Annotated in this window: 49 protein-coding genes and 1 pseudogene (1 of these 50 cut by a window edge); 30 read left to right on the top strand and 20 right to left on the bottom strand. The window is 68.3% G+C overall.

Going from position 1 to position 50375, the window contains the following annotated elements; translation table 11 throughout:
- Positions 1-123: 123 nt before the first annotated feature.
- Positions 124-402: pseudogene (locus tag ON33_RS27020) on the bottom strand (MaoC/PaaZ C-terminal domain-containing protein); the annotation flags it as partial.
- Between the two features lie 183 nt (positions 403-585).
- A complete protein-coding gene (locus ON33_RS27015; RefSeq protein WP_040861924.1) occupies positions 586-1116 on the bottom strand; it encodes a PaaI family thioesterase in 531 nt (176 codons plus the stop codon).
- A gap of 55 nt (positions 1117-1171) precedes the next feature.
- On the opposite strand from ON33_RS27015, the gene ON33_RS27010 reads away from it, so the two are divergent.
- Entirely contained in the window at positions 1172-1606 is a 435-nt protein-coding gene (locus ON33_RS27010; protein ID WP_040861884.1) for a winged helix-turn-helix transcriptional regulator, read from the top strand.
- Positions 1506-2147: a DinB family protein gene (locus ON33_RS27005; protein ID WP_306307525.1), complete on the top strand. Its 642-nt coding sequence runs from the start codon at positions 1506-1508 to the stop codon at positions 2145-2147. The genes ON33_RS27010 and ON33_RS27005 overlap by 101 nt, the downstream gene beginning before the upstream one ends.
- Before the next feature lie 496 nt (positions 2148-2643).
- On the opposite strand, the gene ON33_RS27000 is transcribed toward ON33_RS27005, so the two are convergent.
- Positions 2644-3978 carry a cytochrome P450 gene (locus ON33_RS27000; protein ID WP_040861883.1) on the bottom strand — a complete coding sequence of 445 codons (1335 nt, stop codon included), beginning with the start codon at positions 3976-3978 and terminating at the stop codon, positions 2644-2646.
- A gap of 102 nt (positions 3979-4080) precedes the next feature.
- Here ON33_RS27000 and ON33_RS26995 point away from each other — a divergent pair, with 102 nt between their 5' ends.
- Positions 4081-4716 carry a TetR/AcrR family transcriptional regulator gene (locus tag ON33_RS26995; protein ID WP_157184750.1) on the top strand — a complete coding sequence of 212 codons (636 nt, stop codon included), beginning with the start codon at positions 4081-4083 and terminating at the stop codon, positions 4714-4716.
- A gap of 56 nt (positions 4717-4772) precedes the next feature.
- Here ON33_RS26995 and pspAB read toward each other — a convergent pair whose 3' ends face one another.
- From pspAB to ON33_RS26975, 4 genes are read right to left on the bottom strand one after another with little or no spacing between them, the layout of a single operon-like run.
- Complete coding sequence (gene pspAB / locus ON33_RS26990; protein ID WP_040861882.1) at positions 4773-5345, bottom strand: PspA-associated protein PspAB; 573 nt, start codon at positions 5343-5345, stop codon at positions 4773-4775.
- A gap of 7 nt (positions 5346-5352) precedes the next feature.
- Positions 5353-6264: a zinc metalloprotease HtpX gene (gene htpX / locus ON33_RS26985; protein ID WP_040861881.1), complete on the bottom strand. Its 912-nt coding sequence runs from the start codon at positions 6262-6264 to the stop codon at positions 5353-5355.
- Between the two features lie 5 nt (positions 6265-6269).
- The gene (gene pspAA, locus ON33_RS26980) at positions 6270-6548 is read right to left on the bottom strand and encodes a PspA-associated protein PspAA (protein ID WP_040861880.1); all 279 of its coding nucleotides are present in this window, start codon (positions 6546-6548) and stop codon (positions 6270-6272) included.
- A complete protein-coding gene (locus ON33_RS26975) occupies positions 6545-7285 on the bottom strand; it encodes a PspA/IM30 family protein (RefSeq protein ID WP_040861879.1) in 741 nt (246 codons plus the stop codon). Before ON33_RS26975 ends, pspAA begins: the two co-directional genes overlap by 4 nt.
- A gap of 254 nt (positions 7286-7539) precedes the next feature.
- Between ON33_RS26975 and ON33_RS26970 the strand changes: the two genes are divergently transcribed.
- The 4 genes from ON33_RS26970 (at position 7540) to ON33_RS26955 (ending at position 12086) form a co-directional block, all read left to right on the top strand.
- On the top strand, positions 7540-8424 hold the full coding sequence (locus tag ON33_RS26970) for a slipin family protein (RefSeq protein ID WP_040861878.1): 885 nt from the start codon (positions 7540-7542) through the stop codon (positions 8422-8424).
- On the top strand, positions 8415-9410 hold the full coding sequence (locus ON33_RS26965) for an NAD-dependent epimerase/dehydratase family protein (RefSeq protein WP_040861877.1): 996 nt from the start codon (positions 8415-8417) through the stop codon (positions 9408-9410). The genes ON33_RS26970 and ON33_RS26965 overlap by 10 nt, the downstream gene beginning before the upstream one ends.
- 131 nt (positions 9411-9541) lie before the next feature.
- Positions 9542-9727 (top strand): hypothetical protein, encoded by a 186-nt coding sequence (locus ON33_RS26960; RefSeq protein WP_040861876.1) that lies wholly within the window; start codon positions 9542-9544, stop codon positions 9725-9727.
- Positions 9728-9827: 100 nt separating this feature from the next.
- Positions 9828-12086, top strand: coding sequence for a serine/threonine-protein kinase (locus ON33_RS26955; RefSeq protein ID WP_083869328.1), 2259 nt, complete (start codon positions 9828-9830; stop codon positions 12084-12086).
- Positions 12087-12101: 15 nt separating this feature from the next.
- On the opposite strand, the gene ON33_RS26950 is transcribed toward ON33_RS26955, so the two are convergent.
- The 3 genes from ON33_RS26950 to ON33_RS26940 form a co-directional block, all read right to left on the bottom strand.
- On the bottom strand, positions 12102-13352 hold the full coding sequence (locus ON33_RS26950) for a hypothetical protein (protein ID WP_040861875.1): 1251 nt from the start codon (positions 13350-13352) through the stop codon (positions 12102-12104).
- 293 nt (positions 13353-13645) lie between these two features.
- On the bottom strand, positions 13646-14212 hold the full coding sequence (locus ON33_RS26945) for a hypothetical protein (protein WP_040861874.1): 567 nt from the start codon (positions 14210-14212) through the stop codon (positions 13646-13648).
- Between the two features lie 51 nt (positions 14213-14263).
- Positions 14264-14869 carry a TetR/AcrR family transcriptional regulator gene (locus ON33_RS26940; RefSeq protein WP_040861873.1) on the bottom strand — a complete coding sequence of 202 codons (606 nt, stop codon included), beginning with the start codon at positions 14867-14869 and terminating at the stop codon, positions 14264-14266.
- Positions 14870-15159: 290 nt separating this feature from the next.
- On the opposite strand from ON33_RS26940, the gene ON33_RS26935 reads away from it, so the two are divergent.
- The 4 genes from ON33_RS26935 to ON33_RS26920 all read left to right on the top strand — a co-directional run bounded on the left by ON33_RS26935 (position 15160) and on the right by ON33_RS26920 (position 18756).
- A complete protein-coding gene (locus ON33_RS26935) occupies positions 15160-16629 on the top strand; it encodes a DHA2 family efflux MFS transporter permease subunit (RefSeq protein ID WP_040861872.1) in 1470 nt (489 codons plus the stop codon).
- 146 nt (positions 16630-16775) lie between these two features.
- Positions 16776-17102 carry a VOC family protein gene (locus ON33_RS26930; protein ID WP_051152852.1) on the top strand — a complete coding sequence of 109 codons (327 nt, stop codon included), beginning with the start codon at positions 16776-16778 and terminating at the stop codon, positions 17100-17102.
- A 171-nt stretch (positions 17103-17273) separates the two neighbouring features.
- Entirely contained in the window at positions 17274-18083 is an 810-nt protein-coding gene (locus ON33_RS26925) for an SAM-dependent methyltransferase (RefSeq protein ID WP_051152850.1), read from the top strand.
- Between the two features lie 70 nt (positions 18084-18153).
- On the top strand, positions 18154-18756 hold the full coding sequence (locus tag ON33_RS26920; protein ID WP_040861869.1) for a hypothetical protein: 603 nt from the start codon (positions 18154-18156) through the stop codon (positions 18754-18756).
- 36 nt (positions 18757-18792) lie between these two features.
- On the opposite strand, the gene ON33_RS26915 is transcribed toward ON33_RS26920, so the two are convergent.
- Positions 18793-19932 carry a hypothetical protein gene (locus ON33_RS26915; protein ID WP_040861868.1) on the bottom strand — a complete coding sequence of 380 codons (1140 nt, stop codon included), beginning with the start codon at positions 19930-19932 and terminating at the stop codon, positions 18793-18795.
- Entirely contained in the window at positions 19932-20867 is a 936-nt protein-coding gene (locus ON33_RS26910; protein ID WP_040861867.1) for a metal-dependent hydrolase, read from the bottom strand. The genes ON33_RS26915 and ON33_RS26910 overlap by 1 nt, the downstream gene beginning before the upstream one ends.
- A gap of 174 nt (positions 20868-21041) precedes the next feature.
- On the opposite strand from ON33_RS26910, the gene ON33_RS26905 reads away from it, so the two are divergent.
- The 4 genes from ON33_RS26905 (at position 21042) to ON33_RS26890 (ending at position 24210) form a co-directional block, all read left to right on the top strand.
- On the top strand, positions 21042-21677 hold the full coding sequence (locus ON33_RS26905; protein ID WP_040861866.1) for a TetR/AcrR family transcriptional regulator: 636 nt from the start codon (positions 21042-21044) through the stop codon (positions 21675-21677).
- Between the two features lie 83 nt (positions 21678-21760).
- Complete coding sequence (locus ON33_RS26900; protein WP_063711078.1) at positions 21761-22996, top strand: glycosyltransferase 87 family protein; 1236 nt, start codon at positions 21761-21763, stop codon at positions 22994-22996.
- Positions 22997-23347: 351 nt separating this feature from the next.
- A complete protein-coding gene (locus ON33_RS26895) occupies positions 23348-23683 on the top strand; it encodes a nitroreductase/quinone reductase family protein (protein WP_373281064.1) in 336 nt (111 codons plus the stop codon).
- A gap of 134 nt (positions 23684-23817) precedes the next feature.
- Positions 23818-24210 (top strand): hypothetical protein, encoded by a 393-nt coding sequence (locus ON33_RS26890; protein WP_040861865.1) that lies wholly within the window; start codon positions 23818-23820, stop codon positions 24208-24210.
- Here ON33_RS26890 and ON33_RS38640 read toward each other — a convergent pair.
- Positions 24186-24935 (bottom strand): hypothetical protein, encoded by a 750-nt coding sequence (locus ON33_RS38640; protein WP_051152845.1) that lies wholly within the window; start codon positions 24933-24935, stop codon positions 24186-24188. The two genes, ON33_RS26890 and ON33_RS38640, sit on opposite strands and share 25 nt — an antisense overlap.
- Positions 24936-25203: 268 nt before the next feature.
- On the opposite strand from ON33_RS38640, the gene ON33_RS26880 reads away from it, so the two are divergent.
- Positions 25204-26325 (top strand): alpha/beta hydrolase, encoded by a 1122-nt coding sequence (locus ON33_RS26880; protein WP_051152844.1) that lies wholly within the window; start codon positions 25204-25206, stop codon positions 26323-26325.
- 108 nt (positions 26326-26433) lie between these two features.
- Here ON33_RS26880 and ON33_RS26875 read toward each other — a convergent pair whose 3' ends face one another.
- Entirely contained in the window at positions 26434-30225 is a 3792-nt protein-coding gene (locus ON33_RS26875; protein WP_083869327.1) for an arabinosyltransferase domain-containing protein, read from the bottom strand.
- A 202-nt stretch (positions 30226-30427) separates the two neighbouring features.
- Here ON33_RS26875 and ON33_RS26870 point away from each other — a divergent pair, with 202 nt between their 5' ends.
- A complete protein-coding gene (locus ON33_RS26870) occupies positions 30428-31933 on the top strand; it encodes an MFS transporter (RefSeq protein WP_040861864.1) in 1506 nt (501 codons plus the stop codon).
- A gap of 23 nt (positions 31934-31956) precedes the next feature.
- Here ON33_RS26870 and ON33_RS26865 read toward each other — a convergent pair whose 3' ends face one another.
- The gene (locus ON33_RS26865) at positions 31957-32433 is read right to left on the bottom strand and encodes an alpha/beta fold hydrolase (RefSeq protein WP_051152843.1); all 477 of its coding nucleotides are present in this window, start codon (positions 32431-32433) and stop codon (positions 31957-31959) included.
- Positions 32434-32657: 224 nt separating this feature from the next.
- On the opposite strand from ON33_RS26865, the gene hutH reads away from it, so the two are divergent.
- Genes hutH through hutI form a run of 5 tightly spaced genes read left to right on the top strand, consistent with a single transcriptional unit; the run spans position 32658 to position 38540 of the window.
- Complete coding sequence (gene hutH / locus ON33_RS26860) at positions 32658-34202, top strand: histidine ammonia-lyase (protein ID WP_040861914.1); 1545 nt, start codon at positions 32658-32660, stop codon at positions 34200-34202.
- Positions 34199-35848 (top strand): urocanate hydratase, encoded by a 1650-nt coding sequence (gene hutU, locus ON33_RS26855; RefSeq protein WP_040861863.1) that lies wholly within the window; start codon positions 34199-34201, stop codon positions 35846-35848. The genes hutH and hutU overlap by 4 nt, the downstream gene beginning before the upstream one ends.
- Positions 35849-36073: a hypothetical protein gene (locus ON33_RS26850; RefSeq protein ID WP_040861862.1), complete on the top strand. Its 225-nt coding sequence runs from the start codon at positions 35849-35851 to the stop codon at positions 36071-36073.
- Positions 36070-37365: a formimidoylglutamate deiminase gene (locus ON33_RS26845; RefSeq protein ID WP_040861861.1), complete on the top strand. Its 1296-nt coding sequence runs from the start codon at positions 36070-36072 to the stop codon at positions 37363-37365. The genes ON33_RS26850 and ON33_RS26845 overlap by 4 nt, the downstream gene beginning before the upstream one ends.
- Positions 37362-38540 (top strand): imidazolonepropionase, encoded by a 1179-nt coding sequence (gene hutI / locus ON33_RS26840; protein WP_040861860.1) that lies wholly within the window; start codon positions 37362-37364, stop codon positions 38538-38540. Before ON33_RS26845 ends, hutI begins: the two co-directional genes overlap by 4 nt.
- 9 nt (positions 38541-38549) lie before the next feature.
- Here hutI and ON33_RS26835 read toward each other — a convergent pair whose 3' ends face one another.
- From ON33_RS26835 to ON33_RS26825, 3 genes are all read right to left on the bottom strand, one after another.
- The gene (locus ON33_RS26835; RefSeq protein WP_040861859.1) at positions 38550-38942 is read right to left on the bottom strand and encodes a nitroreductase/quinone reductase family protein; all 393 of its coding nucleotides are present in this window, start codon (positions 38940-38942) and stop codon (positions 38550-38552) included.
- Positions 38943-39108: 166 nt separating this feature from the next.
- Entirely contained in the window at positions 39109-40218 is a 1110-nt protein-coding gene (locus tag ON33_RS26830) for an alpha/beta hydrolase family protein (protein WP_169336847.1), read from the bottom strand.
- Positions 40219-40360: 142 nt separating this feature from the next.
- On the bottom strand, positions 40361-40795 hold the full coding sequence (locus ON33_RS26825) for a T6SS immunity protein Tdi1 domain-containing protein (protein WP_157184749.1): 435 nt from the start codon (positions 40793-40795) through the stop codon (positions 40361-40363).
- A gap of 117 nt (positions 40796-40912) precedes the next feature.
- On the opposite strand from ON33_RS26825, the gene ON33_RS26820 reads away from it, so the two are divergent.
- The 5 genes from ON33_RS26820 to ON33_RS26805 all read left to right on the top strand — a co-directional run bounded on the left by ON33_RS26820 (position 40913) and on the right by ON33_RS26805 (position 45004).
- Positions 40913-41875, top strand: a complete 963-nt coding sequence (locus ON33_RS26820; RefSeq protein ID WP_245550719.1) for a cyclase family protein — start codon at positions 40913-40915, stop codon at positions 41873-41875.
- A 292-nt stretch (positions 41876-42167) separates the two neighbouring features.
- Positions 42168-43007 carry a helix-turn-helix domain-containing protein gene (locus tag ON33_RS26815; protein ID WP_040861857.1) on the top strand — a complete coding sequence of 280 codons (840 nt, stop codon included), beginning with the start codon at positions 42168-42170 and terminating at the stop codon, positions 43005-43007.
- 38 nt (positions 43008-43045) lie between these two features.
- The gene (locus ON33_RS41685; RefSeq protein ID WP_157184748.1) at positions 43046-43276 is read left to right on the top strand and encodes a hypothetical protein; all 231 of its coding nucleotides are present in this window, start codon (positions 43046-43048) and stop codon (positions 43274-43276) included.
- Positions 43277-43540: 264 nt separating this feature from the next.
- A complete protein-coding gene (locus tag ON33_RS38635; RefSeq protein WP_051152841.1) occupies positions 43541-44410 on the top strand; it encodes a CE1 family esterase in 870 nt (289 codons plus the stop codon).
- 27 nt (positions 44411-44437) lie between these two features.
- Entirely contained in the window at positions 44438-45004 is a 567-nt protein-coding gene (locus ON33_RS26805; protein WP_040861856.1) for a YbhB/YbcL family Raf kinase inhibitor-like protein, read from the top strand.
- 86 nt (positions 45005-45090) lie between these two features.
- Here ON33_RS26805 and ON33_RS26800 read toward each other — a convergent pair whose 3' ends face one another.
- Positions 45091-45879 carry a hypothetical protein gene (locus tag ON33_RS26800; protein ID WP_040861855.1) on the bottom strand — a complete coding sequence of 263 codons (789 nt, stop codon included), beginning with the start codon at positions 45877-45879 and terminating at the stop codon, positions 45091-45093.
- 102 nt (positions 45880-45981) lie between these two features.
- On the bottom strand, positions 45982-46533 hold the full coding sequence (locus ON33_RS26795) for a lipoprotein LpqH (RefSeq protein ID WP_040861854.1): 552 nt from the start codon (positions 46531-46533) through the stop codon (positions 45982-45984).
- A gap of 148 nt (positions 46534-46681) precedes the next feature.
- Between ON33_RS26795 and ON33_RS43595 the strand changes: the two genes are divergently transcribed.
- The 3 genes in view from ON33_RS43595 to ON33_RS26780 are tightly spaced (at most 1 nt apart) and all read left to right on the top strand, a layout consistent with a single transcriptional unit that may run on beyond the window.
- On the top strand, positions 46682-48223 hold the full coding sequence (locus tag ON33_RS43595; RefSeq protein WP_040861853.1) for a hypothetical protein: 1542 nt from the start codon (positions 46682-46684) through the stop codon (positions 48221-48223).
- On the top strand, positions 48220-49329 hold the full coding sequence (locus ON33_RS26785; RefSeq protein WP_040861852.1) for a hypothetical protein: 1110 nt from the start codon (positions 48220-48222) through the stop codon (positions 49327-49329). The genes ON33_RS43595 and ON33_RS26785 overlap by 4 nt, the downstream gene beginning before the upstream one ends.
- A 1-nt stretch (position 49330) precedes the next feature.
- A protein-coding gene (locus ON33_RS26780) for a tetratricopeptide repeat protein (RefSeq protein WP_083869325.1) crosses the window boundary here: on the top strand, positions 49331-50375 show its 5' portion. Its footprint extends 521 nt past the window's final position; the window shows 1045 of its 1566 coding nt (coding positions 1-1045); its start codon is at positions 49331-49333; its stop codon lies beyond the right edge, outside the window.

Genomic DNA, 50375 nt, shown 5'->3' with positions numbered 1-50375 from the left:
GCCCAGCCTGACGATCCACCTGGTCCTCCCACGCGTGCAGTCACCACTGCACCGCCGCATCCGTACCGTCGCCAAAACCCTGGCACACGAGCTGCACTGGCTGCCGGACTGACACGCAGCAGGTCACGCGAGACGCACGTCGGCGGTGGCGAGGCCGAAGACCTTGCGGCCCGCGGACTTCGCGGTAATGACGACGACGACGGCGGTCTTGCTGGCCGGGTCGACCGATTTGATGCGCCCGGTGAACTCGACAGTTCCGGCGGAGGCGGCTTCGATGACCGTGTAGTTCGACAGGCGGACGCCGTATCTGATCATTGCGCCCGGGTCGCCGAGCCATTCGGTGACGAACCCCGCCCCCAAGCCCATGGTGAGCATGCCGTGGGCGATCACATCGGGGAGACCCGTCTTGAACCGCGGATACGCGGTCCGCTCGATCGACGTCACGCAGCTGAACCGCCGGTCGCGGGCGGCGCGCACCGCGCCGCCCCGGCCGGGGGTGCAGCCAAGGTACGGCGGAAACCGGCAATAGGCTGAGCGGCCCTCGGGTTTGCGCTGGTGGGGGCAGGGGTTCCCGGTCGGCCGGATTCAGGCTGGAAAGATCAGGCAACTGCTGGTGGCGGTCGCAAGAAGGGTGCCCGCGGAGTCGCGGAGTTCCGCCTCGGCGAAGGCGACTCGTTTGCCAGGCTTGGTGACCCGGCCACTGGCGAAGATCTCGCCGTTGCGGGCGTGGATCGGGCGCAAGAAATTCACCTTGATTTCGATCGAGCTGTACCCGACACCGGCGGGCAGTGTGGAGTGCACCGCGCAGCCCGCGGCGGAGTCCAGCAGAGTGCACGCGATACCGCCGTGCACCATCCCGATCGGGTTGTACATGGATTCGTCGGGGGTGCAGGCGAATTCGACGCCACCTTCCTCTACGTAGACCAGGTGGGTATTGATCAGTTCGCAGATCGGTGCGCCGGGATGCTCGCCACGCTGCCAGGCGGCGAGGAATTCGAAACCGGAGCTGCCGCGGGCGGTTTCGGCGGTCAGCCGCGGATCGTGCCAGGACACGGTTTTGGTCCCGAAGGTGTCCGCGGGGGCGGCTTGTTCTTGTGGTTCGCTCGTGGTGGTCATGATCGCGGACAGTAGCATCCTGAGTTCGGAATTCATACTCAGATAGAATCGGCGGATGGCACGTGAATGTTCGGTGGCGGCGGCCCTCGGGGTGGTGGGTGAGCAGTGGTCGCTGCTCATCCTTCGCGAGGTTTTCCTCGGGGTGCGGCGCTTCGATGCGATCCAGGAAGCCACGGGGGTGTCCCGGGCCGTGCTGATGCAGCGACTGAACTGGTTGGTCGAGGCCGACGTGCTGCAGCGCAGGGACTATCGAGAGCCGGGTTCGCGGATGCGTCAGGAATACAGGCTGACCGAGGCCGGTCGCGAGCTACAGCCCGTGCTGACCGCTCTGATGCAGTGGGGTGACAAGCATTTGGCCGGGCCTGCGGGCCCACCGCTGGTGGTCACCCATGCCGACTGCGGGGCACCGGTGCGTGCGACCCTGCGTTGCGAGCACGGGCATGTGCTCGCGGACACGGGCATTGGCCTCGCTGTTCGACACACCAGGTGAATTCTTGCCGGACCGGTTCGAGGCAACGGTTTTTGCGCGACGGGCTACTTCCGCAATCGACCAGGGCACGACCCACTCCTCACCTATCAGTGTCGTGGAGTTCCATCGGGAGACACTGGTCCGCAAGTGTTCCGGACTGACACCGGACCAGCTTCGCCAGCGGGCTGTGGAACCGTCCGAGCTGTCGCTGCTCGGGTTCGTGCGACATCTGACCGATGTCGAACTGGGCTGGTTCGCCCGGATCCTGCCCGGCACGGACACCCCGTTCGCGCATTGGCGCGCCGACGCCCCAGACGGCGCGGACTTCGACGTCGACGATGCCGATGCGGACGAATCACTCCGCTTGTGGCACAACGCATGTGACCGATCCCGCAAGATCGCCGACGCCTGCGAGTCGCTCGACACCTTCGGCGTGCATCGGCCGACCGGCGAACGCTACAGCCTGCGCTGGATCCTCACCCACATGATTCAGGAGTACGCCCGACACAACGGGCACGCTGACCTCATCCGGGAACGGATTGACGGCCAAACCGGGGTGTAAGAGCCGAACGTGCGATTCGCCGGTATTCGCGGCGGGAAGCCGCGTAGGAGAGCATCCCGCCGGGTACCTGGGCCGAGTCCTGGCCGGGACCCGGCCCTACCCGATTTGCTGAGAAGCCGCATACCGCGCTGACCTAACTGGCCGGCGCAGGGATCGAAAGTTCAACCGGCCGTGCCGATCCGAGGCCGCAGGAACCGCACCGCGACCGGCACATCCGAACCGGCCAGCGTGGGGTCTCGAAGATCGACGGCGCAACATCATCTCGGGTGTTCGCAAACCTCGGAGCGGCGGCTACTGCCGAGTTGGGTGTGTTCGGCCCGCCAGGCAAGTTCGAAGATTTCGAGGGCGGATGGGTAGGGGTTTCGGGTGTGGGCCGCGGGACGGAGTAGGTCCGCGCTGCGGACCTACTCCGTTGCTGAACTGGAATATGCTGCGGCGCAGTGCTTTCAGTCTCGCAACGCCGCCCCGGAAGGGCTGAATGGTGCGTTGTATGTGGTCATGCGGGGGTTACTTGGATGGGGAGTCCGTCGCTGGGGCGGGGTAGCGGGCGCAGTTGGGTGGGCATTCGATAGTTCGATTCGACGCTCCACCGTTGACGTAGGAGCAGTTGGTGCATTGTCGCTTTGATCTCCATGCCGCCGAAGTACATGCCGATGCATTTGTGCACGCCGTGGCCGAAGGGCATGTACGCGTGGCGGTGGGCCTTGTCCTCGCGCCGCGGTTCGGCGAAACGCTCGGGATCGAAGCGGTGCGGGTTGGGCCACAGCTCGGGCATGTGATGCAGGTGCCAGAGCATGACGCCGACGTGGGTGTCGGCGGGGATGCGGTAACCGAGCAGTTCGGTGTCCTTGACGGTCTTGCGCATGACGGCAGGAACCGGGGTGATGATGCGCATCGCCTCTTTCATCACGAGGTCGAGCGATTCGAGGCGGTCCAGGTCGGTATAGCTGATCGCGTCGACCCCGAGCGCGCGCGACTCCTCTCGGCAACGCTCCTGCCATTGCGGGTGGCGAGCCAGGTAATAGGCCATCGTGGTCATGGTCGCGGTCGCCGTGTCGTGCGCGGCCATGAGCAGGAAGATCATATGGTCGACGATCTCGCTGTCGGTGAACCGCTCGCCGTCCGCATCGATCGCGTGGCACAGCGCGCTGAACAGGTCATTGCCGTCCCCGGCGCGTTTGGCCGCCACCTCGGGGGCCAGGTACTGCTCGAGGACGCGCCGTCCGCGCAGTCCATTCGACCAGCGCAGGCCGGGAATCGGAACTCGGATCGCGGCGGTGGTGGCGGCCACGGTGTCGGTGAACGCGGCGTTGACGCGATGGGTCTGCGGGCCCAGCGGCGTGCCCGTGAACGTGCGCGTCGCGATGTCGAGGGTGAGCTGTTTGATCTGGCGGTGGAAGTGCAGTGTGCCGGTCTGGGGCCAATTGCGGAGGCCGGCGGCGATGGTTTCGTTCATCGGGCCGAGGTAGCCGGCGAGGCGTCCTGCCGTGAACGCCGACTGCATGATTCGGCGGTGGCGGTGGTGGTCGTCGAAATCCATGAGCATCAGCCCACCGTGGAAGAACGGGCCGATCATGAACGACCACCCGGGGCCGCTCGCATAGGCCTGGTCGCGGTTGCGCAGCACCTCCCCGCAGGCGTCCGGACCCATCGCGTGCACGGCGTTGATGCCGAGCGCGCTCGACCATGACACCGGTCCGTATCGCTCGTAGCGGCGGTCGTCGGTAAAGAAGGAGCCCTGCGCGAGCTGCAAGCTGTAGCCGATCAGGGGCAGGCCGGCATCGCCAGGCATTCCCGGCACGCCGGCCCGGTCGTAGGTCAGCAGAGTCATCGTTGTCTCCCGTGGTGTGTGCCAGCCGGCATGTGGTGTCTGCCAGCCGTCATACGGTAGTGTGATAACGGTCGTTGTCGTTGTCAATATGTGGAGGTGGCCATGACGGGGACCTACCGGGGCGTTCCGGGGCATGTGCGACGTGAGCAGCGCCGCCAGGTGTTGATCTCGACCGGGCTGGACTGCCTGCACGAGGACGGGCTGGCCGGGATCAGCGTCCGCTCGATCTGCGCTCGCTCCCGATTGACGCCGCGCTACTTCTACGAAAGCTTCGCCGACCTCGACGCACTGCTGACCGCCGTCGTCGACACGGTCGCGGAAGAGGTCGTGGCGCGCGGTGTGGAGGCAGTGGCGGCGGGCGAGACGATCGAGGAACGCATCCGCGGCGCGATCGACGCCGGATACGGCGTCGTGGCCGAGGATCGGCGCAAGGCGACCGCCATCCTCATCTGCGCGGCGGGCCATGGCCCGTTGCGCGAGCGCCGCCACGCATTACTGGTCGAGTTCGCGCAGATCATCACCGACACACTGCCTTTGACCAGCCCCTCGCAGCGGTCTACACAGGCACTGGCGCTGTTCATGCTCGGCGGTGCGTTCGACGTGATCGAGGCGGTTTTGTCCGGGAGACTCCCACTGACGCGCACTGAACTCGCCGATGAACTCACCGCGATGTGGCTGGCGGCTCTACACGCAAACCACGTCACACACGATGGTGACTCGACCGGGTTGCAACCCTGAGTGGCCGATCACGCTGTTCGGACCAGCCAGGCTGCGGCAGATTGTCTCCACGACGCTCATGGCACCGGGGCGTTCCAGAGTGGGAACCAGCGCTCGAGTTCGGCTTCGATCGGCAGTTCACCGGAAAGTGCTGCACGAGTTTGTAATTCGAGATTGTTGTCGCGGCGTTGCGGTCCGGTGGGCGCGAACGGATAGAAGGTGCCGCGTTTGAACAGGTACACCAGTCCGAGCCGTCCCGGTGAGCCGTCGCGGGTGAAGCCGATGACGGTGCACAGCAGGCTGGGGCCGAATCCGTTGTCGGACAAGGTGGTATTGATCGCGTGCAGGGCGGTGACGAGTGCGGCCGGGTCGGGGTCCTGCTGCCGGCAGGTGATCCAGGTGAATCCGAACTCGTCGGTCGTCACGTCGGTCGTCATCGTCGCGTCGAGGTGCAGCAGTCCGAGAATCTCGTCCTCCGACTGCTTTGCCCCGGCCCCTTCGGCCCGTTTGAAGCTCACCGCGCCGGCTCCGGTGGGGCGCAGGTCCAGGGCGGCCTGCAGGGTCAGGGCCGCGGCGGGAATCGTGAACAGGACATCGAGATTCGGCGGCACCGGTTTGGTCCGGCCCAGCAGGACGTCGAGGAACCCCATCGCGTGCTCAGCCTTCCTGGCCGAGTTCGGTGGCCAGTTCCGCGAGCTGGTTCAGGCGCTGTTCCAGGCTCGGGTGGGTGGACAGCAGCAGCGACAGGCTCGCTCCCGCGCCGAACGCCGGTGCGAAGAAGAACGCATTGAACGGCTGCTCGGTGCGCAGATCCCGGCTGGGGATACGCGAGATATCACCGCTGATCTTCGTCAGGGCCGACGCCAGCTCGGAGGGCCGGCCGGTGAGGATGGCTCCCGCCCGGTCGGCGGCCAGCTCCCGGTAGCGCGACAACGCCCGGATCAGCAGGAAACTCACCGCGTACACGGTTGCGGAGACCGCCATCACCGCGAGGATCACCAGGAACAGCTGGTCGCCGTTGCGGCGATCGCGGCCGCCGCCGAACATGGTGGAGTACAAGGTGAAGCGCGCCACGAGTCCGGCGAGGACGCCCAGGAACGAGGCGGTGGTCATGACCACGACATCCCGGTGGGCGATGTGCGAAAGCTCATGGGAGAGCACGCCGTCGAGTTCGTCGGCGTCGAGGCGTTCGAGCAGCCCGGTGGTGACGGCGATGACCGCGCGGCTTTGGCTACGGCCGGTGGCGAACGCGTTGGGCATGTCCAGGTCGGCGATGGCCACCTGTGGTTTGGGCATGTTCGCGGTGGCGCACAAGCGGTCGATGATGCCGTGCAGCTGCGGCGCTTCCTCAGGGGTGACGATGTGGGCGCGCATGGCGTACAAGGCGATCCGGTCGGAGAACCAGAACTGCGCGAACAGCAGCGCGCCCACGACCACCACGATGGCGACCAGCGATTTGATCAGCGCCACCAGAACCGCGATGAACGCCACATAGACCAGCCCGAGCAGGAAAATGGTCAGCAGCATGCGGGCCGTGAGCTGATGATCCGGCCGGAATCGGGTACGCATGAGCCCTACCCCGGAATCAGTCCGTCGTCGCGCAGCATCGCCTTCACCTCGACCAGCTCGGTACCGGTCGCGGGCAAGACGAGGTCCGAGACGACCAGTTCATCATCGGCGATGGGTGCGCCGTGCGTGCGAACGGAGTCCCGGAGCTGGCCGAGTATTTCAGCGAATCCGGTGTCGTCTCCGTCGTCTGCCGCTTCCAGCAGCAGCCCGTCGAGTCGCTGCAGGTCGTCGGTGTCGTCTTCGTCGATGGTGTACTGGCCTTCGCCGAGAATGCGGATGATCATGACGGGTTCCCTTGCGGTGCAGTCGATTCGATCGCCGGGGTGAGCTTGCTCTTCAGCTGCGCCAATTCGGCGTCCACGCTGCTGCCGCGACCGGCGTCGAGCGCGGCCTGGATGTCGTCGCGCTGTCCGACCGGAGCGGTGGCGTCGTCCAGGGCTCCGGAAGAGATGAGTTCGTCGAGTGCCTGCGCGCGTGAACTCATCTGCGCGGTCTTGTCCTCGGCACGCTGAATCGCCAGCCCGACGTCACCCATCTCCTCGGAGATACCGGTGACCGCCTCGCTGATCTTGCTCTGTGCCTCGGCCGCGGTGTAGGTGGCCTTGATGGTCTCCTTGCGGGTGCGGAATGCCTCGACCTTGGCCTGCAACCGCTGCGACGCCGTCGTCAGCTTCTGTTCCTGGGCGACGAGTTCGTCGTACTGCGGCTGTAGCTGGTCGAGTTGCGCCAGTGTCGCCGCCTTGCGGGTCAGCGCCTCGCGGGCGAGGTCGTCACGATTCTGCGCTACTGCCTGCTGCGCCTGGTTCTGCAGCCGGTCGGCGGCCGCGCGCAGCTGGTTCTCCTGCAGTTCGACTCGCTTCCGACTGGTGGCGACGTCGGCGAGGCCGCGCCGCACTTGGGCGAGCATTTCGAGCTGGCGCTGATAGGAGTAGTCGAGGACCTCGCGGGGGTCCTCGCTGCGGTCGAGCAGCTTGTTGGCCTTGACGCGGAACAGCATGGCGATACGTCGGGTGATGCTCATCTGTGGTCCCTTCCTCTACCCGGAAACCATCAACTCCACGGTCGTCCTCGAAGCACCTGTGGGGGTAGGGACCTAGTTCCCGATTCCTGCTACCTCCGTCCCCTGCGCAGTTCCGCCAGGTGACCCCACCACGATCCACCCGGGTGCACGTCGTGGCGTGATGGGGCGAAAGTCAGCGGTCTGCGGACCAAAGACCGCATCGCAGTCGCGTTGATCGGCGGATCGTGAGAACCATCGGAGAGGAGATTCGAACCATGAATACAGCCATCGTCATCGCGGTGCTGATCGCGGTAGCGCTGCTCGTCATAGGGGCGCTGTCGATCCGGGTGATCTACCAATATCAGAAGGGCGTGCTGTTCCGGCTCGGGCGGGTCGTCGCGGTCCGTGAACCCGGCCTGAACTTCATCATCCCGATCATCGACCAGATGAAGCGCGTGTCGATGCGCATCGTCACCATGCCGATCCAGTCGCAGGGCATCATCACTCGCGACAATGTCAGCGTCGATATCTCCGCTGTCGCCTACTTCCGCGTCGTCGATGCCGAGAAGTCGGTGGTCGCGATCGAAAACGTCTATGCGGCAATCGATCAGATCGCCCAGACCACGCTGCGCAAGGTGGTCGGCCAGCACACGCTCGATCAGGCGCTCGCCGAGACCGACGCCATCAATGCCGATATCCGCAAGATCCTGGACACCACCACCCTCGAATGGGGCATCGAGGTGACGCTGGTCGAACTCAAGGACATCCAGCTGCCCGAAAGTATGAAGCGGGCAATGGCCCGGCAAGCCGAGGCCGAACGCGAGAAGCGCGCGAAAATCATTGCCGCCGAGGGTGAATCGCTGGCAGCGACGGCGCTCGGCAACGCCTCTGACACCATGATGGACCACCCGCTGGCACTGCAACTTCGCAATCTGCAGACCCTGGTGGAACTGGGCGTGGACAAGAACACCACCGTCGTCTTCCCGGCCCCGCTGATGAGCGCGATCGGCGATATCGGTGCCTTCTTCGCCCGCGAGACCGCCGCGGTCGGACAGCCGGCCCCCAAGACCCGGCCGCCGATGATCCAGGGCCCGGCCGGCGACGGCGCACCCGCGGACCAGTTGGTCGCGACCGGGCCGGAGACGGAGCGATGCGGGTAGCGGTGACCGGCGCGGCCGGTTTCATCGGAACCAACCTGGTGGACCGGCTGGCCGGTCTGGGACACGAGGTGGTCGCGATCGATCGCTCGGTGCCGGAATATTCACACGCGCAAGCGATTCGGTGGGAACGTGGCGACGTTCTCGACGGCACCCGGATGCGGCAGGCATTCGACGGCGTCGAGGTCGTGTACCACCTGGTCGCCATGATCACGCTGGCGCACCGCGATGAACGGGCGTGGACGGTGAACACCCGCGGCGTGCACACCGTGGCGACGGCTGCGTCCGCGGCGGGCGTGCGGCGATTGGTGCACTGCAGCTCGATCCACTCCTTCGACCAGTACCGGTGTGGCGGGCGCATCGACGAGACTTCGGTGCGATCCACCGATCCCTCCCTGCCGGTCTACGACCGGTCCAAATGGCAGGGCGAGATCGAGCTGCACAAGGTGATCGACGCGGGCCTCGACGCGGTGATCTGCAACCCGACCGGGGTCTACGGCCCGGCCGATCACCCGCCGCTTTCCCGCATCAACGGAATCCTGCGCGACGCCGCCCGGGGCCGGGTCCCCATGCTGCTGCAGGGCGCGTTCGATCTGGTCGATGTCCGCGATGTGGTCGACGGCCTGATCGCCGCGGCCGAGAAGGGCCGGACGGGAGAGAACTACCTGTTGCCGGGATCGATGATCACACTCTTCGACGCCTGCCGCGAGGCCGCGGCGGTGGTGGGCCGCAGGGGACCCGCCTTCGCGTTCCCGCTGTCTGCGGCCGACACGATCATGCCCATAGCGGAACCGATCGGCCGCCTCTTCGGATCCGATCTCGTCTCCCGGGCATCCCTTGGCGCACTGCGTGTTTCACCGATCATCAGCGGTGTGAAGGCCCGAAACGAACTGGGCTGGGTGACGCGCCCCGGCACCGAGACGATCCGGGACCTGGTGTGCTACTTCGTTTCTTCGGGACTGCTGGATCGGACGCGGCGGACGCCATAGCGGCGACCGCCGCAGGTTCCCGATGCGGGAACCGGATTGTGGCCGGCCCTGTCCGGCATCGGTGCATACTCGCCTCAATGCGGTCGACCGCATTGACCGAACGAGCGCTATCGGAACATAGGCGGTCTGGGTTGGACGAGTTGGAGGATGCGTACCGGCAGTTCGTCGCCGAGTTGGAGGACCTGCTCGCCGGGGCGGCGAAGAACGATGAGCTCCTGCACTTTCGAGCGGACGTGAGTTACGGCCACTACCTACCGGGCAACCTGACTCTCGGTTTGTCGGGGGCCGACACGATGGTCATGTGCCCGAGCCGATGACTGCCTACGGCGACGAGGATGATCCGCCCAACGATGAAGCGTGGCAGTCGCCGAATCGGCGCCGATGCGGGTCGCCCGGAACTAGCGATACGATTCGGAGATGATGCACCCCGCGGTTCCGGGGGCAACGGTCGGATCCGATCGCTCGCCCGCGGATACTCGCGACAATGGGGTGGCGGCGGTGGTGGAGCAGTTCGCGGAGGCGTGGCGCAGGGCGGAGACGCCGCCGGATCTCACCGCGTTTCTGCCGGATTCTCCGGCGATCCGCCGGGTGTCGCTGATCGAGTTGATCAAGGTGGATCTGGCCAATCGGTGGACCCGGGGTACGGCGCCGAAGCGGCTCGCGGAGTACGTGGAGGATCTGCCGGAGCTGCGGACCTGGCCGTTGCCGCCGGATCTGATCTATGAGGAGTTCCACATGCGCCGCCGGGCCGGTAGCTCGGCGCAGGTCGCCGAGTACACCGCCGCGTATCCCGCGCAGGCGGAACAGCTTTCGGAGATGCTGGCGACCGACGACTATCGCAGCACCCTGATGTCGGCGGGCTCGGTGCCGATGAATCTCGGTGATCTGGAAGTCGGGCAGACGATCGATGACTTCGATCTGATGAACGGGCTCGGTCGCGGCGGGTTCGCCCGGGTGTTCCTGGCGCGGCAGCGATCGATGCAGCGGCTGGTGGCGGTGAAGATCTCCCGGAACAAGGGCGCCGAACCGCAGACTCTCGCCCAGCTGGATCACGACTACATCGTGCGGGTCTTCGATCAGCGGGTGCTGGAACGTCGCGGCTTGCGGCTGCTGTACATGCAGTATGTGCCGGGCGGGACGCTGTTCGATGTGCTCGAACGAGTGCGGTCGACGCCGGCGTCGGAACGCTCGGGGAAGCTGCTGCTGGATGTCATCGATTCGGTGCTGGCCGGCAAAGGGGAGATCCGGCCCGCCGAATCGCAGACCCGGGCGCAGCTCGCGGCCCTGTCCTGGCCGGAGACCATTGCCTGGCTCGGTCGCAGGCTGGCCGAGGCGCTGGACTACGCGGGCCACGCCGGCGTGCTGCACCGTGACATCAAACCGGCGAATGTGCTGCTCAGCGCTGACGGCATCCCGAAGCTGGCGGACTTCAACATCAGCTTCAGCGGGAATGTGTCGGGTGACAGTCCGGTGGCCTATTTCGGTGGTTCGCTCGCCTACATGTCGCCGGAGCAGTTGTCCGCGGTGCATCCGGACCGGCAGGGGACGGCCGCCGATCTCGACACCCGCAGCGACCTCTATGCGCTCGCGGTGATGCTGTGGGAACTGCTCACGGGCCGAAAGCCTTTCGAGGATGACGAGGTGACCGGCGGTGATCGGACGACCCTCGATGCGATGCTGGAGCGGCGTTCGCACAGTCCGCGCAAGCTGCCGTACCAGGATCTTCCCGCCGACTGCCCGGAGTCGTTGCAGCGAGCGCTGGTGCGGGCCTTGGATCCGGAACCGGACAAGCGGTGGCAATCCGGCGCCGAGATGGCCCAGCAGCTGGAGATCTGTCTCGAGCCCCGGGCCCGCGACCTGGTCGACCCGCCGCCGCACAGCTGGCGGTTGCAGGCCCGCTGGCTGATGCATCCGATCATGGCGCTGGCCGTCGGCGTCCCCAACTCGCTGGCCATTTGGTACAGCTACAACCACAACCGGGCCCTGATCATCAGCAAGCTGGCCGAACCGGCACGGCAGCGGTTCGATCAGGTCGCGGTGATCACCTACGTGTTGTGTTTCCTGATCGGCGTCGTGGTGACGGTCGCGCTGACCAGCAGGCTGTGGATGATCGCGTGGGGGTTGCACCGCGGCCGGACCTACGACTCCGCCACCCTGGCCCGGGCGCGCGCGAGCACGCTGCAGCTCGGCATGCGAACCATGTTGACCTGCTTCGCCCTATGGGTGATCTCCGGAGTCGTGGTCCCAATCTCGGTGCAGGCCACCGGCAATCACCTCACCGCCGAGTCCTACGTGCACTACTTCATCACCCAGACAGTCTGCGGCGGGATCGCGATGGCCTACCCGTACTTCATGGTGACCTTCTTCGCCGTGCGATCGCTGTATCCGATGTTCCTCCAGCAGGGTGGCCTCGGCCCCCAGGACACGCGCCGGCTCCGGCAACTGGACACCCGCAGCACCTACTTCCTGGCAACGGCCGCCGCAGTCCCCCTCCTGGCAGTGGCCGGCGCGACCTTCATTCCAGCCGTGGACATTCCGGCCGTCATCGTCCCGCTCCGAGTCCTGTGCATCGGCAGCGCCCTGGCCTTCGTCGGCGTCTATTGGCTGTTCCGGATGCTGGAGAAGGACCTGGCCGCACTGGAGCGAATCGTCACCCCGGTGAGTCACTCGGTCTGACGGGCTACTCCAGGTCTAACGGGCGATGGGCATCCCGCTCAATTGGGCGAGTACCGGTGAGCCCGGTCGGCCGGCTTCTTCGGCCAGCAGGCTCAGGGCCGCGCCGAGCGGGACCGACATTCTGTGCTGCTTCTCCACTGGCAGCATGTCCTGAGGATTCACTGGATCCCACTGTGTGACAGGTATTTTGAAATTGATCGGATCCACGCGCCGGGTGTACACCTTCTCGCTGATTCGTACCGGCCGACGGCGCAGGGCATGGGAATCGACGTTGAGGAAGGTCACGCACAACAGCTCGCCGCGGGCAGCCTTGTCGAGCCAGCGCCCATAACCGAGGAAGTAGCTCTGCCCGATCTCGCCGTCCTTGATGTTGGCTTCCTCGCGCAACTCCCTGGTGGCGGCATTGATCGCGAGCTGGCGGATGGGCAGCTGTCGCGCACCCCGGAAGTCCTGTGGCTCCGCGCTTCCCGATCCGCTCGGTGCGATCTGCTGCTTGCTGGCCATATTCGCTTCGGTCTGCTCGGTCAGGACGAGTTTGCCGTCCGTGGTGATGGCGATCGTCGAGGCGCCGATCAGGTTGAACAGCCAACTGCTGCGAAAATCGCGCAGCGCACCGTTCCCCTTGATGAACAGTGACCGACCGAATTCCGGCAGTTGCCGGCCGTCGACGATGACATCGTGCATAGCGAGCTCATCGGACTGCACGAACTGGAAGTGGCACCCGCTCACCAGCTCGATCGGCCCGTTCGCCCACGAGTTCAGATCGGCGAGGTCGGTATTCCAGCCGATGCAGGGCCCGTTGAACCGCAACCGATCCCGCTCCAGCACATGCTTCAGAAAGCGCGGACCATACGGCCGAAGCTCATGCGGTACCTCATACGACCGCGCCGCCAGCCGAGTCTCACACTGCGGCGACCGCATCTGCTCACTCGCCAGCTGATCATGAACGAAGGTACCCACCCGAAACGTCAGGATCCGGAACCGCGCATCCGGCGCAAGCCGATCGAGAGCATCCCTGAACACATCACCCGACCTGGGCGCGAACTCCGTCCGCGCCCGATCCCGAAACTTGTTCACGACATCCATCGAGAGCAGCACCCCTCCAAAGATCGCGGTAAATACCAGCACCAGCTTCGGAATCCCCACGAACTGAGCGGCTATGCCGGTACTGACATTGACGGTTGCCAGCAGTGTCCACTTGAATTCTCTGAGGAAATGAAAGACCCGGTACGCAGTCGTCCTCGCCACCCGTACCGTAACGATCATCCCCGCGACTCCCCACAGTCATGCAGCGCCGAGCCGCTCACACAAACGCAGGCGGCGGCTCCCCACAATCATCGTCGAGTGCCCGCGGTTCCCCGAGCATCTCCGGTGAAAAATCGCCGATTCCAGAGCTTTACGGAGTATTTGTCCGGCGCGTCGTCCCTGGGGTCGAGCCGAACCGGAGAAATAACAGAATCCTGGCGGTCGGTTTGAGGGTGGAGTGGCCGGGGAGGGGTGACCGGCTCATCCGGGATTGTGGAAAGGCAGGGCTGCCATCGCGTTCGCTGATGGTCCGGCTACTTCATGAGTCTCAGCAGACCGACGTTGGGCTCGAGGGCACCGTCCTGGCCGAGGGCTCGGAAGTCTGCTTCGACTGCCGAGAGGGGGAGTTTGCCTGTGCGGACTGCGGTGTAGCGCACCAAGGACCAGAGGAAGACGTCGAGGTTGTCGAAGCGGGTGCCGCCCTCGAGAACCTCCTCCTCGTGGAACCACACGGCCACTTGGCCATTGGTCAGCAGGACGTACAGATTGCCGCCGCCGTCCGCGCCGATCGAGTACACGTCGTCGTCGCTGAGCTCGGTGGTGTAGTCCGAATCGCGTATGCCGCAATCATTTCCGGCGAAGTCGAAGCCGTAGGACCAGTCGAAGATGTCCAGGAACTGCGGGAGCCGGCCGGAGCGCACTCGACGGTCGAAGGCTTCCAGAGCGGCGGCGTCCGCGGGCGCGAGACGCGTGAGAAAGGCTGCTACGGAACGGGTTTCCTCCGGAACCTCGACCAGCGGGACGTCGGAGAACCAGCGGTTCAGATCGGCGTCGAGGTCACGTTCGGTGTAGCCGGTGAGGTCGGCAGGGGTGAGGGTCACGGCGGGATTCTAGAAGGTTGCGATCGGACGGCCGTTGCCGTTGTCGGAGTGTCAGTTTCGGCCTGCGAGCGGATCCCAGGCGGACATGGCGGCGGCGGCGATTTTCTCCAAGTCGGCGCGGGAGGCTCCGTCGCGGGCTTGGACGGACATGCCCTGCTGCACGGTCGTGTAGAACGCGGCGATGGCGTCGATGTCCGCTGCGGGGGATAGGTCGCCCTCGCTGACCGCGCGCTCCAGGCGGGCCTGGATCGCGATCTGCATGCCGCGGCGACTTTCGGCCAGGAAGGCTTGGATGTCGGCGCTTTTGGTGGTTCCCTCGGCGGCGAGGACGACCATGCATCCGGGGGGAGTCGCGGGGTCGGCGAGCGACTCGGCGCTGGTGGCCAGCATGCGGTGCACGGCTTCGCGGGCGGTGGGGGCGGCGTCGAGTGCGCGACGCATCGGGGCGCCGGCGAACGTGTCGTACAGCTCCACCGATTGGCGGAAGAGCTGCTCCTTGGAGCCGAAGCAGGCGTAGATGCTGGGCGAGGCGATGCCCATGGTGGCGGTGAGGTCGCTCATCGACGTTCCCTCGTAGCCGTTGCGCCAGAACGCAACCATCGCCTGCCGCAGCACCGTATCGCGGTCGAAACCGCGGGGACGACCACGCTCGCCCATCCTTCGCCTGCCTTCCGAGGGCCCGTTTATTCTGTGTCGCTCGTTAAAGATATCTCTTGACGGCGTCCTCGGCGCGCTGCTACCTATTTATGTGTCAATCGGCACAGAAATCGAGCCGGGTGGTTGGCCTCATCCGTAAGCGTGGTTCCCGGTCGCCGGTGGCAGTCCGTCGAACGTGCCGCTGCATCGACGCAGCCGCTACCGAGCCGCTGACAGCTGCGCATCTTCAGCGAAAGCGGCTCTTGCGAAACCGATCTCGCGTCACATCTCCTCGAAAGGCAAGGGCAGCAGTGTCGGCTGTACGTAATCCCTGGAGTGTGCTGGGCGCACTGTGTGTGGGTTTCTTCGTGATCGTGCTGGACATGACCATCGTCGCGGTGGCCAATCCGGCGATCCTGACCGGTTTGCACACCGATATGTCGAAGGTCATCTGGGTGACCAGCGCCTATCTGCTCACCTACGCGGTACCCCTGCTCATCACCGGCCGCCTGGGTGACCGGTTCGGGCCGAAGAAGCTGTATCTGGCCGGGTTGGTCGTCTTCACCGTCGCGTCGCTGGGATGCGCCCTGGCGGGCAGCATCGGCGCGCTGATCGCCGCGCGTGCGGTGCAGGGTCTGGGCGCGGCCCTGATCGCCCCGCAGACCATGGCGGTGATCAGCCGAATCTTCCCGGCGGACAAGCGCGGCGCGGCCATGGGCGTGTGGGGCGGTATCGCGGGTGTCGCGACGCTGGTCGGCCCGATCCTGGGCGGCGTGCTCATCGACAACGGCGGCTGGCAGTGGATCTTCTACGTCAACCTGCCGATCGGCGTAGCCGCATTCGTGTTGGGCGCGTCGCTGATTCCGTCCCTGCCGACGAACGGCCACCGCTTCGACGTGCCGGGCGTGCTGATGGTCGCGGTGGGCATGTCGGCGTTGGTGTTCGGTTTGCAGCAGGGCAACGCCTACCACTGGGCAGGCTGGGTGTGGGCGCTGATCGTCGGAGGTCTCGCCGTCATCGCGATCTTCCTGGTGTACCAGGGTCGCACCACGGTCGAGCCTCTGGTTCCGCTCGGACTGTTCCGGGACCGCAACTTCGCGCTCGGCAACGTGGCAACCGCCGCGCTGGGCGCGGCCATGACCGCGCAGATGGTGCCGTCGTACTTCTATCTGCAAGCGGTACGCGACTTCTCGCCGACCAAGGCCGCGCTGGTGTTCGCCCCGATGGCGATCGTCACCGTGATCTTGTCGCCGACCATCGGCAAGCTCTCGGACAAACTGCACCCCCGCTACCTGCCCACCTTCGGCTTCGCCCTGTTCGCAGCCGGCCTGCTCTGGTTCATCCGGCTCGCCACCCCGCACGGCTCCATCGCCCTGATCAGCGTGGTAGCAGCCCTCCTCGGCGTCGCCAGTGCCTGCATCTGGGCGCCGCTCCCCGCGACCTCACTCCGGAATCTGCCCCTGCCCCAGATGGGTGCGGCATCAGGGGTCTACAACAACAACCGTCAACTGGGCTCGGTCCTCGGCAGCGCTGGCATCGGCGCCCTCCTCACCGCCCGAATGTCCGCCCACTCCCTCCCGGCCGAAAGCGGTCGATCCGCCCGAATCCCGGACACCCTGAAGGCGCCCTTCAACGCGGCTCTCACCGATTCCCTGTACCTCACCGCAGCCCTGCTGATCATCTGCCTGCTCGCCGCCGCATTCTTCACCACACTCGAGACACCCGCCCGCCATCCATCCCCGAAACCCATGGCAGAAGCCAACTCCGGCACTACCGACTGAGCCACCGGCGCACTGGACCATCGGGCCGGTCCGGAGCCGGTCTGTGTTCTGCTGACCTCCCGCTCTGCCTCACGGTTGCGTGCGAGACTTTCTGCATGGCTACGGGTTCTGCTCTTCCGCCAGGGTTTCATTCGGTGACGCCGCGCATGGTGGTTGATGACCAGCGTGGGGCGGTCGGATTCATGCGGACCGTGTTCGAGGCGGCCGGCGAGGTCGAGGCGGGTCGGCCGACCGAGGTTCGTATCGGGGACTCGGTGGTCATGGTGTCGGAATCCGGCGAACGGGAGGTGTTCCCGGCCTTTCTGTACGTCTATGTCGATGATGTCGCCGCCACCTATCAGCGGGCCTTGACCGCGGGTGCGGTGAGTGTGGAGGAACCGTTCGATACGCCGTACGGGGACCGCCGAGCCATGGTCCGCGACCCATTCGGCAACGTCTATCAGATCGCGAGTTGGCGCGGGACCACCGTGTGAGATCAAGCGTGCCGTCTCGCGCTGTTTCGCGGCGGCGGGGCATCGGGTAACCGCCGCAGTCACATTGGGTGCGAGGGGGTGCATGTGGAGGATCGGGTCGTGTGGGATGTCCGGCTGAGGTATACCTGCGGGGTACGGGTTTTCAGATCTCAGCGCTAAGGGGGTTTGTCGATGGCCGGTCGGATCGATCTGCATACCGATGTGCCGCACTCGGCTCGGATGTATGACTACTTCCTGGGCGGGAAGGACAATTACGAGGCGGATCGGGATGCGGCGGAGAAGGCGCTGCAGGAGTTTCCGGCTGTTCGGGTGACCGCGCGCACCAATCGTGAGTTCATGCGGACCGCTACGCGTTACCTCGCCGGTGCGGGGGTTCGGCAGTTCCTCGACATAGGGACGGGGATTCCGACGGAGCCGAACCTGCACCAGGTGGCGCAGGGGCTGGCGCCGGAGTCGCGGGTGGTTTACGTCGACAACGATCCGCTCGTGTTCGCGCACGCGCGGGCGCTGCTGGTGAGTTCGTCCGAGGGTCAGACCGCGTACATCCAGGCCGATGCCGCCCGTCCGCTGGACATCCTGGCGGCGCCGGAACTGACGGAGACGCTGGATCTTTCGCAGCCGGTGGCGGTGTCGCTGATGGCCCTGCTGCATTTCGTGCCCGGCGACGTCCACGAGATCGTCAAAACGCTGATGGAGCCGCTGGCCCCGGGTTCCTACCTCGCGATCTCGCATGTCACCACGGATTTCGACGAGGGTGAATCGGACCCGGAGGGCATGGCCCGACTATTGCAGGTCTACATCGATCGCGGAATCCCGGTGCGCCCCCGCACCCGCGCCGAAGTCGAGCGCCTGTTCGACGGTCTGGACCTGGTTGCCCCCGGCGTGGAAGTCATCCACCGCTGGCGCAACGAGGGCATCGACTATCCGGCCGGCCACGACAAAGTCGTATCCCTCTACGGCGCGGTCGGCAAGAAGCCCTGAAACGGCACGCCGTGGCCTGGGACGAGATGGCGGCCGGGCTGGAGGAGGCCCGTTCCTACACGCGCGGCTCGTGCGGGTGCTGCGGATCGGGTTCGTCAGCTCCGCCGCCGGCCAGCTCGTCATTCAGGCGTCGCTGCTGTTCGAGGGGCCCGGTTCGGCGCCCGCCGAAGCCCTGGGCGCCGCCGCCGTGCACCTGTTCCTGGATCGGGCCCGCGCGGTCCGATCCGGCTTCACCCTTACCGACGAGAACTACGAGACGATCGCCGCCATCTGCCGCCGCCTCGACGGCCTCCCGCCGGCCCCGGAGCTGGCCGCGGCCCGCGTTCACACCATGACCCCGGCCGAGATCCTGCGCCGCCTCGACGACCGTTTTCCGCCTGCTGTCCGGAAACCGGTCCGGGGTGGAACGGCACCGCTCCCCGTACGCGGCCGTCGAATGGAGTTGGGACACCCTCGCCGCACCGGAATGCCTTCTGGCCCAGCGCCTCTGGCTGTTCCCGGACGGGGCCGCCTTGGAAACCTCCAGGAGGTCGGCCCCGGCTACGTCATCGGCCCGCTGAGCCGTCTGGTGAACAAGTCCCTCGTCGAATTCGACGGCCGCCGCTACCGCATGCTCGTAACCATCCGGGCCTTCGTCGGCTCGACACTGGCGTCCGAGCAGAGCGCCGCATGAGCACCGAGCAGAGCGCCGCGCCACCATCGCCTGCGATCAGACAGCCGCGGCGGACTCCCGGCTCACCGACGGGGCGGTGGCGCGCACGCTGAAAGCGGCTGCGACAGAGAGGATCGCGGCGGCGAAGCAGGCGATGGTGTACCAGAGGTTGCCGATGGGATCTCCGTTCTTGGTGATACCGCCGCTGGCATCCAGGAAATCGGGCAGCGCGGTGGCCCACAGGACCGCGAAGACCACGAGGTAGAGCACGCTGTAGACGCGGACGAACTCGTTGTCGTACCGGGGCTCGGTGGTACCGCCCTGCCGCAGCTGAGCCCAGCGGCGGTACAGCAGCACGATCGCCGCCACGCTCAGCACGATCAGCTCGAGCGCGTAGATGACTCCGCGCACGGCCGTGCTGCCCGCGCCGAGCACGGTGGCCGGCAACGGCAGGATGAACGTTCCGAGCGAGGCCAGCAGCCCGATCACGATGGTGCGCCACACCAGCTGGAGCCCCGTGAACCGCTCGCCCCCGTCGACGCGGCGGCCCACGAACCAGTACACGCACAACGCCAGCGACATCGGCCACAGGGCGGCGAAGACCACCACACTGGGCAGCGGCACCGAGTCGAACATGGGCTGGTTGAGCGGATTCGAGGTCGTCCACTCCCACCAGCGCAGCTGCGGGCCGATGTGGTCGAAGATCTCGTAGAACGCGTGGTGCACGAACCCGACGCAGGCCGCGCCGGCGATCGTGCCGTAGGCCCGGAAGACCCCGAGCATGCGGACGATCTCGTACGCGATCGTCGCCATGAACGGATAGATGGCGACGATGTAGAGCGGCAACCGCCCCCACAGGAAGTCCACCGTGAAGACGTTGTGCGCGAACATCGTGTCCACGTGCCCCGAAATGCCGAAGGCCGCGGGGAAATACAGCGGCGGCTCGATGATGAACAGGTAAGCGGTCGCGCCGAACCACAGCACCAGGTTGGTGGGGTCGCCGTGGCGGCGCAGCCGCACGATGGCCCACACCAGCGCCAGCACCGAGCCGAGGATCACGGTCAGCTCGAGGACGGGCAGCGTCCAGTTCTCCAGAGCCAGCGGGTTTCTCACCTCGACCAGCCCGCCCGCCGTGTCGCAGGAGAAGCCGAGCGAGTGGGCGAGCTGCTCGAAGGTGGGTGCGCAGTGGTCGGCCATCAATTCGCCTCCGCCCCGGCCGCCTCCGCGGTGTACCAGCGGGTGACGTCGTAACCGTCGCGGTAGCGCTGGAACCACACGTCGGCAAGCGCCGGTGTGTTCTCGTGTGCCGGATCATGTTTGGGCAGCTGGCTGCGAATGATGCCACGCAGCGCGATGAGCTGTTCGCCCAATGGCAGATCGTCGAAGGCGCGCGGTCCGGGGCCGGCGTAGGGCACCGCGAAGCGCGGCAGCAGCTTGCCCAAGCGCTGCTGGTAGCGGTAGGTGGCGAACATCGACAGCGCGTCGATCTTCCGGACCTCCAGCGGCACATGCTTGTTGAAGCCCGCGCACGCCATCCGCACCACCTTCAGTACGTGCCGGAAGATGGACGGCGCCACCCGCATGCGGTACAGATCGCTGCCCACCACCGAGTCGAAGATGATGAGCGCGGAACTGCGGTGCTCGACCTCCTCGACGAAATGCCAGATGAACAGCGACGCGACGCGATCGTCCCCGGGTCGGAACAGCGACGCCTCGTTGTCGAGCATCAGCTTGAACACCGAGGTGAAGGTGGCCTCCAGATCGGCGGTGTAGGCCAGCCGGTACTTCAGCGGCGTCTCGGCGGTGAGCCGGTCGAATTCGCCGACCACCTCGTCGAGGGTTTCCTGCAATCCGGGATAGGTGCGAATCAGTCCGCGCACATGCTGTCGGTGCGCGGTCGAATGCTGGCCCTCCTGCCGCATGAAGGCGTCGGCCTCCTCGGCGACCGCGGGATCGGTGAATTGCGGCTTGGCCTGGGTGATCATCTGCACGATCATCTTCTCGAAACCGATGGCCAGGAACGACACCGCGTTGGCCATGCTGGAGAAGGCCGGGTTCTCGGGATTCCAGAGGAACGGCACCTCGTGTTCCTCGAATGCGAAAGTCAGCTTGCGCACAATCAAATCGGTCATGTCGGGCGATACCTCGTCTTCCGGAAGGGGATGGGTCCGGTGGCCCGGTCGCGCGCTCCGATGCCCCTGTGAACATACAAACATACACGAGCACGTACAAGTGTATGATGTGAAATCGCAGCTCAGCGCGCATGCTGTGCGAGGTGATGCCACCGTACGTGTTACGGTCGGCCGGTGGCACGAAGACGCGGATGGGGCGGCAGCCCGCCAGAGAACGACGAGGAGGCGTCGCGCCGAATCGTCTCCGCCGCAGTCGAATTGATCGCGCGCACCGGTGCGGAGATCAGCATCGCCGACGTCGCGGAATCGCTCGGGGTGATCCGGCAGACGGTGTACCGGTATTTCCCGAGCGCGGACGCGCTCATGCGGGCCTCGGCCATGGCCTCGGTGGACGGCTTCCTGGACCGGCTGGCCGCGCAGGTCAGCGGCATGACCGACCCGGTCGAGGCCATGACCGACGCCGTCGTCTACACCCTCGCCGAGGTGCGCCGCACGCCGCATCTGGGCATTCTGCTGGCCGCCACCTACTCCAATGCCGACCCGGCCGGCATCACCTCCGCGGAGGCGCAGGCCTTCGGCATCACCATGATCAAACGCTTCGACGTGGACTGGCGGCACTACGGCTACGACGACGAATCCCTGCGCGAGCTGGTGGAATTCCTGCTACGCACCATGCAGTCGTTCTTCATCTCGCCGGGCAATCCGCCGCGCGGTGACGAGGAGTTGCGGCGGTATCTGCGCCGCTGGATGGGGTCGGCGATCATCGCCCAGGCGAGCCAGGTGTCGGGTGCGGTGAACGGGCGTTCGTGAGAGTGTCAGGTCTTTCACTACGCTAATTGGTTGTGTCCGCTTCCCGCCCGGCCGAGGTTCCCCGCTCCGGTACAACGCTTTTCGTGCTCGCTTTCGGTGCCGTGCTGGCGGTGACCCTGGTGTTCGCGACGGTCGATCCCTGGCTGGAGAAGGCGGGCATCCTCGCGGGCGGGCTCGATGTGCACATCTACCGGGAAGGCGCCTGGCGGCTGCTGCACGGGCATTCGCTGTATCGGGACGAGACCGTCGGCGGGCTGCTCTACACCTATACGCCGTTCTCGGCCATGGTGTTCGTCCCGGGGCTCGCGGTACCGGCCGTCTGGATCACCGATGCGTTCCTGCTGGTGAATCTCGGTGTGCTGTATGCCTGTGTGCTGCTGTGCGGGCGGATGCTCGGCTACCGGATGAACGCGCGGATGGCGAGTATTGCTGCGCTGCTTGCGATTACGTGTGTATTTCTGGAACCGGTGCGCACCACGCTGTTCTACGGGCAGATCAACCTGGTGCTCATGCTGCTGGTGCTGTGGGACTTCTCGCGGCCCGGGGGCGGACGGCTGCGAGGTCTCGGCGTCGGGGTGGCCGCCGGGATCAAACTGGTGCCGGCGTTCTTCATCGTGCAGTATCTGGTGCTGCGCCAATGGCGTTCGGCCGCGAGGGCGTCGGCGACGCTGGCTGCGACGATCGCGCTGGCCTGGCTCGTCTCGCCCGGTGATTCCCGCGAGTACTGGTTCTCGACCTTCTTCCACGCCGAGCGCATCGCGCCCGATACCGACCCCGCCAATCAGTCGATCCGCGGCGTGCTGGCGCACTTGACCGCGGGCGGCGCGCCGATCTGGCTGTGGCTGTTCGTCGCGGGCGCGGTGGCGGGTGCGGGCTTGACGCTGGTCGTCGCGCTGGACCGCTGTGGCGAGCGGCTGCTCGCGGTCACGCTGGGCGGCATGACGGCGTGCGCGGTATCGCCGTTCTCGTGGGGGCACCACTGGGTGTGGTTCGTCCCGCTGCTGGTCCATCTCGTGCACCGGGCGCAGGCACGGCCGGGCTGGTGGCTCGCGGCGGCACTGCTGTTCGTGGCGACCGGGGCGTGGACGTATCAGTGGACGCCGGATTTCGCCTCGGTCGGCGTCTTCGTCCTGCCCAAACCGTGGCACACCGAGCCGATCTTGGAAAACGCTCACGTCGTCGTGTACCTGCTCGCCCTGGTCTACGGGATGTGGGTGGCACGGCGGGCCGAATTGCCCGGTGCGATTTGCGCGGATGATGCCGGGAGGGAGTCGATATCGCGTGGAGAATTGACAGCAAACTCGCGGTCGGGCCGATGATTTGCGCAGTGCGGCGAAAATTGTTCCCTTTCATGGAGTTTGCCGGAGTATTCCGCAGGGAATGGCTTTGAATGCCATCCGTTCAGTCCCCGGCAACGAATAGGTCATCAGTACAGTTACTGGGTTCCGGAACGAGCCCTGGTGGGTGATTTGATCGGTATTTCCGAATAGGAGGAAAACGAATGATTCCGCACTTCATCGGTGACCTCATCGACGCTGTGAACACCTTCCTCATCAAGATGCTCATGCCTTAGCGTCGCGCGGTCCGGGGTGGTCCGCCGCCCCGGACCGCCAACCGCGGCCCGTGCTACCGTGCCCCCGAACAGGAGGGCACATATGGTGAATAATGTTGTGGCACAGATTATGGGCGGGTTCAATGCGGGTGTGGTGGCGCTGACCAAGCTCCCGGTGATCGGTCCGCTCATGGGCCGTGGATTCGTCGTCATCACCTACACCGGGCGCCGCTCGGGCAAGACCTTCTCCACGCCGGTCAACTACTGGCGTTCGGGTGACGAACTCGTCATCGGCGTCGCCATGCCGGACAAGAAGAGCTGGTGGCGCAACTTCCAGGGCGAAGGTGCGCCGATCTCGCTGCACCTCAACGGCGTCGACCGCACCGGTCACGCGGTGACCCAGCGCGACAAGGGCCGGGTCTCGGTGCGGGTCACTCTCGACGCCGAGGCCTGAGCGCCGCAGTCACACGCTGTGCCGGGCGGATTCTCGTTGCCTCGCCGCGGGGTCCGTGCCAGCCTGGTTGCAGTGGGACTCCCGCCCGGGCACGTCGAACGTGTGCGTCCGGCCGGGCGCCCGAGGAGGCAGCCGTGAAGGACCGGGCAGGACTCGAGGAGCGGTCGGTGCTGCGCGTCACCGTCGACTTCGCCGATTCGGCGCATCGATCGCTGGGAGTGGGCTGGTCGGTGGACGCGGCGGCGCGGCGGCGGTTCGAGTCCGCGCGAATCTTCCTGGTGGCGTTCGGTTCCCGGCCGGGGCGGACCTATCTGGGGCTGGTCGACCGGCGGGACCGCACCTCGATACAGTTGCCCGAGGAGTTGCCCGCCGGGGCATACGCCGTCGATATCGACGCCTACGGCAGCGCGAGCTGGGGCGACGGGCGCCTGGACGCGCGCGGCCGCAGCCCGGTCTTCACCGTCGAGCCCGAGCGGGCCGAATCCGCCGGCGGCGACGCCGATCAGCGATCCACCGGCCCCGAATAGTGCGGCGCGGCCCCGGGCCGGGCGGTGAAGTCGATCGGGCCGAGTAGGTCGGCCACCCCGGACAGTCGTCCCGCGAACCAGGGAATCACGTTCGGGTCCTGCAACTTTCCGCCGGGCACGACGGCGAGCAGCTCGTTGCCGACCAGGCTCCACTGCGGCACCGTGCCCGCGATATGCGCGGCGATCAGCGCGGGGCTGATCATGGCCTTGGCGTGCGCGGTGTCGGCCGCGGCGATCCGGAATCGGGCGTCGAACAGGACATTGCCGGTGGCGGTCGGCTTGTCGCCGAACAACGCCCGGCCGAACTGCGACATCAGCCCGCGCTGGGCCACCGCCAGTGCGGGGTGCGGCCGGTCCAGCAGGATCAGCCCCACCAGGTAGCGATGGGTGGTGGAGGTCGTGGAATCACCTGTGCTCGTGGTGGTTTCGTACGAGTACTCGGCGACCGACACCCACCGCCCGCTCATGCGGCCGGTCACGGTGACGCCCAGACCGCGGCGATTGCGTCCAGGGAGCCGTGCGGTCCACGGTGCGGAAGAGCGTTCCTGGAACGTCCAGCCGTTGGCGACAGCCCACTCCCGCAGCCGGGCCTTCCGATCCCGTTCGGCCTTGATTCCGATGGGCACCGCCACCGCCACCAACAGCACCGGGATCGCCACCAGTACGCCGAAGAGCACCACGAGTGCCTCCATGCCCGCCCCCTCGTCACCGGCGTTCGGTCCCATCGGATCCGAACCATTCGCGGTGTCAGCCTCCGCGAGAAACCTTCCGGCTTGCTTAACAGATCATTGCACCGCGAGGGCTGGAATCGATCTGTTCGCCGCCTGAGCTGCGATCACGTTAGCTGTCTGGGCCGCAATCGTATTCGGGGGAGACCCGGCCCCTGGTAACGGATATGCTGCTCGGCGAACCGCCGCACCGGGAACAGGGGAGCGGGGGAGGATCGAGGGGTTCGGCCGGGTTCGGCCGTGGAGCGAAAGGCACAACAGGATAATGCGGGGTGGATGGGCCAAGCGGGGCCTGGCGGGAGCCGCGGTGGCCGTCATGCTGCCATTCGGTGCTATGACGGCGGGACCGGCTGCGGCGGATACGAATCCGAATGCGTTCGACTTCTATGTCGACTCCAGCATGGGTTCGGTCAAGACCAGGATCGTGCGGGCGGCCGACGGCAATACCGATCGCGTGGTGTACCTGCTCGACGGCGAGCGCGCGCAGAACGACTACAACGGCTGGGAGATTCACACCAGCATCCCGGCGGCGCTGGCCAAATTCAATATCAATGTGGTGATGCCGGTCGGCGGTGAATCCAGCTTCTATCAGGACTGGGACGCGCCGAGCAGCTTCGGCGGCAGCAATCCCGACGCCAATCTGTTCCCGAGCCGGGACTCCGGTTCGGCGGTCGCGGGCTGGGACGAGACCTCCGGCAAGTCCTACACCTACCAGTGGGAGACCTTCCTCTCCCAGAACCTGCGCGACGCGCTGCGGGATCGGCTGGGGTTCAGCGACTCTCGCAACGGCATCTTCGGCCTGTCCAGCGGCGGCAGCGCCGCCCTGCTGATGGCCGCCTACCATCCCGACCAGTTCAACTACGCGGGTTCGCTGTCGGGCTACCTGTACATGTCGGCGCCCGGCATGCGTGACGCCCTGCGCCTGGCCCTGCTCGCGGCCGGTGGCTACAACATCGACTCGATGGCCGCGGCGGGCAGCGCCAAGTGGCAGCGCATGGACCCGTACGGCTTCGCGCAGAAGCTGATCGACAACCAGACCCGCCTCTACATCGCCGCGGGCAGCGCCGTCCCCGCCCAGCAGGACCTGTCCTCCGCGGACGCGGTCATCCAGGGCATGCCCCTGGAAGGCATCGCCCTGGCCAACACCAAGGCGTTCCAGTCCCGCCTGCAGGCGCTGGGCTACGACAACGTCAGCTACGACTTCCCGAGCATCGGTGTCCACAACTGGGGCAACTGGGAACAGGTCGCCAACCGCATGCTGCCCGACATCGCCCAGCACATCGGCAAGCCGCTGCCCCCGGGCGCCCAGCCCCCGGCCGATGCCCCCGACGGCGCGCAGCCGCCGAACGGCGCCCCGCCCGCGGGCGGCCCGGCTCCTCAGAACTAGCGGTACCTATATCGAAAGATCCGCCGCCGTCCGGGAATTCGGACGGCGGCGGATCCTTTTCGTCTTCGCCGCGGCGGGAGCTCCCCGAATCGGGGGGCGTGTCCGCGGCTAGTGGGTTCGGGTGGGGTCGGCGTCGGCCTTGATGGGGACGTTGTCGACCGAGCCCCAACGGTTTTCGACATGGACCGTCACTGTGACGGCGGGGGCGTCGACGTAGGGGGTGAGTTTCTGGAGCTCGCCCCAGTCCCGGGTCCAGTCGTGGTCGAGGTAGGCGGGGACGGGCTGGGAGCGGAGGAGGAGGTTGGCCCAGCCGAGGGGGCCGCCGCCCGAGTCGCCCTGCCAGGTTTCCGAGACCTGGGCATTCAGTTTGTCGGGGAGGATGCGCCAGGTCGGCAGCTGGGCCACACCGTCGCGGTGGTCCAGGGGGTGCTGGCATGGGAAGGCCAGGCCGACATGGAAATCCGTCAGGACCGGGGCGTCGTGGCCGACCACGGCATCGAGGGTGGCCAGGTGGGGCAGACGGGGTGGGGTGAGGGCGAGCCACTGCTTGCCGGTCGGGTCGTCGGTGGCCGCCACCAGGCGAACCGCGTTGGTGCGAGCCGGGATTCGATCGAGGGCGATGGGCAGGTTGCGCCAGCCCGGAGCGCCGCCGACCGTCGGGGGCGACAGGGTGCCGAGGGGCTCGACGGTGCCGTCGTCGGCACGGTGGGCGAACTCCAGGTGCAGTTGCGCGCCGTCGATCCGGTGGCCCTGCTCCTCTCCGGCGATGCGGCCGGCCACGGTCAGCACCAGGACGTGGTAGCTGGAATCCTGCTGTGCCGCAGCGAGATCCATCCGGTACCACTGGGTGGTCAGATGCGCGGGCTGCGGCTGCCCGGTGGTGTAGCTGCCCAGGACGGGCGTGCGCTTCGGGTCGAGGCCGTAGGGCAGGGCGACGGTACTGCCGTTGATGCCCGGGTCGGCCTTGGGCTGGTCCGCGGGGCTTCCGCCGGGCGGGGGAGCGCCCTGCTGTTGGCTGCCGCCGCCGTCGGGGCCGCCGCTCCCGCCGCCGCTCCCGCCACCGGGACCGCCGGGGCCGCCGCCTTCGGGAGCGACGTCGCCGACACCGTTGGCGGTGAATCCGCTGTTGTCCGCGGCGAGCCCGTCGGCCGCGGCGCCGGCGTAGGGCGCGAGGAGGGAATCCTCGGGCTTGGTCTCGACGAGCACGTCATCGGCCATGGAGCAAGGCTTCCCCTGCAGGGCACGCAGATTCGACAGCGCGACCGAGTACGCGGGGTACTGCGTCCACGCCGCCGAGGCCATGGTCACCACCTCGAACAGCACCATCAGGGCGGCGGCGATCGTGAGGGGCCGGATCGCGATGCGATCGAAAATGCCTGTGGCCGCGCTGTTTCCGGTCGGTCGATAGGGCTCGCGGAAGTACTGCCAGGCCGCCACCAGCAGGCACAGCGCGCCCAGCCCGAAGATCAGCGAGGCGATGCTCGTGCCGCCCACCAGCGGCGCGCGATCCGGCCAGCGCACACCGTAGCCGGACACGTACCACCAGCCGTTGGAGCCGGTGAAGCAGAACGCCACCAGGATCAGCACCGCGGCCGCGAACAGCGAGCGCAGGTACGGCAGCCGGATTCCCCTGCCGTCCACCGCGACCGCTGTCACCGCCGCCAGCACGCCCGCCAGCCCGGCGTACACGCCGAAGTGATGGGTCCACTTGGTCGGTGTGAAGGCCATGAGCAGCGGCGACATGACGGCGATGCCGAGCACCCGGGTCACCGGGCCGCGGGCGGTCTCCGGAATCCGGCCGCCCTTGCGCAGCGCCACCGCGAGGCAGACGGCCAGGCACAGCAGCATGGCGAGCACGCCGAAGCGCCGCGACAGCGAGCCGTCGGGGGTCAGGGACAGCAGCGAGATCCAGCGGGTGGGCTCGTCGGGCCAGGACAGGTTGGGGCCCACCAGCTTCCGCACCCGGGTGGCCTCGGCGACCGAGGCCAGGGTCTGATCCGCGAAGACCGCGGTCAGTACCAGGGTGCCCGCCGTCAGCACCGGGACGATGCGCGCGAGGTAGCCCAGGAGCCCGCTGGCTTCCGCGCGCACCTGGGTGAGCAGAATCCGCAGCACTCGCCGCGATCCCGCGAAAAGAGCTGCCAGACAGATCAATCCGGACGGGCCCGCCGCCAACGAGAACGCCGCGATCAGCACGGCGACGGCCGCCGGCAGCAAGCGCCTCGTGGCGATCGCGCGTTCGATGGAACACCAGGTCAGCAGTGCGCCCAGCGCGATCAGGGGTTCCGGGCGCAGGCCGTTGTTGTAGGGCAGCCACAGCGCCAGGAAGACCAGGGCGGCCGCCCACCGGGGAGGGGCGGCATCGCGCACCCGGGAACCCAGGCGCGGCAGCACTTCCCGGCTGATCACCCACCAGCAGAGCACCGCGGCCAGCAAGGCCGGCAACCGCATCCAGACGCCGGCATCGCTGACCCGGGTCAGCTGCGACAGCAGCTCGTACGGCCACCCGAAGGGAGCCTCCGCGACCCCGTACCACCGGTAGTAGTTGGCGGTGTAGCCCGCGTACCCGGATACGCGCGCCATCGTGAGGATGTAGCCGTCGTCGGAGGTATTCGCACCGATCACATGCCAAACGCCCAGTGTCACCAGCACGACCGCGTCGGTGAACGTGAACCGCCACCAGCGCGCCGGAAGGAACCGCCGCCTGCGCCGGCCGTCCGCCGCGTCCATGAGATACAGGCACACCAGCGCGATGACAGTGCACAGCACCGCGCCCGCCATCGCGGCCAGCTTCAACGCGCTCGGACTCGACGAGAACCGCGAATCCACTTCGGCGTGCAGGTTGGCATCACTCAACCGCGTCCGATCGAGATCGGTGTACACACCGACGATCTGCGGCCGCACATCCCGCGCGACCGTGGTCCGGAACGGCGAACCGTCCGCCTTGGTCAACCCGGTCAATTCGGCGGTCGTGGCGTCCGCACTCGAATGCACCACCAGCGCACCACAACCGGCGTGCGGCACAAGATTCGGGGTCGTCCCGGTCCCGGAGCCGGGCCCGCCGGTCGTACCGGGATCGGTGCTACCGGCCGGCGGCAACGGCGCATCCGCGGGCGCGGTGGCTCCCGGCGGCGGTGTCGAACCCGGCGGAGGTGTCGCTCCCGCAGGCGGATTCGCGCCGGGCGGCGGTGTCGCGCCGGGCGGCGGTGTCGCACCTCGCGCCGGATTCGATCCCGCGATCGGTGCTGCCCCGGCGGGCGGAGTGGCACCCGGCGGGGTCGCTCCCGCTGGGGGATTCGCACCCGCCGGCGGCGTCCCGCCCCCAGCCGGGTTCGCTCCCGAGGGCTGTGCGGCTCCGGGCGCGGGGTTTGCGCCGGTCGGCTGTGCAGCGGCCGGAGCGGGATTCGCGCCGGATGGTGGTGCGGCTCCGGGCGCCGGGGCCGGCGTGGTCCCGGACTGCGGGGTGACGACGCCGGAGGGGGAGGTGATGGCGGGCTCGGAAGCTGTTCCGACACCGGTCATTTCGAAGACGGAGGCGGTGAGCAGCGGGATGTTTCGCAGCGTCACCGAAAGCACTCGGCCGGTTCCCGGCCGGTCCTCGATGCGGGCGATCAGACCCTTGGCGGCGCCGCCGGGAGCCTGGGCGGGAACCGTGGACAGCACTGTCCCGCTGGGCATGTCCCGCAGCACCGCGCACGGCACGGTCGCATCCATCGACAGCGGCACGTAATCCACCAGCGGCGCGGTCATCTGCACCGCCTGCGACTGCGGCCAATCGAGGCCGGTCCGATCCTGCCGGACCGGCAGTAGCGGTGTGAGCACCGCCAGCAGAACACCGAGCACCCCCGCCACGAGGGCGATCAGTCGAATTGGAAAAACTCCCCCGGAAACTGAACGCACGAACGCCGATGCTAGCCATAGCGTCCGCGAAACTCATCGCGGAATATTCGGACCGCCCCGTATCCGGCGGTGCCCGGTGCGGATCGTCGCAGTTGAGCACGGATCTTCGGGGATTCGCCTATCGTTTGTCGGGGCATTCGTTGGGTAGACAGAGTTCGACGGGTAGACAGCGGACACGGGAACCGGAACCCCAGGAGTCGTGATGGCGGAGGTGCTCGGCAGCGGCGGTGTGGTGCGGACTCTGGTGCCCGCCCGGATCGATCGGTTGCCGTGGTCGAGATTCCACACCCGGCTGGTGGCCGCGCTCGGGGTGGCGTGGATCCTGGACGGTCTCGAGATCACCGTGGCCAGCGCGGTCGCCGACACCCTCACCAAGCCCGAGACCCTGCACCTGTCCTCGACCGCGGTCGGCCTCATCGCGACGGTGTACCTGGCGGGGGAGGTGGTCGGCGCGCTGATGTTCGGCAACCTCTCCGATCGCCTGGGCCGGCGCAAGCTGTTCCTGGTCACCCTGGGCATCTACCTGCTCGGAAGCGGGCTCACCGCCGCCACGCTCGGCAATGGCGCGGGCTGGGTGGTCTTCCTGTACGTCACCCGCTTCATCGCGGGTACCGGCATCGGCGGCGAGTACGCGGCCATCAACTCCGCCATCGACGAGCTGATCCCGGCCCGCTATCGCGGCCGCGTCGACATCGCGGTGAACGGAACCTATTGGGCCGGAGCGATCATCGGCACCCTGGGCACCTACATCCTGCTCAATCACCTGAGCCTGTCGCTGGGCTGGCGGCTGGGCTTCCTCATCGGTCCGGTGCTGGGCCTGGTGATCCTGCTGGTGCGCCGCAATCTGCCGGAGAGCCCGCGCTGGCAGATCATGCACGGGCGAGCCCGGGACGCGGAAGCGTCCATCGAGGAGATCGAACGCGAAGTGGAGGCCGCGGGCGTCTCGCTGCCGGTGGTCGATCAGTCCCGGGCCATGACGGTGAAACCGGCCGAGAGCATCGGCTATCTGGCGCTGACCCGGGTGCTGTTCCGTGAGTATCCGCGCCGCGCGATTCTCGGCGCGAGTCTCATGATCAGCCAATCGTTCCTGTACAACGCCATCTTCTTCACCTACACGCTGGTGCTCGGCAAGTTCTACGGGGTGCCGTCCGGGTCGACGCCCATCTATCTGATCGCGTTCGCGGTCGGAAACCTGGCCGGGCCGCTCACCATCGGACATCTCTTCGATACCATCGGCCGCCGCCGCATGATCGCGGGCACCTACATTCTTTCCGGTGTGCTGCTGGCGATCTCGGCCGTGCTGTTCTACGCGGGCGCGCTCAATGCGATCACCCAGACGGCATGCTGGTGTGTCATCTTCTTCTTCGCGTCGGCAGGTGCGAGCTCGGCCTATCTCACCGTGAGCGAGATCTTCCCGCTCGAGGTGCGAGCCAAGGCGATCGCCGTATTCTTCGCCATCGCACAGTGTTTCGGCGCGCTCGGGCCCGTCATCTACGGTGCGCTGATCGGAGACGGCTCACATCCGGTTCGCCTGTTCCTCGGCTATCTGCTCGGCGCGGCCGTCATGGTCGCGGGCGGTGTGGTCGCCCAGCTGCTCGCGGTGGACGCCGAGGGCAGGCCGCTCGAGGACATCGCTCTGCCGCTGGCGGCCACCCGGCGTGAGGGCACGACCCGGGCGGAGGGTGCGGGGGCGCCGTTCTCAACCTGAGTTCGACAGTCCCGCACCGTATCTCAGTTGGCGAGCGACTTCATCCAATCGAGCACCGCCGCGTGATAATCGCGAGTGTTCGGCGCCAGGTTGATGGCGTGGCCGCTGTCGGGGAGCACGAAGGTGCGCAGCTGCGCCGCGGGCGAGAAATACGGCTGTTCGGCCGCGTCCAGCGTCGGCGTATCGGTACAGGTGCTGAAGCCGGGACCACACACCATGCGGTCCCGGCTGCCGTCCACGACGAGCACCGGGACCGTGATGAGGCTCGACATGCCGGGCAGCGTGGAGAGCAGCCCGTCGGGATACTCGGTGAGGGAGAAGATCTCCTTGTTGGCCTCGTCGAGCGCGACGACCTCCGGATCCGGGTTCGTGCCGTAGAAGTCGGCGGCGCGCGTCCCGGCGCGGGTCACCAGATAGCCGGAATCGTAACCGCGCCGGGCGAATTCGGGATCGTCGACCGCCTGATGATAGGTGCTGATCACGCCGAGCACGTCGGGCACGCTGAGGGTGTGCGAGTAGCCGGTGAGCAGGACGCCGGTTGTGGTCGCCCGCGTCGGATGGGTTCGCCCCGGCGCTCATGCGGCCCGGGCCCGGTGCCCGGCGAATCCGTCAATGCGGGTACACCGGAAGATCCGGCACGTTGCACGCCAGATTGCCGGAAAAAGCGGCGAAACCGGGTCGTGGGTACTCGATCTGTGCGGCCGTACGCGCTGAAATGGTGCCCATGACGCGAATCGGAACCGAACGGGTGCCGGTGGGAGCGGGACCCCTGACGCGGGCGGCCGTGGTGGCGGTGGCCCGGCGCGGGGCGCGGGTGGACCTGGACGCGGACGCGCTGGCCGAACTGGCGCGAGTGCGGCAGCACATCGACGCGCTGGCGCACAGCGACCGTCCGGTCTACGGGGTGTCGACCGGATTCGGGGCGCTGGCACTGCGCCACATTCCGCCGGATCGGCGAACCGATCTGCAGCGCTCGCTGATTCGCTCGCACGCGGCCGGGGCCGGCGCCCCCGTCGAGGCCGAGGTGGTGCGCGCCATGATGCTGCTGCGGTTGCGCACCCTTCTGTCCGGGCACACCGGGGCGCGGCCCGAAACCGCCCGGGCGCTGGCGGGACTGCTGGACAGTGGGCTGATTCCGGTTGTGCCGGAATATGGTTCGCTGGGCTGTTCGGGCGATCTGGCCCCGCTGGCGGCGGTGGCGCTGGCCCTCATGGGCGAAGGCTCGGTGCTCGGACCGGACGGTCCGCGCCCGATCGGGCCCGCGTTGGCGGAGCACGGGCTGACGCCGATCACCCTGGCGGAGAAGGAGGGTCTGGCCCTCACCAATGGCACCGACGGCATGCTGGGCATGCTGGTGCTGGCCATCGAGGACCTGCGCCGGCTGTTCGACCTGGCCGACCTGACCGCGGCCATGAGCGTGGAGGCGCAGCTGGGCACCGACCGGGTGTTCGCGGCCGATCTGCAGGAGCTGCGCCCGCATCCCGGGCAGGCGGTGTCGGCGGCGCGTATGCGGGCGGCGCTGGCCGGGTCGGAGATCGTGGCCAGCCACCGGGGTGAGGACTGCCCGCGCGTGCAGGACGCGTATTCGCTGCGATGCGCGCCGCAGGTGCACGGCGCGGCCCGTGACACCCTGGACCACGCCGAGACCGTTGCCGAACGCGAATTGCGTTCCGCCATAGACAATCCCGTGGTGCTGTCCGACGGCCGGGTGGAGTCCAACGGGAACTTCCACGGCGCGCCCGTCGGCTACGTCCTGGACTTCCTGGCGATCGCCATCGCCGACGTGGCCGGCATCGCCGAACGCCGCACCGACCGCATGCTGGACGTGCACCGATCCCATGGGCTGCCCGCGTTCCTGGCCGCCGATCCGGGCGTCGACTCCGGCTACATGATCGCCCAGTACACGCAGGCCGGGGTGGTGTCGGATCTGAAGCGATGCGCGGTCCCGGCCTCGGTGGATTCCATCCCCTCCAGCGCCATGCAGGAGGACCACGTGTCCATGGGCTGGGCGGCGGCCCGCAAGCTACGGCGTGCCGTCGACGGTCTCACCACGGTGCTGACCATCGAATTGCTGACCGCCGCCAGGGCCTTGGACTTCCGCGCACCTCTCCGGCCCGCCCCGGTGACCGGGGCACTGCGGGATCTGGTGCGGGCGCGGGTGCCGGGGCCCGGACCCGACCGCCACCTGGCGCCGGATATCGCCGCCGTGGCCGACCTGGTGCGGTCGGGTGCGGCGGATCACCTTCTCGACAAGGGGGTTTCGTCATGACCAGAACCGTCCGCGCCGCGCGCGGCGCCACCCTCACCGCCCGCACCTGGCAGACCGAGGCGGCCTGGCGCATGCTGCACAACAATCTGGATCCCGAGGTGGCCGAGCGGCCACAGGATCTGGTCGTCTACGGCGGCACCGGCCGGGCGGCCCGGGACTGGCCCAGCTTCGACGCCATCGCCCGCACTCTGCTCGACCTGCGCGCGGACGAGACCCTGCTGGTCCAGTCCGGCCGGCCGGTCGGCGTGCTGCGCACCCACGAGTGGGCGCCGCGCGTCCTCATCGCCAACTCGAATCTGGTGCCGGACTGGGCGAACTGGCCGGAGTTCCGCCGGCTGGAGGCGGCCGGGCTGACCATGTACGGGCAGATGACCGCAGGGTCCTGGATCTACATCGGTACCCAGGGCATCCTGCAGGGCACCTACGAGACCTTCGCGGCCGTGGCCGCCAAGCGATTCGGCGGTACCCTGGCCGGAACCCTCACGCTCACCGCGGGTCTGGGCGGCATGGGCGGGGCGCAACCGCTGGCCGTCACCATGAACGGCGGGGTGGCGCTGTGCGTGGAGTGCAATCCGCGGCATGCCCGCCGCCGGGTCGAGACCCGGTACCTGGACGAGATCGCCGAGGATATCGACGACGCCCTGGCCCGGGTGCTGACCGCCAAGGCCGAACGGCGGCCACTGTCGGTGGGGCTCATCGGCAATGCCGCCGAGGTCCTGCCCGAACTGCTGCGCCGCGACGTAGACGTGGACATCGTGACCGATCAGACCTCGGCTCACGATCCGCTGACCTACCTGCCGATCGGGGTCGCGCTCGAGGATTGGGACGACTACGCGCGCCGCAAACCCGACGAATTCACCCGTCGCGCCCGGGATTCCATGGCCATCCACGTCGGCGCCATGGTCGGATTCCTGGATCGCGGCGCGGAAGTCTTCGACTACGGCAATTCCATTCGCGGCGAGGCGAAGCTGGCCGGATACGAGCGCGCGTTCGACTTCCCGGGCTTCGTGCCCGCCTACATCCGGCCGCTGTTCTGCGAGGGCCGGGGACCTTTCCGCTGGGTCGCCCTGTCCGGCGATCCGGCCGATATCGCCGCCACCGATCGCGCCATCCTCGAGCTGTTCCCCGAGCAGGAATCCCTCGCCCGCTGGATCCGCCTGGCGGGTGACCGTGTCGCGTTCCAAGGTCTGCCCGCCCGCATCTGCTGGCTCGGCTACGGCGAACGGCAGGCCGCCGGACTGCGATTCAATGAACTGGTCGCGGGCGGCGAGGTCGCGGCGCCCCTCGTGATCGGGCGCGACCACCTCGACTGCGGGTCGGTCGCCTCCCCTTACCGGGAGACCGAATCCATGGCGGACGGGTCCGACGCCATCGCGGACTGGCCACTGCTCAACGCACTCGTCAACACCGCGTCCGGGGCCAGCTGGGTGTCCATCCACCATGGTGGCGGCGTGGGCATCGGGCGCTCCATCCACGCCGGGCAGGTCACCGTCGCCGACGGCACGCCCTTGGCCGCGCAGAAGCTCGAACGGGTTCTCACCAACGACCCGGGTATGGGCGTCCTGCGGCACGTCGACGCCGGATACCCGGAGGCCGAGGCGGTCGCCCGCGACAAGGGCGTTCGAATTCCCCTGTGGGAGGACTGAATGCGCGACAGGCCCGGTCACCTCGGCCGCGATGACGAAACCCTGACGCGCATCGGCACTTTCGTCGAACCGCATGTCGAGCAGGGAAAGGGCCTCGTGCACCTGGACGCCCCGCTGGCGGTCGGCAGCGGCATCAGCCACGCGCCCGAGGAATTCGCCGAACCGTGCGACATCGACCACGGCACAGCGGAACTGGCCCGCGTGCTGCGGAGTCCGGCCGGATGAGCACCTACTGGTGCCCGCGGGCGTGGCTGCCGTCGGGAGTCGCCGAGGGAGTCCGCATCGATATCGCGGAGGGCGTCATCGTCGCGGTATCGAGCGGCGAGAAGGCCAGCGGGACAGTCTTGCCCGGCATGATCGTGCCCGGGTTCGCCAATGCGCACTCCCACGCCTTCCATCGGGCGCTGCGCGGGCGGACGCACGCGGAGCGCGGCAGCTTCTGGAATTGGCGAGAGCGCATGTACGCGGTGGCGGGGAAATTGGAGCCGGACTCGTACTACCGGCTGGCCCGGGCCGTGTACGCGGAGATGGTGCTGGCGGGATACACCAGCGTCGCCGAGTTCCACTATCTACATCACGCGGCGCACGGGCAGCGGTATGCCGATCCCCACGAGTTCTCGCACGCGCTGGTCGCGGCCGCCGGTGACGCCGGGATCCGGCTGACGCTGCTCGATACATGCTATCTGGCAGGCGGATTCGGGCAGCCCACCTCCGGTGTGCAGCAGCGCTTCGACGACGTTGACGCCGAGGCCTGGGCGCGGCGGCTCGAATCCTTCGTTCCGGCAGGCGAACTGGTCATCTCCGGAGCCGCGATCCATTCGGTGCGCGCCGTTCCGGCCGAGCAGTTGGCCATCGTGGTGCGCGGCGCGGGGGACCGGCCCTTGCACGTCCACTTGTCCGAGCAGCCGCGGGAGAACGAGGAATGCCTGGCGGTCCACGGGTGCACGCCAACCGAATTGCTCTCGGCCGCAGGGGCTCTCACTCCGCGCACGGTGGCCGTGCACGCGACCCACCTCACGCCGGGTGATATCACCGCACTCGCGAGCGGGTGGGTCTGTCTGTGCCCCAGCACGGAAGCCGACCTCGGGGACGGCATCGGTCCCGCCCGTACGCTGGCCGACGCCGGTACGCGGCTCGCGCTCGGCAGTGACGGGCAGTCGATCATCGACCCGTGGTTCGAGGCGCGGGCGCTGGAACTGCACGAGCGGCTCGCGAGCGGTCGGCGCGGCCGGTTCGGGACGGGCGAATTGCTTTCCGCCGCAACGGCACACGCCGCATCGGGGTGGACCAACCTGGGCGCGATCGCGCCCGGCCGCGACGCCGATCTGGTGTGCCTGGACACCGCCTCGCCGCGGACAGCGGGCGCGGAGGGCGCCGGCGTCCTCTTCGCGGCCACCGCAGCCGACGTGACGGATGTGATGGTCGCCGGACGCTGGATGGTCCGCGACCGGTTCCACCGCACCATCGGCGACGTGGCCGCCGCCCTCGGCACCGAGATAGGAGCGCTGTGGCAGTGAACCCGGCCGCCACCGTACTCACCGGCATCGGCGAACTCACCACCAACACCGAGGAACTCGGCGTCCTGCACAACGCCGCGCTGGTGATCGAGGGCGATCGGGTGCGCTGGATCGGCCCCTCGGCATCGGCCCCGGCCGCCGATCATCGCGTCGACGCCGGCGGCCGCGCCGTCCTGCCCGGCTGGGTGGACAGCCACACCCACCTGGTCTTCGCCGGGGACCGCACCGCGGAATTCGGCGCCCGCATGGCCGGAATCCCATACTCCGCGGGCGGAATCCGCACCACCGTCGAGGCCACCCGCGCCGCCACCGACGACGTCCTCGCCGCCAATCTCCGCCGCCTGCGCGCCGAGGCCCTGCGCCAGGGCACCACCTATCTGGAGACCAAGACGGGGTACGGCCTGACCGTCGCCGACGAGAAGCGGTGCGCCGCACTGGCCGCCGAGGTGGCCGACGAGGTCACCTTCCTGGGCGCCCACGTGGTCCCGCCCGAGCTCTCCGCCGACGACTACCTCGATCTGGTCTGTGGTCCGATGCTCGACGCCGTCGCTCCCCACGTCCGCTGGATCGACGTCTTCTGTGAGACCGGCGCTTTCGACGCCGCGCAATCCGCGCGGGTCCTGGAGGCCGGTCGCGCCCGTGGCCTGGGGCTGCGAGTCCACGGCAATCAACTCGCACCCGGCCCGGGCGTCCGGCTCGCCGTCGAACACGGTGCCGCCAGCGTGGACCACTGCACCCACCTCACCGACGCCGACATCGAGGCGCTGGCCGCCTCCACCACCGTCGCCACCCTGCTGCCCGCCTGCGATCTCTCCACTCGCCAACCGCTGGCCCCCGCCCGCCGTCTCCTCGACGCGGGTGCCCGAATCGCGTTGGCCACCAATGCCAACCCCGGCAGCTCCTACACCACCGCCATGGCGTTCTGCGTCGCCACCGCGGTCCTCCAGATGCGGCTCACCTTCCCCGAGGCCCTCTGGGCCGCCACCGCGGGCGCGGCCCGATCTCTCGGCCACGATCTCACCGCCCCCGGCGCGATCGGTGTCCTGCGTCCCGACTCCGCCGCCGACCTCCACATCCTCGACGCGCCCTCCGCCCTCCACCTCGCCTACCGCCCCGGCGTTCCCCTCACCTGGTCCGTCTGGCGGCACGGTGAGGAGGTGGTCGAGCCACGATGAGCCGCGGCCTCAATCCAGATCGATGCGCACGGTCAGGAGGTCGGTGCCGACCACGCGTACGGTCGCGCTATTGGCCCTCGGGAGGGTACGCAGACGCGCGATCGGGTCGTCGTCGGGCAACAGGTGCGCGGTTCCGGTGTACCAGCGGCCCCGAAGGCGCAGGCGGACGCGGGGATCAGCCTCGATATTGCGGATGTACTGGGACCGGGTGCCGAACTCGGACACCAGCCAGAAGGACGCGCCGGAGCGGCGGCCGCCGATGGGGGTCAGACGGGGCCGGCCGCTGACCCGCCCGGTGGTCTCCAGCAGGGTCTGGATGGGCAGGCGGCGCAGGATCGGGTTGCCCACCCTGCGTTGAAAGCTCGTCACCACGGCATGTTGCAGATCGCGTCGGCTCGCCATGGCCCGACGCTAGCCGCCCGCCGCTCACCGCGCCAGTTGCAACGCCAGTGTCGCCGCGGCGGGAGCCGGATAGAGCAGCGGGAAGGGGGCGGTCCTGTCGGAGTGGGCGGGGATGGTGGTGGCCGCGTGAATGACGAAACGGGAGCCCGCGGAGTGGCTGCGGGGATCAGGGCAGGTGGGATTGCAGGAAGGTCAGCGCGTCGGGGAGCGAGGCGAGGAACGCGCCGCTGTGGTCCTTACCCGGGTAGGCCGTCACGGTGATCCGCACCCAGGGGTTGCGGGCCTGCAGGGCCGGACCGTAGGCGGGGGTGTCGGCCGGGGGAACGTCGATGTCGGCGGTCCCGTACCCGATCATGAGGTCGGCGGGGACCACGTCCTCCGGATAGGAGACCAGCGATCGGATGTCCGCCTCGAAGGTCGGGGTGGGGTTGTCCGGATCGGCGACCAGGGCCTCGGGACGGCGGCCCTCGGCGGCAGCCACCAGATCCGAAAGGCATGTGGTGGCGGCCTTTTCCACGTACCGCCGGCCGAAGTCGGTCAGGTACGGGGTGACGGTGCCCGGGTTCAGCTCCTCGAGAGTGGCCAGGTAGTAGCCCGCGTAGCCGACCTGGTTGTCGGAGCCGGTGGAGCCACGCCGGAACATCTCCCGCAGACTCTTGGCGGGATTCGTGCGCAGGCCGGTCGCGATCACCCCGGTGAGACCTCGGACAGCGGAAGGGTTGCGGCCGTACAGGGCCGCCGCGCTCATGACCGCGTGCGCGCCCTCGGACTGGCCGATGAGCGCCCAGTGCGCCGTCAACGGGACGGGCAGACCGCGCACGGCCGTGATCGCGTCGAGAATGGAACGGCCCTCGACCTCGGTGTTGTAGTAACTGAAATCGCCGCCGGTACCCAGACCCTGATAGTCGGGCGCCAGCACGGCATACCCTCGATCCAGAATCTGGTTGAAATATAAGCGATTTCGCTCCGACTGCGGCCGGTGCGAGGGCGCGCAGTCATTGCCGATCCCGGTCGTCCCGTGCGCCCACACCACCAGCGGCCAGCCACCCTGCGGCGGCAGCCCGGCCGGCACATACAGCGCCGCTCCGGCGCGCGCCGTCCGCTCCCGCTGATCGACGGTCGAGTAGGTGAAGCCGATCGACGCCGCGGCCTTGTCGAAAGACCATGCGCTGTTCAGCAATTCGATCCCGCTCAGCCGCCCGAGCTCGCCGTTGTCGGCCAGCGCCGGTCCGGCCGTGGCGGCCAGGGTGGCGGTCAACGCGGCACAGACACTCACCGCCCCCGCCGTCAATGCGACCCGCCGGACCGTGGCTGCGAACCTCCGACGAACCGGCATGGCCATCACTCCCTTTCGGCGGGCAACGCCCCGACCATACCGTCCCGCGCGCCTCCGGACGGGCACCCGAGCCCGTTGGGCGTCAATCGAATTCTTGGGCCTGGGCCACCAGATCGAAGAAGACCCAGACGCCGCCCTTCTGGTACGAGTCCGGTGTCTCCGGGCCGCCCAGGAACGGGTACGGGGTGGCGATGTAGACCTCGTCGTCGGCCAGGGGACCCAGGCGGCGGCGGATCTCGGCGACGTGGCCGGGCTGAAGGACATAGGTGATGACGTTCGGGTCGAAGAGGACCCTGCTCACGAACTCGGTGATCTCGGTGAAGACGCCGTAGGGCTTCACACCGGGGCTGTAGGGATCGAGGATCCCGTACTCGCCGGTCCGGCTGCTCATCAGGAACGCGTAGCCCAGATCCGAATAGCCGACCACCGTGTCGAACTGCGGATAGTGCTCGGCCCAGGCCGGCATCACCCGGTCCATACGCTGGTCGCCGATCAATCGGAAGGGAACGCTGGTCACTGCGCCCATCCAACCAGACCGGCGATCGGGACCCGGCCTCGACAGGTCCGACCGCACAACGCGAAGATCGAGGAACCCGTCGCAGTGGAGGTGCCCGTGACCGAAGGATGGCGCGAAGTGGCTGAGCGCGTGCGCAACTGGGGTCGCTGGGGCGACGACGACCAGCTCGGCACCCTGAACCTGCTCACCCCGGACCGCATCGCCTACGCCGCCACCCGGGCGCGCACGGGCCGCACCATCCAGCTGGGCATCCCGTTCGACGCCTACGGCCCGCAGGGGTCCAGCGGCTTCCGGCGCAATCCCATCCACCTCATGGCGGTGGACGGTGGCGACGCGAACGCCGCCGCCGCCCTGTCCGGGTGGGGCGGCAAGACCGAGGCGCAGGTGACGGGCATGTACGCCGCGGGCCCGATGCGCTTCAACGACGACTACATCATGATGCCGCTGCAGACCGCCACGCAGTGGGACGCGCTCTCCCACGTGTACTACGACGGCCTGCTCTACAACGGCTACCCGGCGAGCGCCGTGACCAGCTTCGGCGCCACCGAGCTCGGCATCGAGCACGTCGCCGAGCGCGGTGGTGTGGTGGGCCGCGGCGTGCTGCTCGACGTGGCCCGGCATCGCAAGCTGGATCGGCTCGCAGCCGGGACCGTTGTCACGCCACAGGATCTGCAGGCGACCGTGGATGCACAGGACGTCGAGCTGCGACCCGGCGACATCCTGCTCGTCCGCACCGGCTGGTGGACCCGCTTCCTCGAAACCCGCAGGGCCGCCGAATGGTTCAGCGGCAGCCCCGGCCTGAGCTGGCGATGCGCGGAATGGCTGTACGAGCACGACATCGCCGCGGTCGCGGTGGACAATCCGGCCGTCGAGGTCATGCGCCCCGAGGACGGCGTCATGCTGCCGCTGCACATGCTAGCCCTGCGCGACATGGGACTCCCGCTCGGCGAGATCTGGGACCTCGAAGCCCTGTCCCGCGACTGCGCCGAGGACGGCGTCCACGACTTCCTGCTGTGCGCGCCCGCCCTGCGGATCCCGGGCGCGGTCGGCACACCGATCAGCCCGATCGCCATCAAATAGTCAGGCCGGGAACACCTTTCAGCACCGCCGCCGGCACCAGCGCGGCGATGAAGACCACCTGTACCGGCGTCGGCAGCAACGGCATTGACGTGATGCCGATATCGGCGCGGGCCGCCCGGACATTCGCCGGGAACAGGAATGCCAGGGGAGAAACGGCCCAGACGGGACAGGTGTCGTCAGAAGCGGCTGCTTATTCTGGAGATCCACTGTGGTCGTCCGAACCGGATGCCGGGGCGAGGCTCGGCCGTATGGGCCCGAAACCTGGGGCGGCCCGGTAGATTCGGGACCGCTCATGGTCAAGAACGGACAGCCCATCCGGACGCTGCAGTACGCGCCGCCGACCGGTTCCAGTACCGGTCTCGAACTGCTGACCTTCGATCAGCTACGCCGGATGCCGGTGGTCGCCGTGCCCGAGGTGATTCGCGGCGAGTTCCACGTCCTGGCCCGCTGCACCGCCGGAATCGGGCGCGTGACCATCGATTTCGTCGCCCATGAACTCACCGCGGACACGGTCGCCTGGATCCGCCCGGGCTGGACCCACCGCTGGGACGACATCGCCGAACTGAAGGGCGATCTCATCCTGTTCCGCTCCGAACTCGTACCCGCCGCCGCCCTCGGACACCTGCCGTCCCCGTCCACACCCCCGGTGGTGACGGCGAATCCCCTGACCGACTCCGCCTTCGAGCATCTGACCGGCGAATACGCCGCCGATCCGCCGAGTACGGCCATCCTCCACCACCTGCTCAGCGCGGTGACGCTGCGGCTGGCCGCCGGCCTGCCCGCGCTGCCCGACCCCACCGATCTCTTTCACCGGTTCGCTCGCTTGACCGAGCGGTACCACTCCGAGACCCGCGAAGTCTCCTGGTACGCGGCCCAACTCGGCTACTCGCCGCGCACTCTCTCCCGGGCCGTGCAGGCGGCCACCGGCACCACCGCCAAGCAGTACCTGAACGCCCGGGTCGTCCTCGAAGCCCAACGCATCCTCGCCCACGAACCCGTCACCACCACCGAATGCGCCCGCCGCCTCGGCTTCGACGACCCCGCCAACTTCACCAAGTTCTTCCGCACCCACACCGCCACCACACCCACCCGCTTCCGCCTCGACCTCACCGAGCGCCCGCCCGGCCGGTAGGTGTGTGCGAACCCCGGCAGCACGCGATAGGAGGACACGTGTCGCCGGGGAAGACCGCGACGCCGAGCGTGCCGCCCATCCCCCCGGATCACGCGGTGCGCTCGGCGCACAATGTGCTGAAGTTCGGTCCGTTCGCGGGCGCGGTCGTGCAGGCGGCCAACACCAATCCCAAGTCCGCGGGCCTTGCCTGGCGTCAGGCCGGTGGCGGAAGGGGATGGCCCCGGGCATCGGGGTGCCCAGGTCGAATCTGGGTGGTCTGGACGGCATAGCTGTCGGGCAGCGGAGTGCGCTGCCCGTTGATGTCGATCTTGGCGTCGTCGGTGAAGCGCGGGCTGCCAGCACGCCAGTGGAGGAGCCGGGGGCGTGAGCAGGGACCACCCGATGGCCGCGCCGATGAAGGCGCTGCCGGTGCCGCCGATTACACCGCCGATAGGGCGTAACAGCTTCGAAGGGCTTTCGGTCGGCGGTCGATATCGGGGTCCCCGCCTACAGTGGGGTGGGATTTTCGGGAACCACCGCTAGGAGGGACGACCGTGGCCGCTGACCTGGTCGAAGGCGCATTGAGTATCGACGGATCACGCCGGACCTTCGGGGTGCGCCCGCCGGCGCGGAAGGACGCGCCACTGGTACTGGTACTGCACGGAAATCAGGGCCCGTCCACCACCGAGCGGCTGATGTACGACTGGACCAGCTTCGCCCGGCACGCCGACGAGTGGGGGATCGGCGTCGTCTACCCGGACGGACTGGACGGGTGCTGGGCCGACGGACGTGGCGTCACCACTGCCGATGCGGAGGGGGTCGATGATGTCGCCTTCCTCCGAGCCGTGATCGACTGGTGCGCAGAGGAATTCGATACCCATGGCGACCGTGCGATCGTCACCGGTATCTCCAACGGCGCGTTCATGTCCCACCGGATGGCCCTGGAAGCCAGTGATCAAGTGGCGGTGTTCGCGGCCGTCGCGGGCGGGCTGCCCGAGGCGCTGACCACGATCCGGCCCGGGTACGCGGTGTCGGCCATGCTCATCAACGGTGACGCCGATCCGGTGGTGCCGATCGCGGGCGGTCACTCCCGCCGCCTCGGCCCGGATGGCGAATTGCGTGGTCGGACACGAGGATTGGCGGACTCCGCGCGGTACTGGCGCGAACTCGACGGCTGTACCGGGCCGGGTGAAACCGTCTCCACCGAGCGGTCGGCCCGCACCACGGTGAGCCAGGGCATGGGCGGCACCGTGGTCTCGGAATGGGCGGTCTTCGGCGGCGGGCACACCTGGCCCGGCACCCCGGTTCCGGAACAGTGGGCCGGTAGCCCGGGTTCGGCGGTGTCGCTGGAATTCGATGCCGCCGAGCAGATCTGGCGCTTCGCCGCGCCGCTGCTGCTGCCGGCGGACGCCCGCAAGCTCTGACAAGTTCAACTCTCCGAAGGAGAAGGAATGGCGATCATCGGCAGACTGCTGCGCAACCGGCGTGCCGCGCCCGAGGATCTGGCCTGGTCACGGCCCAATCTGGCGGACGGCAAGGTCTTCGAGGTGACCAGCGCTGATTTCGAGCACGAAACGTTCCTGGATATCCGGCACGCCATGAAACGGGTCGGGGGACAGGACCTGTCGCCCGCGCTGGCCTGGTCGGGAGTGCCCGCGGACACCGCGCAGCTGCTGCTGGTGGTGGAGGATCAGGACGCGCCGTTCGGCGGTCCGTTCGTACACGCGCTAGCGTTGCTCGATCCGGCGATCAGCGAACTACCCAGCGGCGCATTGGCTTCCGGCGCCGCGATCGAGGGTGTCGGGGTACTGCGCTCGAGCTGGGGCCGCGGATACCTGGGACCGGGTCCGGTCCCGGGACACGGGCCGCACCGATACGTCTTCCAGCTCTTCGCGCTGACCGAACCCGTCACCCTGCCCGGCGGCGGCGCTCCCGAATCGGCCAAGCCGCAGGCGGTGCTGGCCGCGGCCCGGGCACACGGGCGGGGCCGGATCGACGGTTTCTACGAACGTCCCTGACCGGAATCGGCGACGATCAGGCCCGGGTATGACGAAGAGCCGCGGTCCGAGTGGACTTGCGGCTCTGTGCTTTTCGGATATCACGGTCAGTTGGCGGTGTTGACGGGCAGCGACAGCACCACCTCCTGCTCGTTCTCGGGCAGGTAGTGGACGCCCACCACGCGGCCGACCTGGACCATCGAGACCGCCGCCGGGGGCAGGAACTTCTCGGTTCGCGCCTCGTAGGTGCTGCCGTCCGGGCGGGTCACCACCAGCACCAGATCCAGGCGCGAGTGGCCGTCGCGGATCTCGCCGGGCACCGACAGCGACCGGACCACGGCCTGGGCCGCGATGCCGCGGCGGGCGATGTCGATCTTGGCGGGGGTGGTGAAACCCTTGCGAATCATGGCCGCGTTCATGGCCTCCTGCGCCGCCGAGGTGTCACCGGACAAGTCCACCTCGACCTTGTCCAGATTGCCGGGCAGGTAGCGGACCGGCAGCACCACGCCGGGCCGCAGCAGCGCCAGCTGGGTCAACGGCACGATCATCTTGGCGTGCGAGGCGAACACCTTGCCGTCGGCGCCCTCGACTCGGAAGTCGATGCGCACCTGCGGCTGCTCGTTGAGGTAGACGCCGGTCTGCCGGACACCCTCGACGGTGCCCAGACCCACCAGGCCATCACGGAACTGGGAGCTGTTGTTGCCGGTGAAGGCGGAGATGATGCCGTCGCCGGTGAAGGCGAAGGCGATCGGGACGACGGTCAGGGCGATGATCGGCAGCGCCATCTGCGGGCCGACCCAGCCGAACACGCTGTCGGAGGTGAGGCCGTGCCACAGGTAGTAGCCGATGGCCAGGACGCCGAAAGCGAGTGCTGCGTAGCGAATTTGATTCTTCATGAGCTTTCCGTATCGAAGATATGGGGGAAGAGCCCGCTCATGCCCGATGGCACGAGCGGGGAGTACAGGGCCCCGCCGTCGGGGCCGGTGGACGGAGCCGGCTCAGCCGCCGACGATGGTGCTGCAGGCGAAGACGATCTCGAACTTCTCGGTCTTCGGACCCGCCAGCGGGTTGGACAGATCGGGGGTCCCGACGCCCTCGCCCGTGACGGTGAAGGTGGTGCCGCTCTTGGTGACCTTGGCATTGCCGCCCGGCATGCCGTTGCCGAAGCCGAGCGCGTACGGCTGGCCGTTGTCGCCGCCCTTGGTGCCGGTGATGCCGACCGCCTGCACGGTGGTGTCGCCGGTGATGGTGGCGCTCGCGGCGAGCGTGCCGTAGGTGGAATTGCCGTTGTCGGTCAGCGCCAGTGCCAGATTGCCGCCCTGCTTCACGCAGTTGGTATCGAACTTGGCCGTGATCGCCTTGCCGCCGACCGAGGCCGAGGACGCGCCGCCGGCGGGGGCCGCCGAGCCCGGGGCCGCGGAGGTGGCAGCGGCGGTGGTCGAGCTGGGCTTGGAGCTGCTCGAGTTGCTGGAGCAGCCGGTGACCAGCAGGGCCGCCGCGGCGGTGGCGGCGAGGACGGCGGTGGTCAGGCGGACGGGCTTGGTGTTCATAATGATTCCTCGTTCTCTCGATGCTGGCTCCGTGGTGGAACCGATGACAGAACAGTAGGAATCGGCACTGCGCCTACCGATCCCAACTTCCGGCGCGCGAGCGGCGGGGAAGCTGGGCTAACCTGGGCGAATGCGAAGACCGCGGGCCATGGTGCTGGATGAGGTGTGGCGCCGCCTCGACGGTGTCGAACCCTTGAGCGGACCACACGGCGGACCCCTGCGCCGGACCGTCAAGCTGATTTTGGATCCGCTGGTCATCCGCCCGGTTCAGCACCCGCAGTGCGCGGGCTCCATGCTCACGGCCGACGGAGCGGTGTTGCTGGCCACCCGGATTCACGCCGCCGCCGATGTGCTGCGCGCCACCGCGGCCTGGTTCACCTTGCTCAAGCAGACCCGGCGCGGCCTGCGGATCACCGAGGGCAATGCCCAGGATCTCTACTTCCAGCGCTGTTTCGAACTGGCCACTGCGTCGGGCGTCCCGGACCCGGTCGGCGACCGGGCCGCCGCGGAATCCGCGCTGCGCGAGATCCACGGGCTCGCCGCCGGCCGCACCACCCAGGCGCTCAAGGAGTACCTGTCCGAGCCGGCCCGGGTGGGCGAGCTGACCGCACTGATCCAGACCGCCTGGGTACGGCGCCCGCTGACCGAGGTGCCCGACCATGCCGAACTGCTTGCCGGACTCCTGGAGGTCTGCGCCGCAACCAGACTCGACGGCGCCGGTGACGGCGATCTCGGCACCGTCATCGACGCGTATGTCGGCACCCACACCGGAATCCGGCTGTGGCTCAACGAAATCGGTTGTACTGCACAGGAATTCGGCCTGACTCTGTACCCCTTGCCGCTCCCGCCGCAGGTCGGTTTCTCGGCCTCCACCGCCACCCTGGGCCTGCCGTTCGACCGCACGATTCTCGAGCGCGTCTTCACCGTGCTGCAGGCGTCCGGCGAACGCGCGGACCTGCCCGCGATCCCGGAACTCGTTGCCGCCGAGGTCGCCCGGGCCTGCGCGCCCTGGGCGCTGCTGGACGAATCGCTGCGGCTGGCCGCCGCCGCGGGCGCCGCCCTGGCCGTCGACCTCCGTCCGCTCGGCGTCACGCCGCCCCACCGCTCCGGCCCGGACGGTGACGCCACGCCACGCCGGAATTCGCCTCACACGCTCGCCGCGGCGGGTCTGCTGGGCGCAACCGCCGGGCTGCTCGGCGGCTCCGCAGGATTGCTCGGCAGCACGACCGGACTGGCGACCACCGCGGCCGGAATCACCGGCGCCGTCCCCGGATTGACCAGTGCCGCAGCCGGTCTGACGCGGTCGACAGCACCGGACGGCATTCCAGAGGAGCCCGCGCGAATCGGCGGTGGGGGTGCGGCGGCGCGGTTGATCAACAGTCGGTGGCAGCGCGAGGCGTATGTGCTGCAGGCGCGGCGGATGGCGGTGCGGGTGGACGCGGCCGACGGGCCGCTGGGCGCGATCGCGGCGGATCTGCGGGTGCCCTGGCGTTCGTATCTGCGCAGGTTGTGGGCGCGGCTGCACGGACGGGACGTGCGGGAGTTCCCCGTCTACGCGGCCGACGAGCTCTGGGATCTGCTGGACGGCGTGGCGCGGTCGGTGATCCTGGACCACCGCATGCGAGTGAAGCGGGCGCTGGCCGCCACCGCGGCGGCCGAACCCGGCGAGCAGGAATCGAGGGCCGGATGACGAATTCGAGGGTCACGATCCACCGATATCCCGACGGGCTGCGCGGCATCGTCCCGGTCGGCCATCCGGCCGCCCTGCACGCCGCACCCGGGCCCGACTCCATGGTGCTCGAGGTCCTCGGCGGCCATCTTCTCTGGAGTGTGCTTGCCGAACAGGAACTTCCGGCCGCGCTCATCGACGAGGTCGACGCCGCGCAGGAATGGGTGTGGGCGCTCTACGGCGAAGACGTCGCGCTGGCTCTCGATTCCGTGCGCCCGGGCGGGCCGGTGGCGGTGGGCGACGGTGCGCCCGCGGCCGTCGAGGGTGAACCTCCGGCGGAGGTGCCCGCCGCGCCCGTGCTCCGGTCGACGGCCGTGAGTGCGCGCCGGCTCGCCTACGCGCACTGGGCCTCTCGGTGGTGGCCCGCCTCCACCCTGGACGGCATCGCCGAGCTCGATCCGGCGCTCCTCGACCGCGATATCGCGCTGCTGACCGAGGAGTGCGAACTGGTGGTGGACGGCGCGGACGCGCTCGCACCACTCGTCGCCGCTCACATCGAAACCACATTGCGCGCTTCGGATTACGCGCTCGCCGCCGGTGACGAGGCCCGGCCCGGCAGCGCGCTGGTGCTGGCTCGCGGCACCGGCGGGTGGGATTGGCGCAGCTGTCCGCCCGGGCTGGTCGACGCCTCCGAATCCGCGGTGTCCTGGGAACTCGTCCGAGATGCCGGAGCCACCAGTGTGGCGATCGCGGTGGCGGCGCACCCGGGACTGCCCGACGCGGTGCCGGCCCACCTGCGGCCCTGGGCCCGCATCGACACCGGCCGCGGCGAGCTCGACACCGAACTGCGGGCCGCCGACGACACCTGGATCGGCGAATCCGTGCTGTCCGCGCCGGCGTCCACCGTCCGGGTCGCCATTCACGTCCCCGGGTTCGGACCGGACTCCGAGGCCGGCCCGGGTGCGGCCGGGGAACCCACGGCGGATGCCGCCGCCCTGCGCCGCCGGATCCGCGACTTCGCGGCCGGGCGGCTCCGCGCGGCGGCCGCACCGGGCATCGACGATTCCGGGCCGTTCGCGCCATTGCTCGCCGAAATCGCGGCCGCGGCAGGGGATTCGGACTTCTGAGATGCCGAATGACAACTCCGGCGGCGACACCGCCGAACCGTCGGGGATACCTGCTCCGGCCGCTGGCGAGACCGTGAACGGGGAGAGCCCACTGCTCCGCGCGGGAGCCGAAGCGGTCGCCCGCGGCGAATTGCGGGAGGCGCTGCGAATTTTCGAGCGGGCCGTCGAGGCCGAGACCGGAGATCTGCGGCTGTGCGCCCTGGTGGACGTGGCGGTGGTGACCGACCGGCTGGGAGATCACGCGACAGCGGTGGAGCGGTTCGGTGCGGCGCTGGGAGAGATGTCTTCCGACGCGCCCCGGATGTATCCGGGCGGGTTGATCGGGTTGTCGCAGGCATTGCAGCATCTCGGGGATCTGGACGGGGCGCAGGAAGCCCTGGAACAGGCTCGGACCGCCCTGGGTCGGGAGGGCGCGCCGGGGGATCTGCGGCTGGCCTGCCTGGTGTCCTCGACGGCGGTCGCGATGCACCGGCAGCAGTGGTGGCGGGCGCTGGACCTGGCGGGCGAATCACTGGACGCGGCACGGCGTTTCGGGCCCGAGCGGGCAGGGCATCCGCTGATGAACCTGGCCGCCGCGCATTTCGAGACCGGCCGGTGGGAGCTGGCACAGGATTTCGCGGGGCAGGCCCTGGCCGCGTTCGAGGCGGTCGACGACACTGCCGGGATCGCCGAGACGCGGCAGAACCTGGCGCTGATGTACACGCGCACCGGGTCTTTCGACGATGCGGAACCGCTGCTGGCCGCCGCGCAGGAGTATTTCGAGGTGGCCGGGGCGGCGCATCGCGCCGGAATCGGGCTCAAGGTCATGGGGTTCATCGCCGAGCAGCGCGGACAGCAGGAGACGGCCCGGTCCCGGTACCGCGAGGCGCTGCGGCGATTCGAGGAATCGCGGGCCGTGATCGACGCCGCGGATGTCCGACTTCGCCTGGCCGCCGCCGCATTTGCCTCGGGACAGTTCGAGGACGGAGAGTCCGAACTGGCGGCCGCGCGGGCCGTCTACGCCGCCCGTGGCCTCGGCCTGCACTGTGCCCAGCTCGACTACTGGC

The organism is Nocardia niigatensis NBRC 100131 (assembly GCF_000308655.1).
Lineage (GTDB): Bacteria > Actinomycetota > Actinomycetes > Mycobacteriales > Mycobacteriaceae > Nocardia > Nocardia niigatensis.
The sequence above is the reverse complement of the archived record's forward strand: the minus strand, read 5'-3'. Positions and strand labels throughout refer to the sequence as shown.

Excerpts from the sequence above, each read along its gene's own strand:
- ON33_RS26815 (WP_040861857.1), top strand. The coding sequence starts at position 42,168 with ATGGTCAAGAACGGACAGCCCATCCGGACGCTGCAGTACGCGCCGCCG.
- ON33_RS26970 (WP_040861878.1), top strand. The coding sequence starts at position 7,540 with ATGAATACAGCCATCGTCATCGCGGTGCTGATCGCGGTAGCGCTGCTC.
- ON33_RS26845 (WP_040861861.1), top strand. The coding sequence starts at position 36,070 with ATGAGCACCTACTGGTGCCCGCGGGCGTGGCTGCCGTCGGGAGTCGCC.
- ON33_RS26965 (WP_040861877.1), top strand. The coding sequence starts at position 8,415 with ATGCGGGTAGCGGTGACCGGCGCGGCCGGTTTCATCGGAACCAACCTG.
- pspAB (WP_040861882.1), bottom strand. The coding sequence starts at position 5,345 with ATGGGGTTCCTCGACGTCCTGCTGGGCCGGACCAAACCGGTGCCGCCG.
- ON33_RS26950 (WP_040861875.1), bottom strand. The coding sequence starts at position 13,352 with ATGATCGTTACGGTACGGGTGGCGAGGACGACTGCGTACCGGGTCTTT.
- ON33_RS43595 (WP_040861853.1), top strand. The coding sequence starts at position 46,682 with ATGGTGCTGGATGAGGTGTGGCGCCGCCTCGACGGTGTCGAACCCTTG.
- hutH (WP_040861914.1), top strand. The coding sequence starts at position 32,658 with ATGACGCGAATCGGAACCGAACGGGTGCCGGTGGGAGCGGGACCCCTG.
- ON33_RS26870 (WP_040861864.1), top strand. The coding sequence starts at position 30,428 with ATGGCGGAGGTGCTCGGCAGCGGCGGTGTGGTGCGGACTCTGGTGCCC.
- ON33_RS26915 (WP_040861868.1), bottom strand. The coding sequence starts at position 19,932 with ATGGCCGACCACTGCGCACCCACCTTCGAGCAGCTCGCCCACTCGCTC.
- ON33_RS27000 (WP_040861883.1), bottom strand. The coding sequence starts at position 3,978 with ATGACTCTGCTGACCTACGACCGGGCCGGCGTGCCGGGAATGCCTGGC.
- ON33_RS26800 (WP_040861855.1), bottom strand. The coding sequence starts at position 45,879 with ATGAAGAATCAAATTCGCTACGCAGCACTCGCTTTCGGCGTCCTGGCC.
- ON33_RS26850 (WP_040861862.1), top strand. The coding sequence starts at position 35,849 with ATGCGCGACAGGCCCGGTCACCTCGGCCGCGATGACGAAACCCTGACG.
- ON33_RS26930 (WP_051152852.1), top strand. The coding sequence starts at position 16,776 with ATGGTGGTTGATGACCAGCGTGGGGCGGTCGGATTCATGCGGACCGTG.
- ON33_RS26925 (WP_051152850.1), top strand. The coding sequence starts at position 17,274 with ATGGCCGGTCGGATCGATCTGCATACCGATGTGCCGCACTCGGCTCGG.
- ON33_RS26835 (WP_040861859.1), bottom strand. The coding sequence starts at position 38,942 with ATGGCGAGCCGACGCGATCTGCAACATGCCGTGGTGACGAGCTTTCAA.
- ON33_RS26975 (WP_040861879.1), bottom strand. The coding sequence starts at position 7,285 with ATGAGCATCACCCGACGTATCGCCATGCTGTTCCGCGTCAAGGCCAAC.
- ON33_RS26955 (WP_083869328.1), top strand. The coding sequence starts at position 9,828 with ATGATGCACCCCGCGGTTCCGGGGGCAACGGTCGGATCCGATCGCTCG.
- ON33_RS26785 (WP_040861852.1), top strand. The coding sequence starts at position 48,220 with ATGACGAATTCGAGGGTCACGATCCACCGATATCCCGACGGGCTGCGC.
- ON33_RS27010 (WP_040861884.1), top strand. The coding sequence starts at position 1,172 with ATGGCACGTGAATGTTCGGTGGCGGCGGCCCTCGGGGTGGTGGGTGAG.
- ON33_RS26805 (WP_040861856.1), top strand. The coding sequence starts at position 44,438 with ATGGCGATCATCGGCAGACTGCTGCGCAACCGGCGTGCCGCGCCCGAG.
- ON33_RS27015 (WP_040861924.1), bottom strand. The coding sequence starts at position 1,116 with ATGACCACCACGAGCGAACCACAAGAACAAGCCGCCCCCGCGGACACC.
- ON33_RS27005 (WP_306307525.1), top strand. The coding sequence starts at position 1,506 with ATGCCGACTGCGGGGCACCGGTGCGTGCGACCCTGCGTTGCGAGCACG.
- ON33_RS26910 (WP_040861867.1), bottom strand. The coding sequence starts at position 20,867 with ATGACCGATTTGATTGTGCGCAAGCTGACTTTCGCATTCGAGGAACAC.
- pspAA (WP_040861880.1), bottom strand. The coding sequence starts at position 6,548 with ATGATCATCCGCATTCTCGGCGAAGGCCAGTACACCATCGACGAAGAC.
- ON33_RS26940 (WP_040861873.1), bottom strand. The coding sequence starts at position 14,869 with ATGGGCGAGCGTGGTCGTCCCCGCGGTTTCGACCGCGATACGGTGCTG.
- ON33_RS26795 (WP_040861854.1), bottom strand. The coding sequence starts at position 46,533 with ATGAACACCAAGCCCGTCCGCCTGACCACCGCCGTCCTCGCCGCCACC.
- ON33_RS26880 (WP_051152844.1), top strand. The coding sequence starts at position 25,204 with ATGCGGGGTGGATGGGCCAAGCGGGGCCTGGCGGGAGCCGCGGTGGCC.
- htpX (WP_040861881.1), bottom strand. The coding sequence starts at position 6,264 with ATGCGTACCCGATTCCGGCCGGATCATCAGCTCACGGCCCGCATGCTG.
- hutU (WP_040861863.1), top strand. The coding sequence starts at position 34,199 with ATGACCAGAACCGTCCGCGCCGCGCGCGGCGCCACCCTCACCGCCCGC.
- ON33_RS38640 (WP_051152845.1), bottom strand. The coding sequence starts at position 24,935 with ATGGGACCGAACGCCGGTGACGAGGGGGCGGGCATGGAGGCACTCGTG.
- ON33_RS26995 (WP_157184750.1), top strand. The coding sequence starts at position 4,081 with ATGACGGGGACCTACCGGGGCGTTCCGGGGCATGTGCGACGTGAGCAG.